This window comes from Enterobacter cloacae complex sp. P18RS (genome assembly GCF_014982105.1).
Classification (GTDB): Bacteria; Pseudomonadota; Gammaproteobacteria; order Enterobacterales; family Enterobacteriaceae; genus Enterobacter; species Enterobacter hormaechei_C.
Window position 1 is genome coordinate 509,305 of record NZ_JADCKV010000006.1, and the last position, 55,970, is coordinate 565,274.

A 55,970-nucleotide genomic window follows, 5' to 3' on the forward strand; every position below is an offset into this window, starting at 1 on the left:
AAAAGCAATCTGTCTCCCGCGCAGTACCTGAAAAAGCTGAAACAGCTTGAGCTGGAATTTACGGATTTGCTGGCGCTCTCTTCAAACGAACTGAAAGAAGAGATCTACTTTGCCTGGCGGTTGGGCGTTCACGTCCATTAAGCAGTGAAGAAAAGGCCGCAAGCGCGGCCTTTTTTGTGTCTGACATTCAGTATCTGGCAGGCAGTTTGTTAATTTTAATCAGCCGGCCTTCTTCCATTTCGATGAACCCACCCGTTTTCAGATCAGCCAGGATCCGCATTACGCCACTGCGGGAAAGATGGGTTTTATCCCTGATATACCTTTCCGCCGTCACGCCGCGTCGGTAGCTGTCATCTTCCTGCATCAGCAGCACGAGCTGCTGGCGAATCATCTCGTACGCGGTTGGCGCGCCTTTCGGCATGACGTTGTGATAGAGGCGGTTATAGACAAACATCAGATGATTAGAAAGCAGCCCCCACAGCGCCTTCTCTTTGATAATTTGAGCCACCCGATCGGTCGTGAGCACACCAATCAGGCAAGGCGTTACCGTTCGGAGGTAGTCATTAAAATAAATGTCCGTCAGGTTAGCGAGGCCAAACAGGGAGGGACTGCGCGCCGTTGAAAGCATCATGTCGTCGCTTCTTCTGTATATGGCGACCGTGCCATCAAGAATTAAATAACACATGCTCTGCCCGTCAACCTGGAGATCAAGTTGCTCGCCGGGATCGGTTTTATGCGTGGCGCAGTGCGGCTGTAAATCAGAAATCAGTTCCTGAGCATAGGGAGAGCCGCGATGCGATGGTTTGTCAGAAGACATAGCGTTAACCTGGAAAGAGACTGTACTCTCTATAGTGTCGCTCTTCTTTTTCACCTTCTCCAGAGATAAATACAGCCTCAGTACTTACGGGGTAAATGATGGATCTCAACTAATACGCCACGCTCCATGGTGATGTATTTCCCCGTCCGCAACTCCGCGAGGATCCGCATAATGCCGCTGCGTGAAAGATAGGTGCGGCTTTTGATATAGGCTGCGGCGGTAATGTTTTGTCTTATGGCTTCCGGCTCCTGCATTAACTCAACCAGTTGAAAGCGGATAATGTCATAAGCCGACATTTGCGATATCTGGGCGCAATGTTCGTAGACGCGCGATGCGGTGTAGATCAGCAGGTTTGAGAAGTGCTCCCATAAATTCTGTTGTGCGACAACATGATTGAAACACGCCAGCGAAACGCTGGCCACCTCTGAAGTTTCCAGCGCTCTGACGTACAGGTGTTCAGACGATAACTGGCTGCTCACGCCGAGTATAAATGGCGCGGATTCAGAATTTAAGACGATACCGTCCCCGCGACGGTGTAACGCCACGCTGCCATGCAACAGTAAAAAGCATTGACGGGTATCGCCGGAGCAATAATGGATAATTTCTCCTCTGGCAATAATGCCTCTCTCCGCATGCGGCAAAACATTATCGATTATTTTTTCAATGTGCTTAAAAGGCTTAGCGCCGAGCACTGTTGACTTATCAATTTCTGACACAGGCGCGAACCGGGTATTCATGTGAGACCTCACTGTCTGATGCGATCATTTTTTAATCAACATAAGGAATTATCTTAAAAACCAGCAGGTCAGGGAATATTTGCGGCAAGTCTAATTATAGACTCACCTGTTTTTAAGTGTTAATTAATTGAAAATGAAACCTTTTTTATTCAGGTCTAAAAGTAGACTGCGGCTATTATTCTTAAGGTATTTCCACGTGTATATGTTTTGTAATTGTTAAAAGAGGATCCACAGCTAGACCTCAAAATTGATTGTATGCGCAAAAAGAGTTGTATAAATTTTGACTCGTCGGAGGGGTTTTATTTCTTTAACTGAATATCGGTAATAACTAGAGTAATACGGGATATAAAATTATGAATAAAAAATTGATGATGGCAATGTTAGCGGCAGGTTCTGTACTCACCATGACCAATGCATTCGCAGCGGCCGGTACCGTTAATTTTAACGGAAATATTCTGGATTCTGCCTGCGACGTTGATGTGGCATCCCAGAATCAGGTGGTGGTATTAGGCGATTATTACAAAACGGAATTCCCGACAACCGGGGCGAGAACGGCTGCGACGCAATTTAATATTATTTTGAAAAACTGTCCGGTAACGGTCACCAATGCAAAAGTCCGTTTTGACGGTACGCCGGATCTAACCAACGCCAGCCTGCTGGCGATTGATACGTCCGTGGCGGGGGCGGCCACCGGGGTGGCGATTAACCTGATGACGGCAGATAAAGCCGATCTGCCGCTGCACGGCAGCAACAGCTATACCTATGCACTCAGCAGTACGGCTGATAATACGCTGAACTTCTACGCGCAGTATATCGCCACCGCGGCATCCGTGACCGCGGGCCCGGCTAACTCGGTCGCAAACTTCTCTGTGGTATACAACTAAGTCATTGCAGTAATCAGCAGGGGCCCGCCCGGCCCCTTGTTTTATGAGGTATTAAAATGCGTTTTATCACGACAATGGGCCTGGCTATGGCGCTGTTACCGCTGACGTTAACATCCGTCAGTGCAGGAGTAATTATTGGCGGCACCCGTATTATTTTCGATGGGGCTAAAAAAGAGGCGTCAATAGGTATTACTAATCCTGATAACGTTCCTTATTTAATCCAGTCGTGGATAGATGTTCAGGATGAACAATCGGGTAAAGCGCCTTTTATTATTACGCCACCACTGTATCGGCTGGACGGCGGGCAAAAAAACCTTGAGCGTATTGTCATGACCGGCTCGCTGCCACAGAGGCAGGAGAGTTTATTCTGGCTGAACATTAAAGCTATTCCGTCAGCCTCAAAGCAGATGAACTCGCTACAAATTGCCGTCAAAACGCGCATCAAATTAATTTATCGACCAGAGACTCTTCGTGCATCTACCCCCGAGGAGCAAGCCAATAAATTAACCTGGCATCGTGCGGGGAATTCCCTTCAGGTTAATAACCCTACGCCGTACGTTATCAATTTCAATGAAATTACGTTGGGTGATAAGAAACTTGACGATGTCACGTACGTGATGCCTTCAGGCTCAGCCCGTTTTCCGTTACCGAACGGAACCAGTGGCAATACGCTGACGTTTAAAGTCATTAACGATTATGGCAGCCCTGGCGAATTACACCGGGCCAGTTTGTGATCCTTACGCGTTTATCAGGTGTTCGTCATGACAACGGCATTGAATACAATGCAGCCTGCGCGCCTGGCAATATTTATTGCCCTCGCGCTTGCTGGTGTCTCTCCCACACTGTATGCCAGTGAGACGTTTAATACGGAACTGGTAGAGCTGGATAATCCCGGAATGGGAAAAGCGGATTTATCTGCCTTTGAATCCGGCTCGCAGGCGCCCGGGACTTACCACGTTGATATTATTCTTGACGATCGGCTGCTGGAAACGCGAGATATTCGTTTTATGGCAGTGAAGGATGCTAACGGCAGTGAAACGTTGCAGCCGTGCCTGAGTATCGGGCAGTTAAAAGCGTGGGGCGTGAAAACGGCCCTTTTCCCGCAGCTCGCCGCCGGGGAAGGTGAATGCGCCGATCTCAGGGCGATCCCACAGGCCAGCGCGGATTTCCAGTTTGGCGCCCAGCGTCTGGCGATTAGCATTCCACAGGCGGCTATAGACCTGCCAGCGAGAGGTTACGTTCCGCCGGATATGTGGGATGAAGGCATTACCGCGGCCATGCTCAACTACAGCCTGAGCGGGGCAAACAGCCGGGCAAGAAGCGGGGCAGGCACCCGCAGCGACAGCCAGTATGCAAACCTGCGGCCGGGGATCAACGTCGGTCCCTGGCGGTTACGCAACTACACCACCTGGTCCCGCGATGCGTCCGGCCAGGATAAGTGGGACAACGTTTATACCTGGATGCAGCGCGCGATTAATCCCCTGCAAGCCCAGCTTACGCTCGGAGACAGTTCCGCGCCTGCCGATGTCTTTGACAGCATGCCGTTTCGCGGCGTCCAGCTGGCGTCTGACGACGATATGCTGCCGGATTCCCTGAAAGGCTATGCGCCGGTGGTGCGCGGTATTGCGCGAACTAACGCGCAGGTCGTGGTGCGTCAGAATGGCTATCAAATCTACCAAAGCTATGTGGCGCCGGGCGCGTTTGAGATCGCGGATATGTATCCCACCGGCGGCGCGGGCGATCTTGATGTCACGATCGTCGAAGCTGATGGTAGGGAGCAACATTTCACCCTGCCGTATGCTTCGCTGCCGGTCCTGCAACGGGAGGGGCGCCTGAAATATGCCCTTACCGCCGGGCAGTATCGCTCGTATAACCGTAGCGTGGAGAAAACCCCCTTCGGGCAATTGACCGGAATTTACGGCCTCCCTCACGGTATTACGCTCTATGGCGGCGTCCAGGGGGCAGATAAGTACCAGTCGGCGGCTCTGGGGGTGGGCAAGAATATGGGCGATCTCGGGGCGATATCCGCAGACGTCACTCAGGGCTGGTCAACGCCGGAGCATGCCGCGAAAACAAACGGTCAGTCGTGGCGGGCCCGATACAGCAAGAATTTTATCAATACCGGGACCAACTTTTCGATTGCCGGGTATCGCTACTCGACCCGCGGCTATTACGGCATGCAGGACGTCCTCGATTCGTACGGCGACAGCAGCGCGCTTCAGGACAGGCGACGTAACCGTGCCGAGCTGACGATGAGCCAGACGCTGGGGGACAACCTGGGCGCGCTTACCCTCACTGCGGCGCGGGAAGATTACTGGAATGACGGTAAGTCGATGGCTTCGTGGAGCGTCGGCTATAGCAACTACTGGCACAACATCAGCTATGGCCTGACATGGACCTACAGCAAAAATGTCCGCTCAGCGTCAGAAACCCGCGACAGACAAAAAAACGCTAACCACGACCAGCTTCTGGCGTTCAACGTCAGCATTCCGCTGGATAAATTTTTGCCGCAGACATGGGCTAACTATGGCATGAACGCCAGCGGGAATAACGGGACGACGCATAACGTCGGCCTGAACGGGGTAGCGCTCGAGAACCGTGCCCTGAGCTGGAACGTACAGCAGGGATACGGCACAGAGGGCGTGGGCTATACCGGCAATGTTAACGCGGACTACAAAGCCGCCTATGGCGAAGTCACGGCAGGTTATGGTTATGACAAAAACAGTGAACGCCTGAATTACGGGCTGCAAGGCGGCATTCTCGCCCATGCTGATGGCATCACGCTTTCCCAGCCGCTGGGGGAGACCAGCGTCTTAATCAAAGCCCCTGGCGCCCACGACGTGGATATCCGCAATCAGCCCGGTGTACGGACAGATTTTCGCGGATATACGGTCGTGAGCAACCTTTCTGTCTACCGGAAAAACGATCTCACCCTCGACCCGGAAACGATGCCGGACGATGTCGAGCTGGAGATCAACACCCGCACGGTGACGCCGACGCGGGGAGCGGTGGTGAGAGCCGATTATCTGCCGAAGTCAGGTCGCCGGGTGCTGATGACCTTGACCGACAACGACCGCGCCGTTCCGTTTGGGGCGGTGGTCACCCTTGTGGGTGATGACAGCGGCAGTTTTATTGTCGGCGATCGCGGTCAGGTCTATTTAACCGGGATGCGCGAGCAGGGAACGTTAGTCGCTACATGGGGAAGTCAATCCAGTCAGCGATGCCGCGCTGATTTCACGCTGCCGAATCACTCAACGTACGGTGGGATCGCTGATATGCGCGCCACCTGCCGTCAGGAACGCTAACATGAAATGTCTTAACGCGATGCTGCTGCTCTGTTTGCTCGCGGCGGCAAATATGGCTCGTGCCGGTACCTGCACCACCATCACCCCGCAGCTTTCCACCCTGTCCGTGGGGACGATCAACGTGCAGCGCGATGCGCCTGTCGGCACGGTGGTATTTTCTGGCGCGGCGTCAGCCACAGGCTCCTATCTTACCGGGTGTACTAATCCGCTGATGCTGGGATTTAGCCTGCGCTACAACGGCGCCACGTTGAGCAGCTACGGCAACCATGTTTACAACACGAACGTCAGCGGGATAGGGATACGCTTTTCTTCCAACGGCTATTTTGAAAACCCGAGCAATACGTTCTCGTACAATGCGCAGACCTCCTATGTGGACTGGTACGGCGGGAGGATTGAGCTGGTGGTGACGGGGCCGGTCTCATCGGGGGCATTAACCCCCGGGACGATCGGTGTCGTGACGCTTCAGGGAAGCGATGGCCTCTACCGTGACGGTCTGACCACGCAGCTCACCTCCGGCACCATCAATGCGCTGGCGTGCACGGTGAATACGGCCCAGCTGACGTTTCCGATAGGGGATATTCCCGCCTCGGCGTTCGGCTCCACGGTGGGCACCACGCCCGCGGGAGCACAGAACACGCAAAACCTGGGCCTGACCTGCGCCGCCGGAACCAATATTACGGTCTCGCTCAGTGGAATACAGAACCCGGACAGCGCCAATACCAGCGTGATGGCCTTAACCGGGCAGGGAAATGCCGGCACTGCGAAAGGGGTGGGGGTGCAGCTTATCTATAACGGTGCACCGCTGGTGATGAACAGCCGACTATTCTTGCGGCAGTCTGCCGGGGGGCAAGAGACGTTGCCATTAACGGCCCGGTATTACCAGACGTTAACCCGCGTGGAGTCAGGTTCAGCGAATGCCTCCGCCACCCTTAATTTGACCTACCAGTAGCAGGTAAGAAGATGAAAATAAGATGCAGGACACTGCTTTTACTTGCCTTACTCAGCGGGAAGGTATGCTCCGCTGATAGCGTCAACATCGGTGTGACGGGAAATATCGTTGCGTCGCCGTGCATATTTAATGGCGGCAGTAACAGCCTTGATGTCAACCTGGGCAATATTCAGGCAACCAATATGGCGACGCCGGGCTCAACATCGGATCCGGTGCCTTTCAGTCTGCTGTTTACCCAGTGCCCAACGGGAACGCAGAGTGTGACCGTCGCTTTCACCGGCAGCCCCGATCCCGAGGCGGGTGCGGACTATTTTATGAACAGCGGTTCGGCCACGCATGTGGCGATAGCCATGCGCGATGCCCTAACCGGCGCGCTTAAAGGAACAGGCACCAGTATGACCCAGACCATTGCCGCGGACAGAACCGCGACATTGGCTATGCTGGCCACGGTAAAATCCATGACGGGCGGCGCCACGCCGGGAAGCATCAGCGCGGTTGTGGTAATGACGATGCAGTACAACTGAATGCCGGTGATAAGCCTTTTTTAAAGACGTTGGTGTGAACTATGTTAAATATTTTGATTCAGGAAACGGATCTGTTTTTTCAGGCTGGTCTACAGAGCTTTTTCGACGATTTTTTTAAGCATAACTTTCATCGCTCCATTACATTTCACCTGGCGCTGACCAATGAAAACGTCAGCCAGGCCGATATTATTGTTCTTTCATTATGTCAGGGGGAAACGCTGACCTGTTTTCCGGAGTTACTGGCCCGGCAAAAAGGCATTGTGATAGGTCTCGTTGACGATGAGCTGCGCTTTTCGGCGCTGCCTTCCTGCTTTCAGGACATCATTTTTCTCCCGCGCCGGGCGTCGCTTGATCGTATAAGCGGCGTTCTGTTTATTGCGTGGTTCGCAACGCAATTACCAGGTTACACGTTGAATAAAAAGACCTGTTTCGACTGCCAGCATAAAGGGTTATCCCGGCAACAGATTCGTATTATGGTCAATTTTTACCGGGGGCTGTCGGTGGTGCAGACCGCAAACGCGTTGCAGATGAGCGAAAAAACGGTCTTTACCCATAAATATATGATGATGCAGAAATTTAATCTGCGAAGCGATTACGAGCTGATCGTACTGTTGAGAAGGCTGATGGAGAAAAAGAGCCGTCCGAACCTGCTTCGCGATTACCTGGAAAATAATTATGCACAACAGATAACGTAAAACGGCAGCGGATAGCGGGCCGGGCAGCGATAGCCGCCACCCGGCAATGCATTTAAACGTTAACCGCAGCGATCAACCGCGTCTTCATGGTCTGGTACGCGGAAGCCGCAAAATCCTCCGCCCAGCGCTGGTCCTCGATCGCCTCCAGCTGCACGGCGCAATATTTCGTTTCCGGCGTTCTGGAGATCGGGTCGAGATTATCCTGCGTCAGCTCATTACAGGCGCCAATCCACCACTGGTAGGTCATATAGATTGCTCCCGCATTGATGCGCTCGCTGATGCTGGCGCGGGTGATCACTTTACCCCGGCGTGAACGCACCCAGACCAGCTGGCCTTCGGCAATCCCCCGTTCATCCGCATCGGCCGGGTTCATTTGCACCCGGCCCGGCTCGTCGGCCAGGCTTTGCAGCGCCGCGCAGTTCCCGGTCATTGAGCGACAGGAGTAGTGACCCACTTCGCGCACCGTGCACAGTACCAGCGGGTAATCCGCATCCGGTGTCTCCGCCGGGGCGCGCCAGGGGGCGGCAAATAGCTGTCCTTTGCCAGTAGGGGTGTCGAACTGATTATCCTTGTACAGGTAGGGGGTGCCGGGATGATCGAGGGATGGGCAAGGCCACTGCACATGGCCCATCTCGCCCATTTTTTCGTAGGTCACGCCGTAGAAGAGGGGGCACAGCTCGCGCATTTCGTCCCAGATCTGCTGGTTATCCTCGTAATGCATGGGATAGCCCATCTCCGTGGCCAGCAGGCTGATGATCTCCCAGTCGCGCTTCACGTTGCCGCTGGCCTCAATGGCTTTGCCGAAACGCTGGAAGCCGCGATCGGCACAGGTGAACACGCCGGCGTGTTCTCCCCATGAGGTGGCAGGGAGCAGCACGTCAGCCACCTCTGCCGTTTTGGTCATAAAGATGTCCTGAACCACCACAAAATCGAGCGCCTCAAAGCCGCGGCGGACCAGTCCCAGATCGGCTTCTGTCTGAAGCGGATCTTCCCCCATGATGTAATACGCTTTAATCTTTCCTTCCAGCGCGAGATGTGGCACTTCGGTGATACGCGTCCCGACGCGATCGTCCATCCGGTTGACATTGATTTTCCACGCATCGGCAAATTTCAGTCTGACCGCCGGGTCAGTGACGTCCTGGTAGCCGGGGAACATATTGGGCAGAACGCCCATATCGCAGGCACCCTGAACGTTATTTTGCCCGCGAACCGGACCCACGCCGACGGCAGGGCGGCCCAGGTTGCCGGTCAGCAGCGCCAGGCTGGAGAGACCTTTCACCACATCGACCGCCTGACCAAACTGCGTGACGCCCATCCCCCACATCACCGTTGCTGAAGGCGCCGCTGCGAACATGCGCATTGCCTGACGAACATCCCGCGCGCGGATCCCCGTCAGATGTTCAACCTGCTCGGGTGCGTAATCTTTTACCGTCAGCCGGTACGCCTCAAGCCCTTCGGTAAAGCGGGCAACGTAGTTTTTGTCGTACAGTTCCTCTTCCAGCAGGACATAGCCAAAGGCATTGACCAGCGCCATGTTACTGCCATTTTTTAGCTGAAGATGAAGATCGGCAATGCGTGCCGTTTCAATATGACGCGGATCGCAGACGATGATTTTAGCGCCATTTTCACGTGCTTTAAGCACGCGTCGGGCGACGATGGGGTGAGAGTCGGCGCAGTTATAGCCGAATACCAGCAGGCATTTTGAGTTTTCAATATCATTAATGGAATTGCTCATGGCGCCGTTGCCGAGGGTCTCCTGTAAACCGGCAACGGACGGACCGTGACAGACGCGGGCGCAGCAGTCGACGTTGTTAGTATTCAGCACCGCACGGGCAAATTTTTGCATCACATAGTTGGTCTCATTGCCCGTTCCCCGTGAGGAACCCGTGGTCATAATGGACCGAGGGCCATACTGTTCTTTGATGCTTTTAAGCCTGTGAGCGGTATAGCGAATGGCCTCTTCCCAGGTAACAGGGGTAAAGGCCTCGCCTTTGCTGTAGCGGATCATGGGCTGCGTCAGACGGGGGGTAAGCAGCCGTGTGTCGTTAAGAAAGTCCCAGCCGTAGAACCCTTTCAGGCAAAGCGTGCCCTGATTGGTTACGCCATCAGCGGCTTCGGCACGGATAATCCGGTTATTTTTAACGACGAGGTTTAGTTTGCAGCCTGCACCGCAGTAGGGGCAGACGCTGGCGATTTTTTTCATCAATAACAGACCTGTTAAGAAATGAAGCAATGTTTACTGGAAAGCCCAGTCCCTTAGCGGACTAAGCAGGATCCATGCCACATTCAGCGTTCTTGATTAACAGGGCGTTAAAGGAGAGAGGGTGTGTCATCGTCAGTCTGTTCGTCAGAATTGACGATGACACGCTATCCGTAGGGATGGGGGAGGCGTTAAAGATCGTCCATGGTGTAACCGACGACAATTTCCAGCGTCTTGCGGATCACATCCGCCTTAACGACATCGTCGGTGGATTCCAGCGCCTGGATTAGCCAGAGAATGATCGCTTTGTTGGTCAAATGACCTTCGGAAGCGAGAACACAACGAACCGCAGTCGAAAAAATGGCAGACTCTTCAGCAAAGCGATCGCCTGCGTGACGGAAATACTCCGACAACGCGCTATCTAAAAAGGCCGAGTGGTATTCGGGTTGAAGCTGAATATTTTGTCTCATTTGTTCTCACCGTAGCTGTAAAGTTGTAGTCAATGTATCTTTTTAGGATCGGACGGTTTTCCATTTCCAAATAACGGCACTACATTGTCTCGGTTATTTTTGAGAGATCCCTCTCTCTGTATTCGTCCTTGTGCGGTTCTGCGACCTTTAAAAGCGAGCGTACCAGAGCTGATTTCAGCTATCACTCGCGCTAATGTCTCCCGCCGCTGGGGATCCGTTTCATATGCTTGCATGTTACGCAGACGCTGAACCAATCCCTCGGTCGTCACGGGACCGCGCTCCTTCAAAAGTGAAAGAGCGGCTTCTCCAATAAGCTGGTCGATCAGTCTGTCCGCATCACTGCTGTTCATGACATTAACGTTCGAAGAGCAGGCCAAGAAGCATGTGATAATGATGTTCCTCTTCCGGGCCATTGGCCTTTTCAAGGCGACTCAACAGTTTTGTGCAGAGCGATTTGCGATTCAGATTTCGCCCGTCGCTAAGAATTTCAACAACAACCTGACCCAATGTTTCCTGTTGGGTTGGAAGCGCGGCTTTTTCGAAATACTGCGCAATCGCTGTTGCCGAGTCTGCGAGGTGTCCGTTCTGCTGCATGTTTCGCTCCTGTAAATTTTCGTAATCAGTAACGTTACATTTAAGGTATACATAATTTTCAAATCTGTACATTTAAAATGTACAATTTTTTAAAGATTTTATTATATATTTTATAAAATCATTATTTATCAAGTGCTTATTCTTATACGATTTACTGCGGGATTCACAAGATATATTGTACAATCCGAAGCGGCGTTGCAGAGTTGTACAAGCCCGTAAATGACGCAAAAAAGCCGTGTAAATCGTTGAGATGTAAATTATTTGTTGGGCAATTAATGTGCTATAACAGAGTTCTCCCCACGTGTTTTCGTGGTCACCCCCTCAATCTTCAGGATTAGCATGCTCACAACCATCATTTACCGCAGTCATATCTGCGAGGACGTTCCAGTTAAAGCGCTGGAAGACATGATCGCTGCTGCAAATTGTAGAAATCGCCAGTTCGATGTTACGGGGATTTTGCTGTTTAACGGCACACACTTTTTTCAGTTACTTGAAGGGCCCGCTGATAACGTTAAGGAGATCTATGAGCTCATCTGCCGTGACCCACGGCATCACAACGTGGTCGAATTATTAAGCGATCACGGGCCTTCAAGACGTTTTGGCAACGTGGGTATGGAGCTCTTTGACCTTCGTCAGTACGATACCGACGAAGTGCTGCAACAGGTTCTTGATAAAGGCACAACCCGCTATCAGCTGACCTATAACGATCGCGCCCTGCAATTTTTCCGCACCTTCGTTGAGTCTACTGAAAAAGCCAACTACTTTGAGCTGCCTCCGGCTGACGCCTGGGAATTTGTCACCGAAAACACGCCGTTATCCACCCAGCCGACGGTAGTGGCAAAGGGCGCGGACTGTAGTTTTGCGTTTCAACCTATTGTCGATCCGTTTATGCAGCAGGTGGTTTCCTGGGAAGCCCTGATCCGCACGCCGTCCGGAGAGTCGCCGGAAAGCTATTTTGCCAACCTGTCGCGTGAGGCACTGTACGAATCGGATCTGAAGAGTAAGCAGGTGGCTTTGTCGATGGCCAGCGCGCTGGGCCTACAGACTCAAACGTTGTCCATCAATCTGCTGCCGATGACGCTGGTCAATGTTCCTGGCGCCGTCGATTTTTTACTGACGGCAATTGAGGCGAACGGTTTTGTGCCGGAGCAAATTGTGGTCGAGTTCACCGAGAGCGAGGCGATCTCGCGCTTTGAAGAGTTCACCAGCGCGGTCAGACAGCTTAAAAGCGCCGGGATCAGCGTGGCCATCGATCACTTTGGCGCGGGATTCGCCGGTCTGCAACTGCTGGCCCAGTTCCAGCCGGACAGAATCAAGATCAGCCGTGATTTGATTGCCAACGTACACAAGAGCGGCCCGCGTCAGGCTATTATTCAGGCGATCATTAAATGCTGTGCGTCTCTGGAAATTCTGTTCTGTGCGGTAGGCGTAGAGCTGGCTGAAGAGTGGATGTGGCTGGAATCTGCCGGGGTTTCTCAGTTCCAGGGACACCTTTTCGCCAGCCCGCGTCTGGGGGGCGTTCCGGCGATTGCCTGGCCTGATAAAAAGTACGATTTATAAAAACCTGTACGTAACTGTTAAGAGTAACCTGTACGTACGGCGAAATTTATACAACAATACATTAACGAGTGAGTGGTTCATTGAGCCATTCACTTGTCTCAGAACGAGGAGTTAGTTATACAAATGATTTGTACAATCTGATAAGGTTGGTTTGGTTAGGTATGGAAGTAATGTGCGTGAGGGAGTTAATGGCCTATTACAGTATCGGCGAAGTGGCCGAACGATGCGGTATCAACCCCGTTACGCTGCGTGCCTGGCAGCGCCGTTATGGATTGTTGAAGCCGCAGCGAAGCGAAGGGGGTCATCGTCAGTTTGACGATGAAGATATCCTGCGTATCGAAGAGATCAAGCGCCTGATGAAAACGGGTGTTTCGGTCGGTAAAGTAAAAGCGCTTCTTGAAAATACAGAAGTGATGACTCAGGGTAACTGGGCATCGTTTCAGGAAGAGATGTTAACCGTTCTGCGCTATGCCAGCCCGGCAAAACTGCGTGCCAAAATCGGCGAATTCCGCCGTGACCATGCGATGGATGTTCTGATAGATAACATCATCACCCCTGTACGTCAGCGAATGAACCAGGACCAGAATACGGTGCGCCACATGGCGAGCCTGCTGGACGGTGTCCTGATTGAGTTTGCTGTTGCAAGCCTGGGTGAGTCGCGAAAAAAAGCAGGTAAGGATGCGCTGCTGATTGGGTGGGAGTGCGACGACCGTACGCATTTGTGGCTGGAAGCGGCCCGTCTTGCCTACAAAGGCTGGCATATCGACGTGCTGGCTGAGCCGATTGACTCTCCACGTCCTGAACTCTTCCCCGGGCAAAAAATCTTCGTCTGGACCGGTAAAGCGCCTACGCCTCGTCAACAGGAGCAGCTCGACCACTGGCGTGAACAGGGTTTCGCCGTTTCGTTCCATCACTGATGTTAAGGGGTCCGTCAGGGCCTTTTTGTCTTTTCGAGTCAGCTTTCTTATTGGAAGATAGCTATCTCAAAAATAGGTATTTCCAATACAATTTTTATCATTGCCCGTCATCTTACCGCCTTTCTTATGAAATGCATTATTTATCAATGCATTGAACAAATCTAACCATCCCATCCGCATCCCGTCACAGGGTCTATGCTTAATGAAAGTAGCCAAAAAGGGCGGTTTAGCCCAAAGCCCCTGCTCGTAGGGGGTTGAAGTGATAATCGTTATCACTAACATGGTGTTATGCCCTGGTGGCTTATCAGATGAGGTGGACCTATGGAACTGCATTCAGAAACCTTCAATCCGGCCGATTTTGCCTGGCGTGGCTTAACGCTGACGCCCGCGGCGGCGGCGCATATTCATGAGCTGGTGGCAAAAAATCCCGACATCCTCGGCGTACGCTTAGGCGTTAAGCAGACTGGCTGCGCGGGATTTGGCTACGTGCTGGATACCGTAACCGAACCTGAAAAGGACGATCTGGTCTTTGAAACCGACGGTGCAAAGTTATACGTCGCGCTACAGGCGATGCCGTTTATCGATGGAACCGAAGTCGACTACGTTCGGGAAGGTTTAAACCAGTTATTCAAATTTCATAACCCGAAAGCCCAGAACGAATGCGGCTGCGGCGAAAGCTTTGGGGTATAGGCGGTACTATGTCTCGTAATACTGAAGCAACGAGTGATGTAAACACCTGGAGCGGCGGACACCTCAACTATAAAGAGGGTTTCTTTACGCAGCTGCAAACCGATGAGCTGGCGAAAGGCATCAACGAAGAGGTCGTGCGCGCCATTTCGGCGAAACGTAACGAGCCGGAGTGGATGCTGGAGTTTCGCCTGAGCGCATTCCGCGCGTGGCTGGAGATGGAAGAACCCCACTGGCTGAAAGCGCATTACGATAAGCTGAACTATCAGGATTATAGCTACTACTCTGCGCCCTCCTGCGGCAGCTGTGATGACACCTGCGCCTCGCAACCCGGTGCCGTTCAGCAAACCGGCGCGGAGAACAGCTTCCTTAGTAAAGAGGTGGAAGAGGCGTTTAATCAGCTCGGCGTGCCCGTGCGCGAAGGCAAAGAGGTGGCGGTAGACGCCATTTTTGACTCCGTCTCGGTGGCAACCACCTACCGTGAAAAACTGGCGGAGCAGGGGATCATTTTCTGTTCCTTTGGTGAAGCCATTCACGATCACCCCGAGCTGGTGAAAAAGTATATTGGTACCGTGGTGCCGAGTAACGATAACTTCTTCGCGGCACTGAATGCGGCGGTGGCGTCAGACGGTACTTTTATCTACGTGCCGAAAGGCGTGCGCTGCCCGATGGAGCTCTCGACCTATTTCCGCATCAACGCGGAAAAAACCGGCCAGTTTGAACGCACCATCCTGGTGGCCGATGAAGGCAGCTACGTTAGCTACATTGAAGGGTGCTCCGCTCCTGTGCGTGACAGCTACCAGCTGCACGCGGCGGTGGTGGAGGTGATCATCCATAAAGATGCGGAAGTGAAGTACTCTACGGTACAGAACTGGTTCCCGGGCGACGGCAACACCGGTGGTATTCTGAACTTCGTCACCAAACGCGCGCTGTGCGAAGGCGAAAACAGCAAAATGTCCTGGACACAGTCAGAAACCGGCTCCGCCATTACCTGGAAATACCCGAGCTGTATTCTGCGCGGCGACAACTCCATCGGTGAGTTTTACTCCGTGGCGCTTACCAGCGGTCATCAGCAGGCCGATACCGGCACCAAGATGATCCACATCGGTAAAAACACCAAATCGACCATCATCTCCAAAGGGATCTCTGCCGGTCACAGCCAGAACAGCTATCGCGGGCTGGTGAAAATCATGCCGACGGCAACCAACGCGCGTAACTTCACCCAGTGTGACTCCATGCTGATTGGCGCGGACTGCGGGGCGCATACCTTCCCGTATGTCGAATGCCGCAATAACAGCGCCCAGCTTGAGCATGAGGCAACTACGTCACGTATTGGTGAAGATCAGCTTTTCTACTGCCTGCAACGCGGGATCAGTGAAGAAGATGCGATTTCAATGATCGTTAACGGCTTCTGTAAGGACGTGTTCTCTGAACTGCCGCTGGAATTTGCCGTTGAAGCCCAGAAACTCCTCGCCATTAGTCTTGAACACAGCGTCGGTTAAGGAAAGCACATGTTAAGCATTAAAGATTTACAGGTTAGCGTGGAAGAGAAAGAGATCCTGCGTGGCCTCAATTTTGACGTCAAACCGGGTGAAGTTCACGCCATCATGGGGCCAAACGGCTCCGGGAAAAGTACGCTTTCAGCGACGCTGGCAGGACGCGAAGATTATGAAGTTACCAGCGGCTCCGTTGAGTTTAACGGCAAAGATCTGCTGGAGATGTCGCCGGAAGAGCGTGCCGGCGAGGGCATCTTTATGGCCTTCCAGTATCCGGTGGAAATTCCGGGCGTCAGCAACCAGTTCTTCCTGCAAACCGCGCTGAACGCGGTGCGCAAGTATCGCGGCCTTGAGGCGCTGGATCGCTTTGACTTCCAGGATCTGATGGAAGAAAAGATTAAGCTGCTGAAAATGCCGGAAGATCTGTTGACCCGCTCGGTAAACGTGGGTTTCTCCGGCGGTGAGAAGAAACGTAACGATATTCTGCAAATGGCGGTTCTGGAACCGGCGCTGTGCATTCTCGATGAGACCGATTCAGGGCTGGATATCGATGCCCTGAAGATCGTTGCCGACGGGGTGAACTCCCTGCGTGACGGCAACCGCTCATTTATCATCGTGACTCACTATCAGCGAATTCTGGATTACATCAAACCGGACTATGTCCACGTGCTTTACCAGGGACGCATTGTGAAATCCGGTGACTTTACGCTGGTTAAACAACTGGAGGAGCAGGGTTATGGCTGGCTTACCGAACAGCAGTAATGCACTTCAGCAGTGGCACCGGCTGTTTGAAGCGCAGGGTGGAGCGCGCTCTGAACAGGCTCAGCACCATCTCCAGCAGATGCTGCGTCTCGGTTTACCGACGCGTAAACATGAGAACTGGAAATATACCCCGCTGGATGGCCTGCTGAACGGCGAGTTTGTCACCCGTCTGGCGCAGGTCAGCCCCGATCAGCGCGACAGGCTGGCGCTGAGCGTGGATGCCGTGCGTCTGGTGTTTGTCGACGGTCTGTTCCGTGCGGAGCTGAGCGACAGCGTGCAGGAGAGCGTGTTCGATATCGTCATTAACGATGAACGTCAGTCGCTGAACGCGCCCGTTCAGCCTGAAGTCTTCCTGCACCTGACAGAGAGCCTGTCGCAATCTGTCACCCATATTCGCGTTAAGCGTAACCAGCGCCCGGCGAAACCGCTGCTGCTGATGCATATCACCCAGGGCGTTGAGGGTGATGAGATTAACACCGCCCACTATCGCCACCATCTTGAGCTGGCAGAAGGGGCGGAGGCGACGGTGATCGAGCATTACGTCAGCCTTAACGACACCCGTCATTTTACCGGTTCGCGTCTGACGATGAACGTGGCGGCCAATGCCCAGTTGCACCACATCAAGCTGGCGTTTGAGAATCCGCTCAGTCACCACTTCGCTCACAACGATATTCTGCTGGGCCAGGATGCCGCGGCGTACAGCCACAGCTTCCTGCTTGGCGCCGCGGTGCTGCGCCACAATACCAGCACCCAGCTGAACGGTGAAAACACTACGCTGCGTATTAACAGCCTGGCGATGCTGGTGAAGTCAGAAGTGTGCGACACGCGCACCTGGCTTGAGCATAACAAAGGCTACTGCAACAGCCGTCAGCTGCACAAAACCATCGTCAGCGACAAAGGACGTGCGGTGTTTAACGGCCTGATAAACGTGGCGCAGCACGCCATCAAAACTGACGGGCAGATGACCAACAACAACCTCTTGCTGGGACGTCTGGCAGAGGTGGACACCAAACCACAGCTGGAAATCTATGCGGACGACGTGAAATGCAGCCACGGTGCGACGGTTGGGCGTATTGACGATGAGCAGATGTTCTACCTGCGCTCGCGCGGGATAGACCAGCAGGCTGCGCAAAAGATGATTATTTACGCCTTTGCGGCTGAGCTGACGGAAGCGCTGCCCGATGGCGGACTTAAACAGCAGGTGCTGGCCCGTATCGGTCAGCGTCTGCCTGGAGGCGAAGCATGACATTTCCCGTAGAGAAAGTCCGGGCAGATTTTCCGGTACTGACCCGTGAAGTGAACGGTCTGCCGCTGGCCTATCTCGACAGTGCGGCCAGCGCGCAAAAACCAAATCAGGTGGTGGATGCGGAAGCCGAGTTTTACCGCCACGGTTATGCGGCGGTACATCGCGGGATCCACACCCTGAGCGCCGAGGCGACCCAGCGCATGGAAAACGTGCGCACTCAGGTTGCGGCCTTCCTCAACGCGCGTTCGCCGGAAGAGCTGGTATTCGTGCGCGGCACCACCGAAGGGATCAACCTGGTGGCTAACAGCTGGGGCAATGCGCAGGTGCACGCGGGAGATAACATCATCATCACCCAGATGGAGCACCATGCCAACATCGTGCCCTGGCAGATGCTCTGTGAGCGTGTGGGGGCGCAACTGCGGGTGATCCCCCTAAATGAAGACGGCACGCTCCAGCTGGAAAAGCTGGACGCCCTGCTGGACGACAGAACGCGGCTGGTGGCGGTGACCCACGTTTCAAACGTGCTGGGGACGGAAAATCCGGTGTCGCTGATCGTCGACAAAGCTCATCAGGTTGGTGCGAAAGTGTTGATTGATGGCGCCCAGGCGGTGATGCACCATGCGGTTGACGTTCAGGCTCTGGACTGCGATTTCTACGTCTTCTCCGGGCACAAGCTGTATGGCCCGACGGGCATTGGCGTGTTGTATGTGAAAGAGGACATTCTCCAGGCCATGCCGCCGTGGGAAGGGGGCGGGTCAATGATCGCCACCGTCAGCCTGACGGACGGCACAACCTACGCCCGTGCGCCCTGGCGCTTCGAGGCGGGTACGCCCAACACGGGCGGGATCATCGGGCTGGGCGCGGCCATTAGCTACGTCTCTGAAACGGGGCTGGCGGCGATTCAGGAGTACGAACAGCAGCTGATGCATTATGCCTTGCAGGAGCTGGCCAGCGTCCCGGAACTGACCTTATATGGCCCTGCTGACCGTCTGGGTGTGATAGCCTTCAACCTCGGCAAGCATCACGCCTATGATGTAGGCAGTTTCCTTGATAATTACGGCGTCGCCGTACGTACCGGGCATCACTGCGCGATGCCGCTGATGGCGTATTATCAGGTACCGGCTATGTGCCGCGCATCGCTGGTGATGTACAACACAACGGAAGAGGTCGACAGACTGGTGGCGGGACTAAAACGTATTCACCAGCTGCTTGGCTAACGGAGAGGCGAGAGATGGCAGATTTGCCGGACAGAGATAAATTGCTGCGCAACTTTGGGCGTTGCGCGAACTGGGAAGAGAAATACCTTTATATTATCGAGCTGGGCCAGCGCCTGCCGCCGCTCAGCGAAGAGGCACATAACCCGGACAACATCATTCAGGGCTGCCAGAGCCAGGTCTGGATCCTGATGCAACAGACGGATGAAGGCGTAATTGAATTACAGGGTGACAGCGATGCCGCCATTGTGAAGGGGCTTATTGCCGTCGTATTTATTCTTTATCACCAGATGTCAGCGCAGGATATTGTCGCCTTTGACGTTCGCCCGTGGTTTGAAAAAATGGCCTTAACCCAGCACCTCACCCCGTCCCGATCCCAGGGGCTGGAAGCGATGATCCGCGCCATACGCGCCAAAGCCGCAATCCTTAGCTAAACTGACAGAACAGCATTCATTCTGTTTCGCGAGGTGGTTTCCACCTCGCTGGTTTTTCAGCTTTCTGACGTTTGGTCAGTGAATAAGGAATCTCAGCATGAAGCGCGCGTCTCTAATTACTCTATTACTCCTTGGTTCGCTCAGTGCTGTTAATTCAGCCTGGGCGGTTGATTATCCTTTACCGCCCGCAGGCAGCCGCCTGATTGGGCAAAACCAGACATACACCATTCAGGAAGGTGACAATAAACTTCAGTCTATCGCTCGTCGCTTTAATACCGCCGCACAGCTCATCCTTGAAACCAATAATACCATTGCTCCGGTGAACCCTGCGCCAGGAACGGTCATTACCATCCCTTCCCAGATGCTACTGCCGGACACCGAGCGTGAGGGCATTGTGGTGAATCTGGCGGAGCTGCGTCTTTACTTCTATCCGCCTGGCGAAAATATCGTGCAGGTCTATCCGCTGGGCATTGGTCAGCTTGGGCTGGAAACACCGGTCAGCACCACCCGTGTGAGTCAGAAAATCCCTAACCCTACCTGGACCCCCACTGCGGGCATCAGAGCGCGCTCACTGGCCCAGGGCATTAAACTGCCGCCTGTGGTACCCGCAGGGCCAAATAACCCGCTGGGGCGCTTTGCGCTTCGTCTGGGTATCGGGAATGGGGAATATCTTATTCACGGCACCAGCGCGCCGGACAGCGTAGGGTTGCGGGTCAGCTCGGGTTGTATGCGAATGAATGCGCCGGATATCAAAGCGCTGTTTGAGCAAGTGCGCGTCGGCACGCGGGTGCAGATCATCAATGAGCCGGTGAAGTTCTCCGTCGAGCCGGACGGCAAACGTTATATCGAAGTGCACAGGCCGCTGGCGCAGGCTGAGGGCGAAAACCCACAGACGGTGCCGTTCACGCACTCGGCGGCGTTTACCGCCTTTGCAGCGGAATCAGGTAGCGATAAAACGCTTATCGATAAAGCCCTGGCGCGCAGAGCGGGGATCCCGGTGGCCGTTTCAGCAGGCAGTGGTTCGTCAGCCAGCAATTCTGTCCTGTCGGTGCAGAACAGTCGTGTCTCAGCGGCGGTGGCGGAAGGCGAGGGAGAGAAGGCGCTTCAGTAGAGGTTTGACGAAGGCAAAAAAAATGGCGCACAATGTGCGCCATTTTATTAACAGGTACTATTACTTACGGTATTTAGTAGCCTGGTTGTCCAGACGCTGGTTAGCGCGAGCTGCGTCGTCTTTAGCAGCCTGAACGTCGGAACGCATTGCGTTCACGTCGTTGCTCAGCTGGTCAACTTTAGCGTTCAGAGTCTGAACGTCAGAAGACAGCTGATCGATTTTAGCGTTGCTGGAGCAACCTGCCAGCAGAGTAGAACCCAGGATTACCGCGCCCAGTACCAGTTTAGTACGATTCATTATTAATACCCTCTAGATTGAGTTAATCTCCATGTAGCGTTACAAGTATTACACAAAGTTTTTTGGGTTGAGAATATTTTTTTGATGGGATTACGCCTATTTTTGATCGTTCGCTCAAAGAAGCAACGAAATCGGCAATTTTGACGAAAAAGCTATGTTAAAAAAGGCATTTTTCATCGGATTCATCTTAGATAAATCGCGATTAAATAGAAAAACCCGATTTGCTTTTTGAATAGTTCTGGTTAAAGGCGGGAATAAAAAAAGCGCCCCGAAGGACGCTTTTTAACAAAACAATAATTTGTTCGTGAAATATTACAGCACGTGGACAGATGCAGTGTTGGTGGTGCCGCTTGGAACCAGCGCGCCAGAAACCATAACCACCACGTCGCCTTTCTGGGCCAAGCCACAATCAACCAGTTCCAGAGCCACTTCTTTACCCAGACGATAGAAATCATCGGTAGAGGCAATCTCTTTCACCAGGTGTGGGATCACGCCTTTGCTCAGCACCAGCTGACGCGCGGTAGTTTCGTTGGTGGTCAGCGCCAGAATGGTCGCATCCGGGAAATATTTACGCACGGCACGCGCAGATTTACCGCCCTGGGTCGCCACGACAATCAGTGGGGCTTCCAGTTTTTCGGCGGTTTCTACCGCACCACGGCACACGGCTTCGGTGATGCGCAGTTTACGGCTGTCGTTGTTGTAATCCAGACGGCTTTTCATCACGCGGTCGGTACGCTCACAGATGGTCGCCATGATGCTGACCGCTTCCAGAGGGTATTTCCCTTTTGCAGATTCGCCAGACAGCATAACGGCATCGGTACCGTCGAGGATGGCGTTCGCCACGTCGCCTGCTTCCGCGCGGGTAGGGCGTGGGTTTTTGATCATGGAGTCCAGCATCTGCGTTGCGGTGATAACCACTTTACGCGCGCGAACACATTTCTCGATCATCATCTTCTGCGCGAAGATCACTTCTTCAACCGGGATTTCAACGCCCAGGTCGCCACGCGCTACCATGATACCGTCAGACGCTTCGAGGATTTCGTCGAAGTTGTTCAGGCCTTCCTGGTTTTCGATCTTGGAGATGATCTGAATGTTCTCGCCGCCGTGCGCTTTCAGGTGCTCACGGATCTCAACCACGTCAGAACGTTTACGGATAAAGGAGGCAGCAACGAAGTCCACGCCTTGTTCGCAGCCGAAGATCAGGTCTTGTTTGTCTTTTTCAGCCAGCGCTGGCAGCGCAATGGACACACCCGGCAGGTTAACGCCTTTGTTTTCGCCCAGATCGCCGTTGTTCAGCACTTTACAGATAACCTTGTTACCTTCGATCGCCGTCACTTCCATGCCGATCAGGCCGTCATCTACCAGCACGGTGTTGCCAACAGACAGATCGCTGGTGAAGCCTTCGTAGGTCACGGCAACGATTTCGTTGTTACCCACAACGGATTTGTCGGTGGTGAAGGTGAAGGTCTGGCCCGCTTTCAGGGAAACGTCGTTACCGCCTTCCAGTTTGATGGTGCGGATTTCAGGACCTTTGGTGTCGAGCAGGATTGCCGCTTTTTTCCCGGTCTTGCTCATCACGTTGCGCAAGTTCTGGATACGCTGACCGTGTTCAGCATAGTCGCCGTGGGAGAAGTTCAGACGCATCACGTTCATGCCGGCATCCAGCATTTTGCTCAGCATCTCTTCGGATTCGGTTTTCGGGCCGATAGTACAAACAATTTTCGTCTTTTTCATGACAGTCTTAGTCTTTAAGTTGGGAAGGATATGGAAATCTCGCTCCGGGGGCGCACCGCCGCGGAGTCAAACCTGTGTTGCGAAAGAGTATATGACACGCACTAAGAATAGGTGACATCAAATGAGCGTGCAGAAGAAAGTGTGCCTGAGTGCCAGCCCAACGAAGGAGAGGAGAAGTTGTACGTTGTTTTTTGTATTCCAAGCGCTGAAACCATTCACCAGGGATTTGGCGCGCATTATACGCTGATTTACAGTAAAAAGGAAAATGGAAACAGCGTTTCAAAACAATCTGTGCAGATTCACATAAGTTTGTTATCAAGGCGTTAAGGTCTAATGTCATCTTATGACGGCAGGCGCAACGCCCGCCGTTTTTTGCTCACTTTTCCAGCGCCTGCTGAAGGTCGGCGATCAGATCCTTCGCATCCTCAATCCCCACCGACAGGCGGATAAGCTGCGGCACAATGCCGTTTGCAAGACGCTGCGCCAGAGGTATGGAGGCGTGGGTCATGCTGTAGGGCTGGCTCACCAGACTCTCCACACCGCCCAGACTTTCCGCCAGGGTAAAGAGCGTAAGATGACGGATCACCTCTGCCGCGCGTTGCACATCGCCTTTAATCACAACGGAGATCATGCCGCCCGGCAGCGCCATTTGTCTGCGTGCCAGCGCATACTGGGGATGTGACGCCAGCCCGGGATAGAACACGCGGTCTACCTGCGGATGCTGCTCCAGCCATTGCGCAATTGCCAGTGCGTTGGCGCTGTGCTTCTCAACGCGCAGAGAGAGGGTGCGAATCCCTCGCAGCGTCAGGAAACTGCTGAACGGATCCAGAACGCCGCCAACCGCGTTTTGCAGATAGCCCAGACGCTCCGCGAGATCCTTATTTGCCCCGACAACAGCCAGCCCGGCAACCACGTCTGAATGACCGTTGAGATATTTAGTGGCGGAGTGGACCACTATATCGAACCCCGCCTCCAGCGGCCGGTGAATGACCGGGGAGGCGAAGGTATTATCCGCCACGCTGATCGCATTATGGCGCCGGGCAATGTCCGCGATGGCCTCCAGGTCGGCCAGTTTCAGCAGCGGGTTCGTTGGCGTTTCCACCCAGATCATGCGGGTGTCCGGGCGAATGGCGGCCTCAAGCCCGGCTACATCGTCCGGCTTAACCCAGCTCACCTGTAACCCGGTGCTGCGCTTGCGCACGTTTTCGATCAGGCGATACGTACCGCCATACACGTCGTCAATGGCGACGATATGGCTGTCTTTATCCAGCAGTTCGAGCACGGTGGAAATGGCTGCCAGCCCTGACGCGAAAGCGTACCCGCGCGTGCCGCCTTCCAGTTCGGCGATGGCGGTCTCCAGCGCGTGGCGGGTTGGATTGCCGCTCCGGGAGTATTCGTAGCCGGTATGTTCACCCGGTGCCGGTTGCGCAAACGTCGACGTGGCGTAAATTGGCGGCATCACGGCGCCGTGCGGGTCGTGATACTCACCGCTGTGAACGCTGAGGGTGGCCAGGTTTTTCATCTTTTGCTCCTTTTATTTTGTCAGGCGGTTACGCCAGGCGGTGAGTACATCACTGCGTGTGATCAGACCCAGAAAGCGATCTTCGTCATAAATAATCGCCACCAGGCCACGGTCAAAGATGGCGTACAGGGCGCTCTCCGGGGCCTGCTTATCCAGATATTCGACCTGACGCGTCATGGCCGCCGTCACGGGGAGAGAGAAGCGATCGGCATCTCCCCCGATGTGTCGCAGCAGGTCCCACTCGTCGATGATGCCGACGACCTTGTCGTTATCGAGCACCGGCAGCTGGGAGATGTCGTACAGGCGCATGCGGGCCAGCACGGTGGAAAGCGTGTCGTCCGGGGCGGCAGTCACCGTCGCGCCTTCATCGTGGCGCAGGGCAATATAGTCCGAGAGATCGCCTGCCTGCGGACGCGAAATCAGCCCCTGCTGGCGCATCCAGTCGTCGTTGAACATCTTCGAGAGGTATTTATTGCCGCTGTCGCAGGCGAAGGTGACCACACGTTTTGGCGTAGTCTGCGCCTGGCAATATTTCAGCGCCGCCGCCAGCAGCGTGCCGGTGGAGGAGCCTGCCAGGATCCCTTCCGTTTTTAGCAGATCGCGGGCGGTGGTGAACGCCTCGCGATCGGTAATGCGCCAGGCGCGGTTAACCCCTTCGATGTGCGCCAGCGGAGGGATAAAGTCTTCGCCAATCCCCTCAACCAGCCACGATCCGGCATCCTGATGGCGTCCGTTTTCAACCTGGTCCGCCAGCACCGACCCGGCCGGATCGGCAAGCACAAATTCCGTCTGCGGCGAATGTTCTGCAAACCACGCCTGTAAGCCACCCAGCGTACCGCCGGACCCCACGCCGACGACGATGGCATCGATCTGGCCGTCAAGCTGTTCAAACAGTTCCGGTGCGGTAGTGGTGCGGTGCGCTAGCGGATTGGCCGCGTTATTGAACTGATCAATATAAAACGCGCCTGGCAGTTCGTTCGCCAGCCGCCGGGCATAATCCTGGTAGTAGGCCGGATGCCCTTTATTCACATCTGAACGGGTCAGCACGACCTGCGCCCCTAACGCGCGCAGGTGGAAAATCTTCTCGCGGCTCATTTTGTCCGGCACCACCAGGATCAGCGAGTAGCCCTTCTGAGCCGCAATCAACGCCAGCCCCAGGCCGGTGTTCCCCGCAGTGGCTTCAATAATGGTGCCGCCGGGCCGTAGCTGGCCCGTACGCTCGGCTTCATTAATCATCGACAACGCGACGCGGTCTTTAATCGAGCCGCCGGGATTCTGGTTTTCCAGCTTCAGAAACAGCGAGCAGGGGCCGGTGTCCAGCTTGTGCAGCTGGATGAGCGGCGTACGGCCAATCAGTTCGGTGACGGAGTGGTAAAGCGTCATGGTCATGTCCTGTGAAGAGGTGATGACCGGATGATAGAACCATGAAATTTTCTCAATAAAGAACCTTTCACTGAGTTTTAGAACGGAAAGGAATAATCCTTGTGTTTTCAGATGGAAAGACAGCAAGACGTAAAGTTGTCCGGATGTGAGGATGGCTATATCCGCATAAAGTGCTGCAAAATTAGCCGATTTCGTCGAGTGGGTAAGACCTGATATGCAAATGGCAGATAATTATTGCTGATATTCATCTAAATGCTTTTCACCCGCCAGTTCGCTGCTTATTCCTGAGCATTATAAGAAATTCTTTTTTGGTCATTTAAAAGCTGATAACGGCTGTTTACTATCTTTTGGACATCCATACTGCTAAACCGCTATATGCGAAACGGATAAAGAATAAGAATGATTGTACTCAGCAATATTTCGAAGGTTTTTGACAACGGGAAACAGGCGCTGACAGCCGTAGATAACGTCAACCTGACGATAGAGCAGGGACAGATTTACGGGATCATCGGTTACAGCGGGGCCGGGAAAAGTACGCTGATCCGTCTGCTGAACGGTCTGGAAAAGCCCAGCGCCGGCAGCGTCACCATTAACGGTCAGGATATCTCCGCCGCGAAGGGAGAAGCGCTGCGTCAGGCACGCCTGAAAATCAGCATGGTGTTCCAGCACTTTAACCTGCTTTGGTCGCGCACGGTGAAGGAAAATATCGCCTTTTCAATGCAAATTGCCGGTGTGCCAAAAGCGCAAATTCAGGCTCGCGTTGCCGAGCTGGTGGAGCTGGTCGGCCTGAAGGGGCGCGAGAATGCCTACCCATCCCAGCTGAGCGGCGGGCAAAAACAACGTGTGGGCATTGCCCGCGCGCTGGCCAATCATCCGGACGTACTGCTGTGTGACGAAGCCACCTCGGCGCTGGATCCGCAGACCACCGATCAGATCCTCGATCTGCTCCTGGACATTAACCGTCGCTTTAACCTGACCATCGTACTCATTACGCATGAGATGCACGTGGTGCGCAAAATCTGCGACCGCGTGGCGGTGATGGAAAACGGCAAGGTGGTGGAAGAGGGGGACGTGCTGAGCGTGTTTACGCGTCCGCAGCAGCCGATCACCCGGCAGTTTGTCCGCCAGGTGAGCCAGTACGCGGAGGAAGAGACCTTCAATACCGAACTGGCAAACGATCTGGAAGGCACGGTGATCAGGCTGACCTTCACCGGGCACAGCACGCACAGGCCGATCGTCGGTGAACTGACCCTGCGCTACGGCCTGCCGTTTAACATCCTGCACGGCAAAATGACGCAAACCGCCCACGGTGTTTTCGGGCAGCTCTGGGTGCACGTGGTGGCATCGGACGAACAACTGAACAATATCCTCGCCGACCTGAAGCAAAGCGATATTGAAGGCGAGGTAATCAAGCATGGCTGAAGAACTCTTTCCGCACCTGAAGTGGGATCAGCTTTGGGCTGCAACCCAGGAGACGCTTTACATGACCGCGCTTTCCGGCGTGGCGACGTTTGTCCTGGGGATCGCGCTCGGTCTGGCGCTGTTTTTAACCGCCCGCGGCGGGTTATTCCACAACCGCACGGTCTACAGCGTGATGTCGATTGTGGTGAACGTGTTCCGCTCGATTCCGTTCATCATTCTCATCGTTCTGCTGATCCCGTTCACCAAGACCGTTGTGGGGACCATTCTCGGCGCTAACGCTGCGCTGCCCGCCCTGATTGTGGGCGCGGCGCCGTTCTACGCCCGTCTGGTCGAGATTGCCTTGCGAGAAGTAGACAAAGGAGTCATTGAGGCCACGCGTTCGATGGGCGCGCGGCTGAGCACGTTAGTGTTTCGGGTTTTATTGCCGGAATCTTCACCCGCACTGGTTTCAGGTATGACGGTGACGCTGATTGCGCTGGTGAGCTACAGCGCAATGGCAGGGGTGATAGGTGCCGGCGGTTTGGGAAATCTGGCTTATCTGGAAGGATTCCAGCGCAACCATGGTGACGTCACGCTGGTGGCAACGGTGACCATTCTGATCATCGTGTTCATTATCCAGTTCTGCGGCGATGCCATTACTTCACTGTTAGATAAACGCTAATAAATACACACAGGAACCACATCATGAAAAAGACACTGACACTGATCGCCGCCGCAACCCTGAGTGCCCTGAGCTTTGCCTCCTGGGCGGACACGCTCACCGTGGGGGCGTCCAACACCCCGCACGCGGAAATTCTGGAGCAGGCTAAGCCGATTCTGGCGAAGCAGGGGATCGATCTGGAGATTAAACCGTTCCAGGACTACATTCTGCCAAACACGGCGCTGGCGGGGCATGACATTGACGCCAACTATTTCCAGCACATCCCTTACCTGAACAGCGTCCTGAAAGATCATGCGGGCGATAAGGATTATGATTTTGTCAGTGCGGGCGCAATCCACATTGAGCCGATCGGTATCTATTCGAAAAAATACAAATCGCTGAAGGATCTGCCGGAAGGCGGCAAAATCATCATGCGTGATGCGGTTTCCGAGGAAGGGCGTATTCTCTCCATCTTCGAAAAAGAGGGCGTGATCAAGCTGAAGCCAGGCATCGATAAAGTGACCGCGCGCATCAGCGATATCGTGGAGAACCCGAAAAAGCTGCAATTCACCCCTAACGTTGAGGCATCTCTGCTGCCGCAGATGTACAACAACGACGAAGGTGCTGCGGTGGTGATCAACGCCAACTACGCAATTGATGCCGGTCTGGATCCGGTGCACGATCCCATTGCGGTTGAAAGCGGTGAGAATAACCCGTACGCCAACATCATTACCGTTCATCGCGGTGACGAGAAGAAGAAGGATATCGTCGCGCTGGTGAACGTGCTGCACTCCAAAGAGATTCAGGACTGGATCCGCACCAAATACAAAGGCGCAGTCATCCCGGTAAACAACTAATCTCCTGATTTTCCAGACGAAGCCCGGCGAACTACACGCCGGGCTTCTTTTTTGTATCCAGCCGACGAATGATTTAAGCTGACGGTTTAGGGCAACGGAGTGATGGCAATGGGCAATGTGACCAAAGACGAAGCGCTGTACCAGGAGATGTGTCGGGTGGTAGGCAAGGTCGTTCTCGAAATGCGTGATTTAGGGCAGGAGCCGAAACATATTGTCATTGCGGGCGTTCTGCGTACCGCGCTGGCGAACCAGCGCGTTAAGCGCAGTGAGTTGACCACCAAAGCGATGGAAACGGTGGTTAAAGCGCTGGCCGGCTAACTCGCCAGCGCTTCGCGAGCAGCTCAAGCGAGCAGCAGAGCAGGTAATAGATCACACCCGTGAAGATAAAAATGGCCGCCGGGTAAATTTGCACCCGGTTGTTGATCTGTCCCGCCACCGTGGTCAGTTCAGGAACGTTCACGATAAACGCCAGCGACGTATCCTTCAGCAGGCTGATAAAAATCCCCACCAGCGACGGCAGAATATTTCTCAGCGCCTGCGGCAGCAGCACGCGCCACAGCGTTTGCTGCGTACTGAACCCTTGAGAAAGCGCGGCCTCATTCTGGCCCGACGGCAGGGCTCTCAGTCCGGCTAACACCGAATGCATCACCGCAGCCGCGGTAAACCAGGCCAGCGCCAGCGTGACGGTCGTCGCGCCCGGGAGATCCCTGCCGGTTATCAGTGGCAGCAGATACCACATCCAGAATATCACGAAGATCAGGGGGATCCCGCGAATCAACTCTGCCCACGCAAACAGCGCACTGCGCACCACGCCGGGATAGCGCCAGGCGACGCAAGCCAGCACAATCCCGCCGGGCAGGGCAAGCGCGGCGGCGCCTGCGGCCATCAGCAGTGAGAGCAGTACGCCGCCGGGTTCTCCCGCAGCCGCACGTCCCCAAAGCAGATAATCCAGGTTTTCGACAATAACGTTAAATCCGGGGATCATGATATTTCCTCCCTGAATGGGGGCCGAGGCGCACCAGCACGCTTCCCGTCACCATCCCGGTAAGCAAGTAGAGCACCGTACCGACGGTGAAGGCTTCCAGTGCATGGGCGTTGTAACTTTCTATCTGGCGGACCTGGTAGGTCAGTTCGGCGAAGCCAATCCCGCTCGCGAGCGAGGAGAGCTTCATCAGGTTAAGGTACTGGCCGACGACCGGCTGCCACGCGTTAGCGAGCCCCTGAGGCAGAAGAATGTAGCGAAACAGACGCCATGAGGAAAATCCCTGAGCGAGCGCCGCCTCCCGCTGTCCGGCAGGCACGGAACGCAGCCCCGATTCCACTTCTTCGATTAAAAACGCCGAGGTAAAGACGCCTAACCCCCAGGCGGAGCATAAAAACTCGGGCGTAAACCACCAGACGTCACCGGGCAAAATGGACCAGCTGTGGTCTGCGTTCACCGCGTCACGCAGCCCCTGCGGCAACCCGTTCCAGGCGGCGAAATACCAGAACAGCAGCTGTACCAGCAGCGGCGTATTGCGAAACAGCGATACCCAGCCGCTGACGATCAATGTCCCGAAACGTCCCCCGGAAAGCCGCAAAAGCATAAAGAACAAGGCGAGCAGGCTGGCCAGCATAATCCCCGCCAGCGTCACCCACAGAGTGGTGAGAAATCCGGAGAGGATCCAGTGCAGGGGCTGTCCGGCCAGCACCCCCTGCCAGTCCAGAGCGGGCATTACAGTTGCTCCTGATGCAGCGGATCCAGCACTTTTTGCAGGAAACGCCTCGCACGGGGATGCGACGGTTGATTGAAAAATTGCGCCGGGGGCGCGGTTTCCAGAATTTTTCCGCCGTCGATAAAGACGATTCGATCGGCAATTTCCCGGGCGAACTGCATCTCATGGGTAACGACAATCATAGTGATCCCGCTGTGGGCGAGGGTTTTCATCACAAACAGCACTTCGCCAATCATTTCCGGGTCGAGTGCCGACGTCGGCTCGTCAAAGAGAATGATTTGCGGCGACGAGGCCAGAGCACGGGCAATCGCCACGCGCTGCTGCTGTCCGCCGGAAAGTTCAGCGGGGAAGCGGTGCGCCTTCTCCAGCATGCCGACCTTCTCCAGCAGCGCCAGCGCGCGCTCCTGGGCGGGAAGGGGTTTCCAGCCGTGAACGTGCTCCAGTGCCAGGGTGATGTTCTGACTGGCGGTAAGGTGGGCATAGAGATTGAACTGCTGGAACACAAACCCGACGCGGCTGCGTAACTGACGTAGCCTGCTGCCGGAAAGCTGTCCAGTCGGCTTGTGGTCGATCAGAATCTCCCCGCCGCTCAGGCTCTCAAGCTGGTTGATAAGCCGAATCAGGGTCGATTTTCCGGAACCCGAAGGGCCGAGAATGGCAACCACTTCACCCGGCATGATGGTGAGGTTAATGTCGGTTAAAACCGGATGGTCGCCGTAGCGTTTGTCCACATGGCGAAACTCAACGCTGGCCTGTTCCAGACGTGAAAAATCCGCGGCATTGGCCGCGGAGCGTGAAAATAAACCTGAGAGCATATTACCGGGCTTCTATTTTAAAGTTACGAGGCTGTGGAGCTGGGGTGCCTGGACCGAACCAGACGTCATAGATTTTTGCCGCCTGGCCGTTTTTCTCCAGGGTTACCAGCTCATCGTTAACGGCTTTCAGCAGCGCCGTTTCACCCTTTTTCACCCCCACGCCAATCTCTTCTTTACTGAGCAGGTCGGGCAGGATTTTGAAGTCGGCTTTATCCGGCGCCTGCGCCAGCAGACCGGCCAGAATGGTGCTGTCCTGGGTAATGGCCTGCACGTTGCCATTGCGCAGTGCCGTCAGCGCCAGCGGAATATCATCATAAGAGAGGACGCGGGACTGCGGAAAACGCTGGTGCAGCGCCTGTTCACCCGTCGTACCTTTTACGGCGCCAATGCGTGCCCGGCTATAGTCATCAAGCTTGTCCGGTGATTTTGCCGGAACCAGGAACTGCTGGCCGGTGACAAAGTAAGGCGTTGAGAAATCAATGACCTGTGCGCGTTCCGGAGTGATCGTGATATCCGCCACGATGAGATCCGCTTTTCCGGACTGTAGCAGCGGTATACGGTTAGCCGGATTAGTGGCGACCAGTTCAAGCTTGACGCCGAGCGATTTCGCCAGCGCTTTGGCGAAGTCCACGTCGTAACCCACGATCTCATGCGTTTTGGCATCAATCGAGCCAAAGGGTGGATTGGCATCAAACGTGGCCACTTTCACCACGCCTGCTGCCTTGATATCCGCCAGCCGATCGGCCTGCGCCTGCGCTGAAACCAGGCCCCAGGCTGCCACTAATCCCAGAACCTGCGCCCGTTTTTTAAACCCTTTCATTTTTGCAGCCATAGTCATACGCCATCCCGTTGTTTTTGTTTTACCCCGTTACGCTCCCATAAGGGAAAGCTATCGCCAAATAAGAAATCGTTCTTTGCTATGAGAAAAAAAGCATGAGTGAACAAGGTGTTAAAGAAGAGAGCAGACGGCGGGGCGCTATTTGCAGATCCTGCACATCGACAGTGGATTTTGATATTTCCCCCGGGCGCAATTTGGGTGTTTAACTGAGGACAGGTTAAGCGAGAAGGGTAATGACGATGAAAAAATGGATAAGCACGTTACGGCGGTTTTTTGCGCCCCGACCAATGAATGCGGAGAACAGCGCGCAACGTGTTCTTGAGTCAATACTACCTGTCGCCAGCCTGTATGGCGTGGACGTAGCCAACATCGACCCGGAGTGGTTCCATGATAAAACGTCACGCTGAACTGCGCCGGACGCGCGAAATGTACTGGAATGAGCTGTGCGTGGTGTCTGTAAAGCGAGGATGAAGGGAAAAATACCCAGGCAAATCCTCGGTAAATGATGGCCGTTTTGTTACCACTATCTCCTTTCACAGATGGAGATAATAATGAAACGGACAGTATTAACCCCCGCGCTTTCTGCCTCAGCACTTCTGCTTACCATGCAGGCGGCACACGCTGGTCCACAGGCGCATGTTGTATGCAGTTATTCCCACACCCTCGGCGATGATGCCATTATGATGTTCGGCATGCCCAATGAGGCTATGCTGCACGATTTTTTTGGTAACGTGCACGCGGATGCTTACTCCAGCCGTGAATCTCTGCGTACCCAGGAAAAGACCACCTGCGATAACAAAGCAGACAGCTCGGCCTACTGGGCTCCGTCGCTAAAATTGCCGGACGGAACGGTAGTCAAACCCGCCTATCAAAAAACCTATTATCAGGCATCGAACGTTGACGCCTGGCCGCTTCATCCGTTTCCGCCGGGGCTGTCGCTGCTGGCGGGCGATCATCATGGCACCGCGCCAAATACGCATATCACCTTTTTATGCGCCAATGGCAAGGGCTACACCACCAGAACGGGTGAAGTCTGCGGCTTACGCAAGGCGAAGGATGCCGTGCAGTTTAATATCGGCATTCAGTTCCCGAACTGCTGGGACGGGGTCAACCTGAAGCCCGCCCACGGCCTGGCTAACGCCACCTACGATACGAAAGGACAGTGTCCGTCCGCCTTCCCGGTGAAGATCCCGACGGTGAACATGAATATTGCGTACGTGCTTCCGACAATTAGCTCTCTGGATACCAGCAAAGTCCAGCTTTCCCTCGACCCCATCATGCATGGCAGTGAGCGTGAAGAGCGGTGGGGGAGCCTGTATACGGCGCATGCTGACTTCATGAACGGCTGGACGGAAGATGCCGCGCGATTTATGACCGACCTGTGCATGAACCGTGGAATGGATTGCGGCACCACCGTGCCGTATGGTTATTCAAAAGCGAAGGCTAACGTCTGGCTCAGCAGCATGGAACCGGCACTTTCACAGCCCGATCCCCAGGTCTTACTGGTGCAGGATAACTGGAAGAACGGTGGACGCACGAAAAACAGCGAAACATTGTCGCTGGTGAAGTTCAACATCCCTCCGCTGCCTGCCGGACAGGATCCTGCCCAGTTTAAATACCGCGTGAGAATTTATGGCGGGAAAGTGGAAACTGACGGCGCGGATCAAATCTTCTTCTATCCGGCGAGTAACGACTGGGAACCGGCCACCGTGAGCTGGCAGTCACGACCGTCCTGCAACTATCGCTCGGATGCGGTGGTGTACCTGAACCACTCCCGCGAATACCGGATGGTGGACGTGGATAAAGCGGTGCGCAAGGCGCTGGCAGAAGGGAAAACCGACATTTCGTGGTATATCGGCGGCGATCGTCAGGGAAATCACTATCAGTTTGAGACGGGGTCATCTCCCCAAAGCCTGATCCTGATGCTGACCGGGTTTAGCAAAACGCCGGAGATCTGATAGCGGGTAGCAAAAGGCATTCATAAAAAAAAAAGCACCGGGGAGCCCGGTGCTTTTTCTTCAGATCTTGCAGGCATCGCCGCAGTCGTCATCGGCGACAATCGCCTGGGCTTTTTTATCCGCATCGTCGAGACGTTCCGCGTTGCGCTCTTCTGCTTCATCCAGCCCGTTAAAGACTAAGTTATCGAGATCAATTTCCATGTGCCACCTGCGTTATTCAGTTTTTGATACTGGCATAGTATAAGTCAAAAAAAGCGGGCCAGGCACCCCTCAGCACATATGGATAATCCCTGCCATACTCAGTGATTTATTGCTGAGGAAAGCCGATGATTACACTCTGTAAAACCTGCGGTACCGCTTACGATGAACAGCCCAAAAACTGCCCGATTTGCGACGATGAGCGTCAGTATGTCCCGGTGACGGGCCAGACATGGACGGACTTCGACAGCCTTACGACTACGCACACCAACAAATGGCAACAGCTGGAGCCGCAACTGTTCAGCATCAAAACCGTTCCCGCTTTTGCCATCAACCAGCGGGCGCTTCTGCTGCGTACGCCACAGGGCAATGTTCTGTGGGACTGTATCGCCAATCTTGACCCGGCGACCAGAGCGTTAGTTGACGCGCTCGGGGGGATCAGCGCGATCGCGATTTCGCACCCGCATTACTACACCACCATGCAGGAGTGGGCCGCGGCGTTTAACGCACCGATCTACCTGCACGCCAGCGATCGGCAGTGGGTGATGCTTGACAGCCCGGCGATACGCTTCTGGGAGGAGGACGCCCTGGAGATTATGCCTTTGGTGACTCTGCTGCGGCTGGGCGGGCATTTTGCCGGCGGCACGGTGCTGCACTGGCAGTCAGGCGACGGCGTGCTGCTGGCCGGTGATATTTTGCAGGTTACGCCCGGTAAGGACGCCGTGTCGTTTATGTGGAGTTATCCGAATATGCTGCCGCTGCCTGCCCGCACCGTTGAGTCGATGATCGGTCGACTGACAGGGAAAACGTACCAGCGCCTGTACGGGGCCTTTGAAGGGCAGAACATCCCGGCGAACGCGGATGAGATCGTGCAGCGGTCGGGCCAGAAATATATTGCTTGTCTCCGCTAAGGTGCGGTGGTTAAATTTTACGAGTGTGATCGCGATCATACCTAAACTAAAACAGATAAAAGAGAAATGGCTATGCAACATATCATTGAAGGTTTTCTCAGCTTTCAAAAAGAGATTTTCCCGCAACGTAAAGAGCTTTTTCGTAGTTTAGCGTCCAGTCAGAATCCCAAAGCGCTGTTCATCTCCTGCTCCGACAGCCGTCTGGTTCCGGAACTGGTTACGCAACAGGAGCCAGGACAGCTCTTTGTCATTCGAAACGCGGGCAACATTGTGCCACCGTTCGGGCCGGAGCCTGGCGGTGTCTCTGCGACCATCGAATATGCTGTTGTTGCCCTGGGCGTGACCGATATCGTTATTTGCGGCCACTCCAACTGCGGCGCAATGAAGGCGATTGCTGACAACGCCGATCTGGAGCCGATGCCGGCCGTTTCCCACTGGCTGCGCTATTCTGATGCGGCAAAAGCGGTGGTTGAGAAGAAAACCTGGGATAAGCCAATCGATAAAGTGAATGCGATGGTGCAGGAGAACGTCTTTGCGCAGCTGAGCAATATCAAGACCCATCCGTCGGTGGCGGTAGGCCTGCGCAACAACGCCATTCGCCTGCACGGCTGGGTATATGACATTGAAAGCGGCAAAATCCTTGCCCTGGACAAGAACACTAAATCGTTCGTGTCGCTGTCGGAAAACCCGGACGTCTTCTTCGAGTAACCCGACCCCGCAGGGCAGGGAAGCTCTGTTAAAATTCCATGAATGGTAACTTCCTTCGCACGCCTGTCGCAGGTTTTCCAGCCGCTTTCGCCATCGCTTTACCAATTTCAGCGCACTCAGACAAACCCTGAACAAAGGGATGATCGTGCATCAGCCAGGGGATCGCCCCAAAAGCGATGCGCCCCCGCAGTGATGCAGGCGCCAGCAACGTATAGTCTTCCCCCACGTCCGGGACGTCATCGCCGGTTTCCGCAAGCTGTTTACGCAGGGTGGGGAAGGGAATGTCCTTGTTTCTGAGTGGCTTTTGCCCGCGCGCATCAATAAACACGTCGAAGCGGTAACGCTTTTCTGCCGTGGTGATGACGGTCTGATCGCTGCCGATATCCAGGTCGTAATTATCACCGAGTGCGACCACGCTAATGATCCCTGCCTCGCGCAGCGCCAGTAAACGGCGGATAGACTGCGGTGGAATGGCGGCATAATTATCGATAAACACACGCTCCAGCCCGGATTTAAACCGCTCTCTGTCACGCTCACTGAGTGAAGGGACGATGGCCTGAACCACTTCATGCAGACGAAGCACGGTATAGCGCCAGGCAACGGTGCGTTTTTCGCGCTTGTTGCGCTCCACTTCTTTCAGATTCGCTTCGGCCCAGGTGAAAGGGCCATGCTTTTTACGATCCTCAAACCAGACATCACGAAGCGTGTCGGCATTCAGCGTAACGAGCGATATCGCCTGGCACCAGCGCGGATCGGCCAGCTCGAGCTCTTTCACCATCAGCGCAAAGATGCGGTCAAGCAGCCCGTCCGGGCCTTTGGCGATTTCACTTTCCGCCACAGACTCCGTTAACACGGACAGCGGTTCATAAGGGATAGGGCAGTAAAAGTCGGCCTCCGGCAGAACGCCCGTGCGGGACATCAGCGTGATTTTTAGCCCTTCGCTGCCTTTATTGACAACGAACTGCTCCCCGCTAAACCGGCCATGCTGCATCACAACCGCCATTGCAGCGTCCAGCCCGCTGAGGGAAGTACCCATGATCCCCACCTCACAGGCTCGGATCTCCGCGTCCATCAGCCCTGACCATGGGCTTGGGAAATATGCGCGGGTGGTTTCATCTTCATCAGGCCAGACGTGGCCGGTGGCAACAACCGCAAGATCAAACCGCCTTGAGAAAGGGGCATCGTTCACTGAAAGGGCCACGCCGTCTGCATCAGCCTTAATATCCGTGACTTCTGCGTTGGGGTGCACCTCGACATGAAAGCCAGACTTTTTCGCCTCAGCAACGACGGCAAGAAACCGATCGTGAAAATATTCACCCAACAGAATACGCGGCAGGAATTGCCGGTCGTGCAGTTTCTCACTATCGACGTTATAGCGGGCAAGATGGGCCGCACTCTGCTGTTTGAGCCAGTCGAGATAGGTAATAAAAATGGGCGGAATTTCGATACTGGCGATGTTCGCCAGCATCAGCCGGGAATTATCCTCGTCGCTGTAGGGCATCCCGACACCGGGTTGGTCTGCCTTTTCGAACACGGTGATCGAAAGCGGTGCTGCGTTGTTAAGAAGTGAGTAAAAGGTATAAATCCCTGTTGGACCTGAGCCGATAATGGCGATTTTTTTCATCGAAAGCGTTCCTGCATTTCTGAACCATAAAATAAGCGTAGCAGGAGAAAGGTTAAATCATTCAATGAAGGAAAAAATTAAGACGTTTTGAAGAGGAATTTTGCACCATTTCAGGACTGAAATGGTGCGTCCGAGTGGACTCGAACCACCGACCCCCACCATGTCAAGGTGGTGCTCTAACCAACTGAGCTACGGACGCAGAATGGTGCGTTCAATTGGACTCGAACCAACGACCCCCACCATGTCAAGGTGGTGCTCTAACCAACTGAGCTATGAACGCATTGTGTTGTCGGTGACAACGGGGACGAATATTAGCGGCACAGCCCCAAGGTGGCAAGAGGGAAAATGCATTTTTCTCTCTGATTTCACGCGATTGCTTCATTACCGCGCAAAGTGAAGAGAAAGTAGCCGCCAGCCGGCGGCTACTGTGTCATTAACGTGCAGCGCGCTGCAAAATTACCGCAGACGGCTGACGTTGCAGGAAGCGCATACGCAGCATCATCATAATGGCCGCAGACGTTAAGCCGATGATAAAGCCCATCCAGAATCCGGCTGGCCCCATGCGATCCACTACCAGATCCGTGAGCGCCAGAATGTACCCGCACGGCAGGCCCAGCACCCAGTAAGCGATAAAGGTGATGAAGAAGATGGAACGCGTATCTTTATACCCACGCAGCACGCCGCTGCCAATCACCTGGATGGAGTCAGAGATCTGATAAATGGCCGCCAGCAGCATCAGATGCGAGGCCAGGGTCACTACCTCCGGGTTGTCGTTATAGAGCAGGGCAATTTGCTCACGCAACAGCACGGTAAAGAGTGCGGTACAGACTGCCATGCAGACGCCGACGCCAAGCCCGGTGCGGGCTGCCGTTTGCGCATCCAGCGTCGAGCCTTGCCCCAGACGGAAGCCCACGCGAATCGTCACCGCAGCAGCCAGGGACATCGGCAGGACGAACATCAAAGAGCTGAAGTTCAGGGCGATCTGGTGTCCTGCCACATCAATAATCCCTAACGGCGAGACCAGCAGGGCGACGACGGCAAACAGCGTCACTTCGAAGAACAGCGCCAGCGCAATGGGTAACCCCAGCTGAATGAGACGGGTCATGAGCGTCCAGTCAGGTGCGCTGAACGAGGTGTCGTTACGAATGTCACGCATGGATCGCGCATGTTTAATGTAGGTGAGCATACAGCCGAACATCACCCAGTACACCGCAGCCGTTGCCACGCCGCAGCCCACGCCGCCGAGTTCCGGCATGCCAAAATGACCGTAAATGAAGATATAGTTCACGGGAATGTTCACCAGCAAGCCGATAAAGCCCATCACCATGCCCGGCTTGGTTTTTGCCAGCCCTTCACACTGGTTACGTGCCACCTGGAAGAACAGATAGCCGGGCGCGCCCCAGAGCAGGGCGCGCAGATAACCAACCGCCTTATCCGCCAGCGCCGGGTCGATATTATGCATGGCGCGAATAATATACCCGGCGTTCCACAGGACGATCATAATCAGGACGGAGACACCCCCGGCCAGCCAGAAGCCCTGGCGCACCTGATGGGCCACGCGGTCGCGTCGACCGGAGCCGTTAAGCTGCGCGATAACCGGCGTCAGCGCCAGCAGCAGGCCGTGACCAAAAAGAATGGCCGGAAGCCAGATTGAGGTTCCGATCGCCACGGCGGCCATATCGGTGGCGCTGTAACCACCGGCCATTACCGTATCCACAAATCCCATTGCGGTTTGGGCTACCTGCGCGACGATCACCGGTATGGCCAGTGCCAATAACTGACGCGCTTCGATCATATACTTCTGCACGTGAACACCTTTGTATTGTAGTTATTTGAGAGACTAAAAAGGCCGCCGTTACTGGCAGCAAGAAGAAAAAACAGAGGGATGCCAGCTATTGTAGCGGGGTTTAACTAATTATCTAGTGAAAAAATCGCCAGAAATTGCGCATCACTGGCAACCTGTTTTTTCAACTGTTATTGTGGTGGGATTATACGGTGTCATCGCCGTTCGGAATGAACAGGAGCTGTAAGCATGTTTACTGGTATTGTGCAGGGCACTGCCAAAGTGGTGTCCATTGATGAAAAACCGAATTTCCGCACTCACGTGGTTGAGCTGCCTGAATATATGCTCGACGGCATTGAAACCGGGGCGTCGATAGCGCATAACGGCTGCTGCCTGACGGTGACCGAAATTAACGGTAACCAGATTAGCTTTGATTTAATGAAAGAGACGCTGCGCATCACTAACCTGGGTGAGCTGGTGGTGGGAGATATCGTCAACGTTGAACGTGCGGCGAAATTCAGCGATGAGATTGGCGGGCATCTGATGTCGGGCCATATTATGACCACCGCAGAAGTGGCGAAAATCGTGACCTCGGAAAATAACCGTCAAATCTGGTTTAAGGTGCAGGATCCGTCATTAATGAAATACATCCTGTATAAAGGATTTATTGGCATCGATGGGATTAGTCTGACCGTCGGTGAAGTGACGCCAACGCGTTTTTGCGTGCATTTAATTCCTGAAACGCTGCAACGTACTACGCTTGGCGCAAAAAAACTGGGGCAGCGCGTAAATATCGAAATTGATCCCCAGACCCAGGCGGTCGTGGATACCGTTGAGCGCGTACTGGCGGCGAAAGAGGCGGCGATAATTAAAACCATGGAAGAAGAATAAAAAATAACCCCGGTTAACCGGGGTTATTTTTTCAGCGAGCCACACGCAAACCGTGCTCAATCCCACGACTAAACACCACCTGCCAAAGCTGTATATCCCGCGCACGGAACGCGCCCGCACAGGCATTCAGATAATAGCTAAACATCCGTTTGAATCGTTCCGAATAGTTGTCGGCGATTTCAGGCCATGCAGCCTGGAAACGTTCATGCCAGGCCATCAGGGTGGTGTCGTAATCTGCGCCGAAGTTATGCCAGTCTTCCACAATAAAATGCGGTTCGCTGGCGTTCGCAATCTGGCGAACAGAGGGTAAACAGCCATTCGGGAAGATATATTTGTTGATCCAGGGATCCACATTGTTATCGGTGCGTTTAGAGCCGATGGTGTGTAGCAGGAAAATTCCCTCAGGCTTCAGGTTACGATCGGCGACCTCGAAGTAAGTCTTGTAGTTCTTCGGCCCCACGTGCTCGAACATACCTACGGAAACAATGCGATCGAACTGCTCGTTCAGGTCGCGGTAGTCCTGAAGCCGAATATCAACATCCAGACCCAGACAGCGTTCCTGCGCCATCTTCTGCTGTTCAGCCGAAATCGTGACGCCGACTACGCTGACGCCGTAATTTTTAGCCATAAACCAGGCAAGACCACCCCAGCCACAGCCGATGTCCAGCACACGCATACCGGGCTGTAACTGCAATTTATCGCAGATCAGTTGCAGCTTGTCCTGCTGCGCCTCTTCCAGGGTCGTCGCTTTTTTCCAGTATCCGCAGGAGTACTGCATTAAAGGATCGAGCATACGGCTGAACAGATCGTTGCCCAGGTCGTAATGCTCTTTACCGACGATCCACGCCCGTTTTTTACTTTGCAGATTGAACAGGCGGGCGGAGGCAATACGTAAGGTATCTTTGAAATGACGAGGGAGCTGTTTTTCAAGACCGGCGCGTAATACGCTGGAGAAGAACATATCCAGCCGCTCACACTCCCACCAGCCGTCCATATAGCTTTCACCCAGCCCTAACGACCCCTCCTGTAACACGCGTTTGAAAAAATCGGGATGCTTTATCTGGGGATCGGAGGGGGATGAGCCATTAATCGTAATGCCCGCACGTCCCAACAGTTCACTGACGATCCGGGACCAGTTATCGTCCGGAACGCTGACTTCTTCTATACACGATGAACTCATAGCTTCTCCATCACCTTGCTGTGATCAGAACCTTAAAACAGCGTAGACGCTTTTTTGGTTTGTGAGAAATCTCACGGTAAATGCCCGCGAGGCTAATATCCGACGTAGAACAGAGGAAGGGAGATAACCCTTGCCGAAATGCCTTCCATGGTAAAACGGGAGCGCTCCGGCTCCCGTTAACACTTAATATTTATCGTATTTAATCGAACCAAATTTAGTATAGGCCGCAAAATTTGGTGATTCAACAGAAAATTGTTAGCAACCTAATCACTGGTATTTAACATAGTTTCCCGCGCAATCAGGCGTGCGACGTTTCTGTCTGCGCGTTTTCACTCTGCTCGCGATGGGCTGAGGACTGCATGCGATAGCCCAAACCCGACAGCGCAACGGTGACCAGCATCACGCTGGTAGTGGTGAGCAGCGGGGTTGCAATCAACGCAGAGACCACGAGACTTGCCAGGAAGCACAGGCCAAGTTGCAGGGTATTTTGCAGCGCGGCAGCGCGGCCTGTCGCCTGCGGAAATGGACGCAACGCCTGGGCTACAACAATAGGGTAGATGGCCCCGTTAGCGATCGCCATGACGCAGAACGGAATCAAAATTTCTGCAAGCCCGGCGCCGGGAATAAAGCCGAGAGCCCAGGTCGCAATCACGCTTAGCGCATACAAAACCAGCAGCCAGGGCAGCATCTGTTGGCCTTCCCATTTTTGCAGCGCGGCGCGACAGCCATAGCCACCCACCAGGAAGGCAATGGTCTGTGGTACATAGCTCAGGCCGATAGCCGCCGGGCTGTAGCCCATGTCATGCAGAATGAACGGCGAACCGGTTAGCCAGGCAAAGAAGCTGGCAGAGCAGGCAGCATAAATCAGCACGTTACCGCGATAGGCTTTCGACCGCAGTAAAGAGGTAAAGGTGATGGGCTTTGCGTCCGGATGCGTCTCTTTTTTATGCGCAGGTTTAAGCCCGAAAGCAGGCAGCATCAGGACCAGCGTAATAGCAAAGAGCGTGGCGAAAATGGCCTGCCAGTCGAAATGCGCCAGGATCCAGCTGCCCAGTAACGGGGCAAGCGCCGGCGACAGGCCGACCAGCGGCATAATAGTGGCGAATATGCGGTTAGTGCGCGAGGCGGGGTAGTAATCGGTCACCAGCGCCTGCCAGGTCACCGCTGCGGCGCAGACACCGACCGCCTGAATAAAGCGCAGCGCCAGCAGCCAGGCGGCATCGCGGACCCACAGCATGCCCAGACAGCCTACGGCAAAAATCGCCAGACCCAACAACAGGACGGGCTTACGGCCGAAACGATCCGAGAGCGGCCCCCACAGCAATTGCGCAAAAGCAAAGCCGGCGAGGAACAAACTTAAACTGGCGCTGATGGCGGCGGCAGGGGTTTGCAAATCTTCCTGCATCGCGGCGAACGCGGGCAGATACATATCGGTCGCCAAAAAGCCCAGCACGCTTAAGCCGCCGAGCCAGACTAAAAATCCTTTCCTGGGTTGCACTGTTTTTTCTCCTGAGGAGGCAGGTGTACGTTGGCGCAGAGTGTAGGGAGTGCAAAGCGGCTTGTGAAACGCTAATATTTGGCGGGTGCATTCAAAAATTTTGCAGGCTAAATATGTGGTCAGATTATTCCCTTGAAGTGGTTGATGCCGTGGCGCGTAACGGCAGCTTTACCGGTGCCGCCCAGGAGCTGCATCGCGTTCCCTCGGCTATCAGCTATACGGTGCGCCAGCTGGAAGCGTGGCTGGCGGTCCCGCTGTTCGAGCGGCGCCATCGCGACGTGGAGCTCACGCCTGCCGGAGCGTGGTTTTTGAAGGAAGGGCGGTCTGTTATCAAAAAAATGCAGATCACCCGTGAGCAGTGCCAGCAGATCGCCAACGGCTGGCGCGGGCATCTCGCTATCGCGGTGGATAACATCGTTAAGCCGGAGCGGACCCGGCAGATGATCGTCGATTTCTATCGTCATTTTTCCGACGTCGAACTGCGTGTTTCGCAGGAAGTGTTCAACGGCGTCTGGGATGCGCTGGCGGACGGCAGGGCGGAGATGGCGATTGGTGCAACCCAGGCGATCCCGGTTGGGGGGCGCTACGCGTTTCGCGACATGGGCATGCTGAGCTGGACCTGCGTGGTCGCACGCGATCACCCGCTGGCGGCGCTGGAAGGGCCGCTGAGCGATGACACCTTACGCAACTGGCCCTCGCTGGTGCTGGAAGATACCTCCCGCTCGCTGCCCAAGCGCATTACCTGGCTGCTGGATAATCAACGCCGCGTGGTCGCGCCGGACTGGGAGTCGTCGGCCACCTGTCTGAGCGCGGGGCTGTGCGTTGGCATGGTGCCGGTGCATTTTGCGCGCCCGCGCATCGACGCGGGAGAGTGGGTGGCTCTGACGCTGGAAAACCCCTTCCCGGATGCCGCGTGCTGTCTGACGTGGCAGCAAAACGACGTCTCGCCCGCCATGGCCTGGCTGCTGGATTATCTGGGCGACAGCGAAACGCTGAACCGGGAGTGGTTGCGGGAACCAGCATAGCTGGCCCCGTAATGAGATTAACGACGGTAGTCGCGGAACGGACCGTCCGCAACGGAACGGCGTTCAATCAGGCGCGGGTGAACTTCAATGGACTGGGACTGTTCACGCTTGTTGACGATCCTGTCCAGCAGCATATTGAAGGCCGTTTCACCCAGCGAATCTTTCGGCTGGTGAATGGTGGTCAGCGCCGGGGTAAAGAAGCGGGCGTTGCGCACGTTGTCATAGCCGATCACCGAGATATCCTGCGGGACGCGCAGGCCGAGTTCATCCGCCGCGCAGAGCGCGCCCATCGCCATGATGTCGCCGCCGCAGAACACCGCGGTAGGGCGATGCGGCTGGGAGACGATCTGCTGCATGGCGCGATAGCCCGACTCCGGCTCGAAGTCGCCCTGAACAATCCAGTTTTCCGGCACGGTGATCAGCGCCTCTTCCATCGCTTTCATGAAACCGGCCAGACGGCCAGCCCCGGTGTTACGCTCCAGCGGACCCGGGATCACGCCAATTTCACGATGACCGCGTTCTACCAGATAACGCCCCGCCATGTAGCCGCCTTCAAAGGCGTTATCAATAACGGAGTCGGTAAAGTCTGCGCGCGCTTCGCCCCAGTCCATGACCACCATCGGAATGTGGCGATACTCTTCCAGCATGGAAAGGACCGACTCGGGGTATTCAGAACACATTACCAGCAGGCCGTCGACGCGCTTTTGCGCCATCATTGACAGGTAAGCGCGCTGTTTTTCAATGTTGTTCCACGCGTTGCCCAGAATCAGGGTATAGCCTTTCTGGAAGCAGTTTTTTTCAACGGCTTCGATGATTTCAGCAAAGTAGGCCGCTTCACTGCTGGTGGCCAGCAGACCAATCGATTTGGTGTGATTAACCTTCAGGCTGCGGGCGACCGCACTTGGCGAGTAGTGCAGCTCTTTGATTGCCGCCCAGACGGCATTACGCGTCTCTTCAGCGACGAAACGCGTTTTGTTAATAACATGTGATACGGTTGTAGTGGAAACGTTTGCGCGTTTTGCTACGTCTTTAATTGTTGCCATTAAATGTCACTCCAGACCATATCCTAAGCTCCTGAAAAAATTGAAGGTAAACGTTTGCCTTCTCTCACCCTTATCACGCAAACATGAGTTGCGACACGCCGGGAAAACGACACAGGACGTCAGGAGGGGGTCAGTGGCCGGTACGCTAATAAATTTAGCGTGGAATTTTGTCCTATCTTGATGAAAAGGGGAAGAGGTAAAGTGGATATCCGTTTAAATCCTGGAAGATTTTTGACCTGAACTGTGTAAAAATGAGCAAGCTCACTTTTCGTAGGGTGAATAAAAGGAGAAAAATTGATGAGTACCGATCTGAAGTTTTCGCTGTTTACCACCATTGTTGTTCTTGCTCTGATTGTTGCCGGTGGTTTAACCGCTGCACTGCACTGATTCAGGCAGAGGGAGAACTTTCTCCCTCTCTTGCCGCTATTGTTACCTCTCCGGCAAAAATCTTTTGCCAAAATGTTAACTTCTCATTTTTTGTGATTGATGTCATGCTTTTGACTTCTTAGTTCTGTGCCGGGTTATGGCACGGTATCCGGAGTCTCTTCATGAAAATCAATTTTCCCCTGCTGGCCCTGGCGATTGGCGCCTTTGGGATTGGCACCACTGAATTCTCCCCTATGGGGTTATTGCCTGTTATCGCCCGGGGTGTGGACGTCTCTATCCCTGCGGCTGGTATGTTAATTAGCGCTTACGCGATTGGCGTGATGGTGGGCGCGCCGCTGATGACGCTGCTGCTTTCGCACCGCGCTCGCCGCAATGCGCTGATTTTCCTGATGGCGATTTTCACCCTCGGAAATGTGCTTTCCGCGATTTCGCCCGATTATACCACTCTGATGCTTTCGCGCATTCTGACCAGCCTCAATCATGGCGCCTTCTTCGGACTGGGCTCGGTTGTCGCCGCCAGTGTGGTGCCAAAACATAAGCAGGCCAGCGCGGTAGCCACTATGTTTATGGGCCTCACCATCGCTAATATCGGCGGCGTTCCCGCTGCCACCTGGCTGGGAGAAGCCATCGGCTGGCGTATGTCTTTCCTCGTAACCGCCGGACTGGGCGTGGTCGCGATGGTTGCGCTGTTCTTCTCACTGCCGAAAGGAAGTGCGGGAGAACGTCCGGAAGTACGTAAAGAGCTGGCGGTGCTGATGCGTCCTCAGGTGTTGTCCGCGCTGCTCACCACGGTACTGGGGGCGGGGGCGATGTTTACGCTCTACACCTATATCTCCCCGGTGCTGCACGACATTACCCACGCAACGCCACTCTTTGTTACCGCGATGCTGGTGCTGATTGGTGTCGGGTTCTCGATTGGCAACTATCTCGGCGGGAAATTTGCCGACCGCTCCGTCAGCGGGACGCTGAAAGGTTTTTTAACGCTGCTGATTGTCATCATGGTGGCGATCCCGTGGCTGGCGCGTAACGAAGTGGGTGCCGCGATTGCCATGGTGGTGTGGGGCGCCGCAACCTTTGCCGTGGTGCCACCGTTGCAGATGCGCGTAATGCGCGTTGCGCACGAAGCGCCGGGGCTCTCTTCGTCGGTGAATATCGGTGCGTTTAACCTGGGCAATGCGCTGGGGGCCGCAGCGGGCGGGGCGGTGATCTCCGGTGGTTTGGGTTACAGCTTTGTGCCGGTGATGGGGGCGATCATTGCCGCACTCGGCCTGCTGCTGGTGATGATGTCTGGTCGTAAACAGCCTGAAGCGGTGTGTACGGCGGAATAAACAAAAACGCAGAAGGGCTGCCCCTTCTGCGTGTCTCTTACGCGGCGAAGTTCTTCGCAACAAATTCCCAGTTAACCAGTGCCCAGAAGTGTTCCAGGTAGTTCGGGCGCGCATTACGGTAATCAATGTAATAGGCGTGTTCCCATACGTCCACGGTCATCAGCGGCGTGGCGCTGGTGGTCAGAGGGGTACCCGCATTAGAAGTGGAAACGATAGCCAGTTTGCCATCAGCCTCTTTTACCAGCCAGGTCCAGCCGGAGCCAAAGTTTTTAACGGCTGCGTCAGTAAACTTCGCTTTAAAATCCGCGAAACTGCCGAACGCGGCGTTAATCGCTGCCGCCAGCTCACCGGTAGGTTCTCCGCCTGCATTGGGGGCCAGGCAGTGCCAGTAGAAGGTGTGGTTCCACACCTGTGCGGCGTTGTTGAATACGCCGCCGTCTGAACTGCGCACGATCTCTTCCAGCGTTTTGCCTTCAAAATCGGTGCCCTTGATCAGATTGTTCAGGTTGGTGACATAGGTCTGGTGATGCTTGCCGTAATGGTACTCCAGGGTTTCCGCGGAAATGTGCGGGGCCAGGGCGTCTTTTGCATACGGTAGTGCAGGTAATTCGAACGACATTGCTTCTCTCCTTATAGTTTTATACGTTGCCAATAACCCTACAGACAACAAGGACAGAATAGCAAATTGAAAGGGTATGCAAAAGAGGAACTTACCCTGCCATGGAGGCGGCAGGGCAGGGTTTAGCGAATGGTTTTTGGCGTCATCACGCGGCGCGCACCCACATAGTGGCGCACCCAATAATCTTCGCTGAGAGAGGTGATCTGAATGTCCTGACCGCTGCGCGGTGACTGGATAAATTTACCGTTACCCACATACACCCCAACGTGATCGGCCGTACCGCGTCCCTGGGTGCGGAAGAACACCAGGTCGCCATTTTGCAGTTCGCCACGGTTTACAGGCGCGGCGTCGCGCAGATGGTACATCTCATTGGCGGTGCGTGGAATGCGAAACTTCACCAGATCTTTATAGGCATAATAAACCAGCCCACTACAGTCAAAACCGGTGCGCGGAGAGGTGCCACCCCAGCGATACGGTTTACCTATTTGCCCCATCAGTTTGTTCATCGCCGTTTTTTGCGCTTTCTGCATACGCGCTTTATGCACGTCAGCCAGCTTCGTCACTTTTGCGCATTTCGTTTTATGGCCTTTGCGCACGGTGCATTTTTCATTCACCAGGCTGGCGGTCGTGCGGGTGGTTTTGTGCGTGCCGGAACGGAGAGTTTTGGGTTTACTGGAGGCGGTCTTTTTGGTCTGAGCGGTGGTTTTCTTCTTTACTGTTTTACTGGTGGTTTTTTTCTTACGTTCTGTGGTTTTTGCCAGATGCGATTTTTGTACAGCAGAATGCCGCGCCTGTTCAGAGGCGTTCGCCGCTGGCGTAAATGAGAGTGTGGTAAACAGTAAAGCACAGAGCGTCATCGAGATTTTAGTTATCCGCGCCACTGGGCAGTCCCCTGATAAATGCAGGCCACAATGCATACCCGCGTGAGATTTACAAAACCTGTCGATTCTAATCCATAAATTCAGAAGAAGTTAATAGCATTTTTCATTCAAAAATTATGTTTCGTTAGCAAGTGCAAAAAAATTCACCATTCTGACGCACTCCTGTTCGCTCCTTAAGCAAAACCGCACCTCGTCTGGGGATAAACGACATTAGCAATGCAACTTTATGCGATAAGCGATAATATAATTAGACGTGACAAAAATGTTATTTTCCGATGTCGGTCTGACCCGCTACAATGTCAGACTGATGCCGTAACAGAAGTTAAAGGAAGCAAGACATGAGCACCACTATTGAAAAAATTCAGCGCCAGATCGCTGAAAACCCGATTCTCCTGTACATGAAAGGTTCTCCGAAGCTGCCAAGCTGCGGCTTCTCCGCGCAAGCGGTTCAGGCGCTGTCCGCCTGTGGTGAGCGTTTTGCTTACGTTGATATCCTGCAAAACCCGGACATTCGCGCTGAACTGCCAAAATACGCCAACTGGCCGACCTTCCCACAGCTGTGGGTTGATGGTGAACTGGTCGGCGGATGCGACATCCTGATTGAAATGTATCAGCGCGGCGAACTGCAACAGCTGATCAAAGAGACTGCGGCGAAGTATAAAACCGAAGAGCCGGACGCAGAGTAAGTTTTCTGCGGATATAAAAAAGCGACCACATTATGTTGGTCGCTTTTTTTTGTCCTGTGGGGCTATTGATTACCCAACCTACGATTGAAGATCGGCCTCGTCGCCCATCGGCAGCGGCCAGCCGCCGAGACGTTTCCAGCGGTTGACGATCTCACAGAACAGCTCCGCCGTACGCTCGGTGTCGTATAACGCGGAATGCGCCTGGGTGCCGTCAAACGCAATACCCGCCGTGATGCAGGCTTTAGAGAGCACGGTTTGCCCCAGCGCCAGGCCGCTCAGCGCGGCGGTGTCGAAGGTCACAAACGGATGGAATGGATTACGCTTGAGCGAGGCACGCTCGGCGGCAGCCATTGTGAAGCTGTGATCAAAGGTGGCATTGTGGGCCACCATGATGGCGCGGCTACAGTCATTCTCTTTCATGCCTTTGCGCACCATTTTGAAAATGGCGTGCAGCGCCTCGTATTCGCTTACCGCCCCGCGCAGCGGGTTTGTCGGATCGATACCGTTAAAGGCCAGCGCCTCTGGCTGTAAGTTTGCCCCTTCAAAGGGTTCAACGTGGAAATGCAGCGTGGTGTCCGGTATAAGCCAGCCCTGTTCATCCATCTTCAGCGTGATGGCGGCAATCTCAAGCAGCGCATCGGTTTTAGCGTTAAATCCGGCTGTTTCAACATCAATGACAACGGGATAAAAACCACGAAAACGGTCGCACAGACCGGTAAATTGAGCGTTATCGGACATCAGGGTCTCTTACAAGGGGGAAAAAGCAGTGCGCATTATGGCAAATTTTGAGAGGGGATGCAGCAAAACAACGGGCGCAAAGTGCGCCCTGCGGGATCAATTGCCCAGTCCGCGACCAGCGTCTTTGGCTTCGATCAGTTCGATTTTATAACCGTCCGGATCTTCCACAAACGCAATTACGGTGGTACCGCCTTTAACCGGACCGGCTTCACGGGTGACGTTACCGCCATTGCTGCGGATACGTTCGCAGGCTTCGGCGGCGTTACCCACTTCCAGCGCGATGTGGCCGTAAGCTGTACCCAGCTCGTAGCTGTCCACGCCCCAGTTGTAGGTCAGCTCGATGACCGCTTCATCAGATTCCGGGCCGTAACCGACAAACGCCAGGGAGTATTTATATTCCGGATTTTCGCTGGTGCGCAGCAGCTTCATGCCCAGAACGTTAGTGTAGAAATCGATGGAACGTTGCAGGTCGCCAACGCGCAGCATGGTGTGAAGTAGGCGCATAATTTCCTCATTAACCAGTGGAATGGATTATCTTTTTGAACAGGAACGATGTTTTAGTATAGCGGCGAAAGGTCGCCGCTATCAATGTACAAAGCGGGATTACAGTGAAGGGTAGTCGGTATAACCTTCCGCGCCGCCGCCATAGAAGCTTTCAGGGCGCTGCGGGTTCAGTTCGGCTTTTTTCTGCAAACGGGCAACCAGATCCGGGTTAGCAATGTAGTCACGGCCAAAGGCCACGGCGTCGATCAGGCCTTTACCGATCAAATCCTCGGCTTTCTCTGCCGTATACGCACCCGCCCCGATAATCACGCCGTGGAAGCGCTCGCGCACTTTCTGACGGAAGGCTTCACTGTAAGGCTTGCCGCCTGCCCAGTCCGGCTCGGACATGTGCAGATAGGCGATACCGCGTTTCGCCAGCTCTTCAATCAGATACAGCGCGTCTGCTTCTTCGTTCGGACCGTTGTCGACGTTCTGGAAAGTACCGATCGGGGAGACACGAATACCAATGCGGTCTGCGCTCCACTCATTACAGACAGCATCCACCACTTCAAGCACCAGACGCGCGCGGTTTTCAACGCTGCCGCCGTACTGGTCGGTACGCTGGTTGGAAGACGGGGACAGGAACTGATGCAGCAGGTAACCGTGCGCAGAGTGCAGCTCAACCAGGTCGAAGCCCGCTTCACGGGCGTTGGCGACGGCCTGACGGAAATCATTCACGATACCCGGGATCTCGTCCAGCTCCAGCGCGCGTGGCGTGGTGGTGTCGACGCGGATCGCATTACCGTTTTCATCGCGCAGGGAAGTGCGGGTATTGGCGTTCAGGGCAGAGGCAGAAACCGGCGCCTGACCGCCAGGCTGGATGCTGCTGTGTGAGATACGACCGGTGTGCCACAGCTGAACCGCAATACGGCCATCTTCAGCATGCACGCCTGCGGTGATTTTTTTCCACGCGGCGATCTGTTCCGGGCTGTGCAGACCCGGTGCACCGGCGTAGCCTTTTGCCTGAGCAGAAATCTGCGTGGCTTCGGAGATAATCAGGCCCGCGCTGGCGCGCTGGCGGTAATACTCACCCATCAATGGCGTTGGGATATCGCCCGGCTCGATGCTGCGCAGACGGGTAAGTGGGGCCATAAACACGCGGTTTGGGGCAGTAACGGCACCCACTTTCAGTGGGGTAAACAGCTTTTCAGCGGACATAACGGCTCCTGAGTAGACCAGTCGACTAGTAAAAGGGTAAATAAAAACGCCGGCTACACGCCAGGCGCGGTAATACAGTTTTTCACATGCGCCAGCGCGCTTTCGAGCGGCACGGCGCTGCGAGACATTTTTGCTTGCAGGTTGGCGCCTAACCAGAGGGAATAGAGCACCTGTGCCTGCGTGAGCGGATCGCCGGAGAAGGAGAGCGTTTTTTCATTGCGCCCGCTCTCCAGCGCCTGAGCCAACAGGGCAATAACGCCGCTGGCCCCTTTATCCATTGCGGTGCGCATATCTTCGGAGAGATCGCACACTTCGGCAGACAGTTTTACCGTCAGGCAGCCGCTGATGATGCCCTGCTGACAGAACTGCGTCAGCGTTTCCTGATAGTAGTTCAGAACACGATCCCGGTAGTCACCTTCACCGCTGGCGAAGTGGGTTGCCAGGCGCTGATGGTAGCTGGCGTAGTGCCGCTCCAGCATGGCAACGCCAAACGCCTCTTTGGATCGAAAATAGTGATAAAACGATCCCTTAGGTACTTCAGCGGTTTTTAACAACTCGCTCAGCCCCATACCGGTAAACCCGCGATGCATGCAAAGACGCTCGCCGGTAGCCAGCAAATGTTCTCGTGTATCGTGTTCAGTGTGTCTGCTCATGCCCTTACTCTAATAGACCGTTCGGTCTAATGCAAGCCCGCTTAGCGACGACATTGCGACAGAATATCCAGCTGCGGTTGATAAACCGCTGATTTCACGTCCATCATGCCCAGAACGGTGGCGAATAAATTGTCCTGTGAAACCGCCTCTTTTGCGGCATGGTCACGCAGGCAATCCGTGTTTACGCCGAAGTTTTTCGCATAATCCGGGGAGAGCCAGAACATAAACGGAATATGCGTTTGCTGCTCCGGGGCCAGCATATACGGCGTACCGTGCAGGTAAATTCCGCTTTCGCCCAGCGATTCACCGTGATCGGAGAGGTAAATGAGCGCCGTGTTCATGTTGGCCTGCCGGGCTTTTAGCGCGTCGATGGTTCGGCTGACCACGCTGTCGGTATACAAAATCGAGTTGTCATAGGTATTGATCAGCGACTGATGATCGCAATCCTGAATTTCATTGGTATCGCAGGTTGGGGTGAACTTGCGAAAGCTGTCCGGATAACGGTTGTAGTAGGCCGGACCGTGGCTGCCCATCAGATGAATAACCAGAACCGTATCCTGCTTTATTCCATCCAGTACGTTGTCCAGACGGTAGAGGTTGACGTCGTCGATACAGGATTTGTCCTTACAGAACTGATCCAGTTTCCACTGGGTCATATCCGTGTGCGGCACGCGGTCGCAGGCGCCTTTACACCCGCCGTCGTTGTCGCGCCACAGCAGGTTGAAACCGGCATGGTTAAGTACATCGAGCAGACCTTCCTGGTGATGGGCGAGGTCCGCGTCATATTTTTTCCGCGTCATGCCGGAGAACATGCAGGGGACGGAAACGGCGGTTTCCGTGCCACAGGAGGAGGCCTGGGGGAAGTTGATGACATCCTGCTTTTTCAGCTCGGGGTTGGTTTCACGCGGGTAACCATTTAACGAGTAGTTTGCGGCGCGGGAGGCTTCGCCCACCACCACAATCAGCACGGTTTTCTTGCGTTGGCTGGAAATCAGCGCGCCTTTATGAGCATCCTCGCCAATGCGGACCAGCGTCTGGTCGCCGGCAAACCAGCGCATTTTGCTGTATTTCACCACGGCGCTCACGTAATTCGCCGGGGTAACCATTTTGACGATGCTTTTGTTATTGCGGAACAGAGAAGCATAGTCTTTATAAAACACCGCCGCGACCAGGATGATTACCAGCAGCGCACCCAGCATAGCGGCGACACGCGTCAGGAGGGCATACCACCATTTTCCGGTGCGAATGCGCGTCAGGGCTAAAATAATCGATGGAACCAGACCTGCAACGACCAGCCACAGGATCATCTGCGGCGTCACCAGAGCAGTCGCTTCCTGGGAATTAGTTTCGAACACGTTCACAATCATGTTCTGATCGATAACCGTGCCATAGGTATACATAAACCAGGTTGCGGCGGCGCATCCCAGGGTCAGGACAATCATGAGCGGCTTGCGAATAAAGGGAATATTCAGCAGGCTGAAGACAATCACCCAGCCGCAGAACAGCACCAGCGGCACGCTGGCAGCAAACAGGAGATCGTGCAGATGCGCAGGCGCAATGATTGACCAGCTGCGCTGGATAAACAGTGCATTCAGTACGGTGAAGAAAAGTGCACAGCCCAGAGTAAATTTTATATCGTTACAGTGTAACTTTTTAGTGAACCACATGATGACCAGACCATTCGTTATATCAATGCGGCGAGTATAAGAAGGGAAGATTAGCGAAACCTTAATGCTCTGTATGTGGGGGTCATCCTTGCATGTAAGCCATTTAGGGTCTTCACTGTAGGGAATAATGACGTTCTGGAGGTAGGTGTGGCAGAGCAACTGGAGTTTTTCCCTGTCCAGAGCCCGTGCCGGGGTATTTGCCAGGTAGATGAACGAGGATACTGTCGTGGCTGCATGCGCACGCGCGATGAACGTTTTAACTGGCAAAATTTCAGCGACGCGCAAAAGCAGGAGGTCTTACGGCTCTGTCGACAGCGTCTGCTGCGTAAAATTCGTGCAAACAAAGCGGTTGAAAGCGAAGAACCTCAGCAACCTTCACTGTTTTAGCAGGGTAATTGCGTATACTGGTGACATGACTTCCTTGAGGAAAATGTTATGGTTCAGCGTATTACCCTTGCCCCGCAGGGCCCGGAATTCTCCCGATTTGTTATGGGCTACTGGCGCCTTATGGACTGGAATATGTCTCCGGTCCAGCTGGCGGACTTTATAGAAGAGCATCTCGATCTCGGGATCACCACCGTCGATCACGCTGATATTTATGGCGGCTATCAGTGCGAGGCTGCCTTTGGCGAAGCGCTGAAGCGTGCGCCGGCGCTGCGTGAACGTATGGAGATTGTGACCAAATGCGGTATTGCCACCACAGCAAAACCGGAGCATGCGCTTGGGCATTACATCACTGACAGCGCGCATATCGTTAAAAGCGCCGAGCAGTCACTGATTAACCTGGCCACCGATCGTATCGACCTGCTGCTGATCCACCGACCCGATCCGTTGATGGATGCGGATGAGGTCGCGGAAGCCTTCCTGACGCTTCACCAGAGCGGCAAAGTGCGCCATTTTGGCGTGTCTAACTTCACCCCGGCACAGTTTGCGCTATTGCAGTCTCGCCTGCCGTTTACGCTGGCGACGAATCAGGTGGAGATCTCGCCTGTTCATCAGCCGCTGCTGCTGGATGGCACGCTCGACCAAATGCAACAGCTGCGCATCCGTCCAATGGCATGGTCCTGTCTGGGAGGCGGCCGCCTGTTTAACGATGAGGCATTCCAGCCGCTGCGTAACGAGCTTGAAACGGTGGCGCGCGAACTGAATGCGGAGAGTATCGAGCAGGTGGTTTACGCCTGGATCCTGCGCCTGCCGTCTAAACCGCTGCCAATTATTGGCTCCGGCAAAATTGAGCGCGTCCGCGCTGCGCTTGTGGCTGAGGAGCTGGATATGACGCGTCAGCAGTGGTTCCGCATCCGCAAGGCGGCGCTGGGCTACGACGTACCCTGAGCACGCCTGAACCTGACTTTCCGGTGAAATCTGCGCCGCTGGTATAGACTTAAGGTGCAAAAAATAACCCGTGGAGGTCTTATGAAGCGTTTTGCTCTGGCAATGGTTACGCTGGTTGTTTGTGCAGGTGCGCAGGCAGCCAGCGAGGACGTTGAAATGAATCTCGTCACTTCTCAGGGGGTAGGCCAGTCCATCGGGACGGTGAAAATCACCGAAACCGATAAAGGGCTGGAATTTGCTCCCGATCTCAAGGCTCTTCCACCCGGCGAACATGGTTTTCACGTTCATGCCAAAGGCAGCTGTCAACCCGCGATGAAAGAGGGGAAACCAACAGCTGCGGAAGCCGCAGGGGGGCATCTCGACCCGCACAACTCCGGTAAGCATGAAGGCCCGGAAGGGATGGGGCACCTCGGCGATTTGCCGGTGCTGGTGGTAAATAACGATGGTAAAGCCACCGATCCGGTTGTGGCGCCACGACTCAAAAAGCTTGACGAGGTCAAAGGCAAGGCGCTGATGGTCCACGTGGGCGGCGATAACATGTCCGATCAGCCTAAACCGCTTGGCGGCGGCGGGGCGCGCTATGCCTGCGGGGTGATCTGATCGCCAATCGTTCCGGGTGGCGGCGCCTGTTCAAGCTGTGACAGGGAGCAGTGCAGCCGCCAGATAATGGACGCCAGATCGCGGGCCGCAGGCTGATGATGGTGCGCCAGCGCGTCGCAAATACGCTGAAGCTCGGCGAGCGTGACGCTCAGGGGGCGCTGCTGCACCCCGCGCTCGCTCATCACATCTCGGAGCATGGAAATACAGTTATCACGGACCTGCGACAGCGGATCGGAACGCGTCTCCCAGGCGCGCAGTTGCCACACCACGTGCGAACAGTTTAACAGCACCACGCCCCAGCGCAGCAGCCAGCGACGGGAGAGTGAATCCTGGCTGTTGTTCAGCTGGCTGACATGATGGTAAACCAGCGATTCATACTCGCTTTCGCGCAGATGCGGCCTGCGGCTCAGCTGATCGACAAAACCCCTGCGCAACACCCGAATATGCCTGCGGCTTTTACGCGCGTCCGAGCCCGGGCGTAGCACAGCGAAAGCCAGCCACGCCAGCCCTACGCCGAGGATCTTCGCCAGGTTGTCGTTGAGAAAATCAGCGTAATCGTAAACCGGTGGATTCGTTACAGAGATAAATGAGCCCATAAAAACAATCAACTGACCCCACAGACCGGCCAGTTTAGGCATTTGCAGTTTGAGCAACTGCATGCTGGTTAATAGCGGGAAGAGAAACAGCAGAAATTGCCAGAGGTCGGTTATCTGCACCATCAAACCAAATTTCAC

General features: G+C 54.6%; 60 protein-coding genes and 2 tRNA genes (2 of these 62 only partly in view). 32 read left to right on the plus strand and 30 right to left on the minus strand.

Features of this window, described 5'->3' with window-relative positions:
• Positions 1–141: the 3' portion of a YdiH family protein gene (locus tag INF61_RS04810; protein ID WP_003857766.1), read on the plus strand. Its footprint begins 54 nt before the window's first position; 141 of the gene's 195 nt are visible here — the last part of the coding sequence; its start codon lies beyond the left edge, outside the window; the stop codon is at positions 139–141.
• A gap of 46 nt (positions 142–187) precedes the next feature.
• Here the strand turns inward: INF61_RS04810 and INF61_RS04815 are convergent, their stop codons facing one another.
• The gene (locus INF61_RS04815) at positions 188–817 is read right to left on the minus strand and encodes a helix-turn-helix domain-containing protein (RefSeq protein WP_193547559.1); all 630 of its coding nucleotides are present in this window, start codon (positions 815–817) and stop codon (positions 188–190) included.
• 77 nt (positions 818–894) lie between these two features.
• Positions 895–1,554, minus strand: coding sequence for a winged helix-turn-helix transcriptional regulator (locus INF61_RS04820; protein ID WP_032670986.1), 660 nt, complete (start codon positions 1,552–1,554; stop codon positions 895–897).
• A 353-nt stretch (positions 1,555–1,907) separates the two neighbouring features.
• On the opposite strand from INF61_RS04820, the gene INF61_RS04825 reads away from it, so the two are divergent.
• The 6 genes from INF61_RS04825 to INF61_RS04850 are packed head-to-tail and all read left to right on the plus strand — an operon-like array spanning position 1,908 to position 7,911.
• Positions 1,908–2,438 carry a fimbrial protein gene (locus tag INF61_RS04825; protein WP_032670987.1) on the plus strand — a complete coding sequence of 177 codons (531 nt, stop codon included), beginning with the start codon at positions 1,908–1,910 and terminating at the stop codon, positions 2,436–2,438.
• A gap of 56 nt (positions 2,439–2,494) precedes the next feature.
• A complete protein-coding gene (locus INF61_RS04830; protein ID WP_063135072.1) occupies positions 2,495–3,172 on the plus strand; it encodes a molecular chaperone in 678 nt (225 codons plus the stop codon).
• Positions 3,173–3,199: 27 nt separating this feature from the next.
• The gene (locus tag INF61_RS04835) at positions 3,200–5,743 is read left to right on the plus strand and encodes a fimbria/pilus outer membrane usher protein (RefSeq protein WP_193547560.1); all 2,544 of its coding nucleotides are present in this window, start codon (positions 3,200–3,202) and stop codon (positions 5,741–5,743) included.
• Position 5,744: 1 nt separating this feature from the next.
• Positions 5,745–6,692 (plus strand): fimbrial protein, encoded by a 948-nt coding sequence (locus tag INF61_RS04840; protein ID WP_023296361.1) that lies wholly within the window; start codon positions 5,745–5,747, stop codon positions 6,690–6,692.
• 11 nt (positions 6,693–6,703) lie between these two features.
• On the plus strand, positions 6,704–7,216 hold the full coding sequence (locus INF61_RS04845; RefSeq protein ID WP_193360789.1) for a fimbrial protein: 513 nt from the start codon (positions 6,704–6,706) through the stop codon (positions 7,214–7,216).
• 41 nt (positions 7,217–7,257) lie between these two features.
• Positions 7,258–7,911, plus strand: a complete 654-nt coding sequence (locus INF61_RS04850; RefSeq protein ID WP_193547561.1) for a LuxR C-terminal-related transcriptional regulator — start codon at positions 7,258–7,260, stop codon at positions 7,909–7,911.
• Between the two features lie 52 nt (positions 7,912–7,963).
• Here the strand turns inward: INF61_RS04850 and fdhF are convergent, their stop codons facing one another.
• The 4 genes from fdhF to ycgZ all read right to left on the minus strand — a co-directional run bounded on the left by fdhF (position 7,964) and on the right by ycgZ (position 11,175).
• Positions 7,964–10,114: a formate dehydrogenase subunit alpha gene (fdhF, locus tag INF61_RS04855; protein WP_023303541.1), complete on the minus strand. Its 2,151-nt coding sequence runs from the start codon at positions 10,112–10,114 to the stop codon at positions 7,964–7,966.
• A 188-nt stretch (positions 10,115–10,302) separates the two neighbouring features.
• On the minus strand, positions 10,303–10,581 hold the full coding sequence (locus INF61_RS04860; protein ID WP_032653318.1) for a biofilm/acid-resistance regulator YmgB/AriR: 279 nt from the start codon (positions 10,579–10,581) through the stop codon (positions 10,303–10,305).
• Between the two features lie 29 nt (positions 10,582–10,610).
• Entirely contained in the window at positions 10,611–10,931 is a 321-nt protein-coding gene (locus INF61_RS04865) for a hypothetical protein (protein ID WP_045892962.1), read from the minus strand.
• A gap of 4 nt (positions 10,932–10,935) precedes the next feature.
• On the minus strand, positions 10,936–11,175 hold the full coding sequence (gene ycgZ, locus INF61_RS04870) for a regulatory protein YcgZ (protein WP_017384632.1): 240 nt from the start codon (positions 11,173–11,175) through the stop codon (positions 10,936–10,938).
• 339 nt (positions 11,176–11,514) lie between these two features.
• On the opposite strand from ycgZ, the gene INF61_RS04875 reads away from it, so the two are divergent.
• From INF61_RS04875 to INF61_RS04915, 9 genes are all read left to right on the plus strand, one after another.
• Entirely contained in the window at positions 11,515–12,735 is a 1,221-nt protein-coding gene (locus tag INF61_RS04875; protein ID WP_193547562.1) for a diguanylate phosphodiesterase, read from the plus strand.
• Between the two features lie 188 nt (positions 12,736–12,923).
• On the plus strand, positions 12,924–13,652 hold the full coding sequence (locus tag INF61_RS04880; RefSeq protein ID WP_015570709.1) for a MerR family transcriptional regulator: 729 nt from the start codon (positions 12,924–12,926) through the stop codon (positions 13,650–13,652).
• Positions 13,653–13,973: 321 nt separating this feature from the next.
• A complete protein-coding gene (gene sufA, locus INF61_RS04885; RefSeq protein ID WP_003857741.1) occupies positions 13,974–14,342 on the plus strand; it encodes a Fe-S cluster assembly scaffold SufA in 369 nt (122 codons plus the stop codon).
• An 8-nt stretch (positions 14,343–14,350) separates the two neighbouring features.
• Positions 14,351–15,841 carry a Fe-S cluster assembly protein SufB gene (gene sufB, locus INF61_RS04890; protein WP_003857739.1) on the plus strand — a complete coding sequence of 497 codons (1,491 nt, stop codon included), beginning with the start codon at positions 14,351–14,353 and terminating at the stop codon, positions 15,839–15,841.
• 9 nt (positions 15,842–15,850) lie between these two features.
• Positions 15,851–16,597 carry a Fe-S cluster assembly ATPase SufC gene (gene sufC / locus INF61_RS04895; RefSeq protein WP_003857736.1) on the plus strand — a complete coding sequence of 249 codons (747 nt, stop codon included), beginning with the start codon at positions 15,851–15,853 and terminating at the stop codon, positions 16,595–16,597.
• A complete protein-coding gene (gene sufD, locus INF61_RS04900; RefSeq protein ID WP_193547563.1) occupies positions 16,572–17,843 on the plus strand; it encodes a Fe-S cluster assembly protein SufD in 1,272 nt (423 codons plus the stop codon). Before sufC ends, sufD begins: the two co-directional genes overlap by 26 nt.
• Positions 17,840–19,060 (plus strand): cysteine desulfurase SufS, encoded by a 1,221-nt coding sequence (gene sufS / locus INF61_RS04905; protein ID WP_047735035.1) that lies wholly within the window; start codon positions 17,840–17,842, stop codon positions 19,058–19,060. The genes sufD and sufS overlap by 4 nt, the downstream gene beginning before the upstream one ends.
• Positions 19,061–19,074: 14 nt before the next feature.
• A complete protein-coding gene (gene sufE, locus INF61_RS04910; RefSeq protein ID WP_017693566.1) occupies positions 19,075–19,491 on the plus strand; it encodes a cysteine desulfuration protein SufE in 417 nt (138 codons plus the stop codon).
• 97 nt (positions 19,492–19,588) lie between these two features.
• A complete protein-coding gene (locus INF61_RS04915; RefSeq protein WP_017384625.1) occupies positions 19,589–20,602 on the plus strand; it encodes a L,D-transpeptidase family protein in 1,014 nt (337 codons plus the stop codon).
• 60 nt (positions 20,603–20,662) lie between these two features.
• On the opposite strand, the gene lpp is transcribed toward INF61_RS04915, so the two are convergent.
• The 4 genes from lpp to INF61_RS04935 all read right to left on the minus strand — a co-directional run bounded on the left by lpp (position 20,663) and on the right by INF61_RS04935 (position 25,538).
• The gene (gene lpp, locus INF61_RS04920) at positions 20,663–20,899 is read right to left on the minus strand and encodes a murein lipoprotein Lpp (protein WP_001082307.1); all 237 of its coding nucleotides are present in this window, start codon (positions 20,897–20,899) and stop codon (positions 20,663–20,665) included.
• Between the two features lie 312 nt (positions 20,900–21,211).
• Positions 21,212–22,633, minus strand: coding sequence for a pyruvate kinase PykF (gene pykF, locus INF61_RS04925; RefSeq protein ID WP_003857687.1), 1,422 nt, complete (start codon positions 22,631–22,633; stop codon positions 21,212–21,214).
• Positions 22,634–23,009: 376 nt separating this feature from the next.
• On the minus strand, positions 23,010–24,155 hold the full coding sequence (locus INF61_RS04930) for a PLP-dependent aspartate aminotransferase family protein (protein WP_017693564.1): 1,146 nt from the start codon (positions 24,153–24,155) through the stop codon (positions 23,010–23,012).
• 12 nt (positions 24,156–24,167) lie between these two features.
• Entirely contained in the window at positions 24,168–25,538 is a 1,371-nt protein-coding gene (locus INF61_RS04935) for a cystathionine beta-synthase (RefSeq protein WP_047062639.1), read from the minus strand.
• 399 nt (positions 25,539–25,937) lie between these two features.
• On the opposite strand from INF61_RS04935, the gene INF61_RS04940 reads away from it, so the two are divergent.
• The 4 genes from INF61_RS04940 to fumD all read left to right on the plus strand — a co-directional run bounded on the left by INF61_RS04940 (position 25,938) and on the right by fumD (position 28,775).
• Complete coding sequence (locus tag INF61_RS04940; RefSeq protein ID WP_045334085.1) at positions 25,938–26,960, plus strand: methionine ABC transporter ATP-binding protein; 1,023 nt, start codon at positions 25,938–25,940, stop codon at positions 26,958–26,960.
• Positions 26,953–27,621: a methionine ABC transporter permease gene (locus INF61_RS04945; RefSeq protein WP_017384621.1), complete on the plus strand. Its 669-nt coding sequence runs from the start codon at positions 26,953–26,955 to the stop codon at positions 27,619–27,621. The genes INF61_RS04940 and INF61_RS04945 overlap by 8 nt, the downstream gene beginning before the upstream one ends.
• A gap of 23 nt (positions 27,622–27,644) precedes the next feature.
• Positions 27,645–28,457: a MetQ/NlpA family ABC transporter substrate-binding protein gene (locus tag INF61_RS04950; RefSeq protein ID WP_003857677.1), complete on the plus strand. Its 813-nt coding sequence runs from the start codon at positions 27,645–27,647 to the stop codon at positions 28,455–28,457.
• A gap of 108 nt (positions 28,458–28,565) precedes the next feature.
• Complete coding sequence (gene fumD / locus INF61_RS04955) at positions 28,566–28,775, plus strand: fumarate hydratase FumD (protein ID WP_003857676.1); 210 nt, start codon at positions 28,566–28,568, stop codon at positions 28,773–28,775.
• Here the strand turns inward: fumD and INF61_RS04960 are convergent.
• Genes INF61_RS04960 through INF61_RS04975 form a run of 4 tightly spaced genes read right to left on the minus strand, consistent with a single transcriptional unit; the run spans position 28,756 to position 31,819 of the window.
• Positions 28,756–29,442, minus strand: a complete 687-nt coding sequence (locus tag INF61_RS04960; RefSeq protein ID WP_015570700.1) for an amino acid ABC transporter permease — start codon at positions 29,440–29,442, stop codon at positions 28,756–28,758. The two genes, fumD and INF61_RS04960, sit on opposite strands and share 20 nt — an antisense overlap.
• Positions 29,426–30,172, minus strand: a complete 747-nt coding sequence (locus tag INF61_RS04965; protein WP_015570699.1) for an amino acid ABC transporter permease — start codon at positions 30,170–30,172, stop codon at positions 29,426–29,428. Before INF61_RS04965 ends, INF61_RS04960 begins: the two co-directional genes overlap by 17 nt.
• Complete coding sequence (locus tag INF61_RS04970; RefSeq protein WP_015570698.1) at positions 30,172–30,987, minus strand: amino acid ABC transporter ATP-binding protein; 816 nt, start codon at positions 30,985–30,987, stop codon at positions 30,172–30,174. The genes INF61_RS04965 and INF61_RS04970 overlap by 1 nt, the downstream gene beginning before the upstream one ends.
• Before the next feature lies 1 nt (position 30,988).
• Positions 30,989–31,819 carry an ABC transporter substrate-binding protein gene (locus INF61_RS04975; protein WP_044488997.1) on the minus strand — a complete coding sequence of 277 codons (831 nt, stop codon included), beginning with the start codon at positions 31,817–31,819 and terminating at the stop codon, positions 30,989–30,991.
• A 245-nt stretch (positions 31,820–32,064) separates the two neighbouring features.
• Here INF61_RS04975 and INF61_RS04980 point away from each other — a divergent pair, with 245 nt between their 5' ends.
• Positions 32,065–32,232, plus strand: coding sequence for a hypothetical protein (locus tag INF61_RS04980; RefSeq protein WP_032648103.1), 168 nt, complete (start codon positions 32,065–32,067; stop codon positions 32,230–32,232).
• 144 nt (positions 32,233–32,376) lie between these two features.
• Positions 32,377–33,783 carry a DUF1996 domain-containing protein gene (locus tag INF61_RS04985; protein ID WP_193547564.1) on the plus strand — a complete coding sequence of 469 codons (1,407 nt, stop codon included), beginning with the start codon at positions 32,377–32,379 and terminating at the stop codon, positions 33,781–33,783.
• Positions 33,784–33,843: 60 nt separating this feature from the next.
• Here the strand turns inward: INF61_RS04985 and INF61_RS04990 are convergent, their stop codons facing one another.
• Positions 33,844–33,984, minus strand: coding sequence for a hypothetical protein (locus INF61_RS04990; RefSeq protein ID WP_003857665.1), 141 nt, complete (start codon positions 33,982–33,984; stop codon positions 33,844–33,846).
• Between the two features lie 125 nt (positions 33,985–34,109).
• On the opposite strand from INF61_RS04990, the gene INF61_RS04995 reads away from it, so the two are divergent.
• Both INF61_RS04995 and INF61_RS05000 read left to right on the plus strand, forming a co-directional pair.
• On the plus strand, positions 34,110–34,892 hold the full coding sequence (locus INF61_RS04995; protein ID WP_193547565.1) for an MBL fold metallo-hydrolase: 783 nt from the start codon (positions 34,110–34,112) through the stop codon (positions 34,890–34,892).
• Between the two features lie 72 nt (positions 34,893–34,964).
• A complete protein-coding gene (locus tag INF61_RS05000; RefSeq protein ID WP_015570694.1) occupies positions 34,965–35,600 on the plus strand; it encodes a carbonic anhydrase in 636 nt (211 codons plus the stop codon).
• A gap of 28 nt (positions 35,601–35,628) precedes the next feature.
• On the opposite strand, the gene INF61_RS05005 is transcribed toward INF61_RS05000, so the two are convergent.
• The 4 genes from INF61_RS05005 to mdtK all read right to left on the minus strand — a co-directional run bounded on the left by INF61_RS05005 (position 35,629) and on the right by mdtK (position 39,031).
• Complete coding sequence (locus tag INF61_RS05005) at positions 35,629–37,224, minus strand: FAD-NAD(P)-binding protein (RefSeq protein ID WP_032648112.1); 1,596 nt, start codon at positions 37,222–37,224, stop codon at positions 35,629–35,631.
• Positions 37,225–37,346: 122 nt separating this feature from the next.
• Positions 37,347–37,423 (minus strand) — tRNA-Val (locus INF61_RS05010).
• A 4-nt stretch (positions 37,424–37,427) separates the two neighbouring features.
• Positions 37,428–37,504: transfer RNA gene (locus tag INF61_RS05015), tRNA-Val, on the minus strand.
• Positions 37,505–37,657: 153 nt separating this feature from the next.
• Positions 37,658–39,031, minus strand: a complete 1,374-nt coding sequence (mdtK, locus tag INF61_RS05020; protein WP_017384611.1) for an MdtK family multidrug efflux MATE transporter — start codon at positions 39,029–39,031, stop codon at positions 37,658–37,660.
• 225 nt (positions 39,032–39,256) lie between these two features.
• Here mdtK and INF61_RS05025 point away from each other — a divergent pair, with 225 nt between their 5' ends.
• Entirely contained in the window at positions 39,257–39,898 is a 642-nt protein-coding gene (locus INF61_RS05025) for a riboflavin synthase (protein ID WP_015570688.1), read from the plus strand.
• Between the two features lie 31 nt (positions 39,899–39,929).
• Here INF61_RS05025 and cfa read toward each other — a convergent pair whose 3' ends face one another.
• Both cfa and punC read right to left on the minus strand, forming a co-directional pair.
• The gene (gene cfa / locus INF61_RS05030) at positions 39,930–41,078 is read right to left on the minus strand and encodes a cyclopropane fatty acyl phospholipid synthase (RefSeq protein ID WP_017384609.1); all 1,149 of its coding nucleotides are present in this window, start codon (positions 41,076–41,078) and stop codon (positions 39,930–39,932) included.
• 298 nt (positions 41,079–41,376) lie between these two features.
• Entirely contained in the window at positions 41,377–42,576 is a 1,200-nt protein-coding gene (gene punC, locus INF61_RS05035) for a purine nucleoside transporter PunC (RefSeq protein ID WP_193547566.1), read from the minus strand.
• Between the two features lie 113 nt (positions 42,577–42,689).
• On the opposite strand from punC, the gene punR reads away from it, so the two are divergent.
• Positions 42,690–43,601: a DNA-binding transcriptional activator PunR gene (gene punR / locus INF61_RS05040; RefSeq protein ID WP_003857638.1), complete on the plus strand. Its 912-nt coding sequence runs from the start codon at positions 42,690–42,692 to the stop codon at positions 43,599–43,601.
• A gap of 17 nt (positions 43,602–43,618) precedes the next feature.
• Here punR and purR read toward each other — a convergent pair whose 3' ends face one another.
• Entirely contained in the window at positions 43,619–44,644 is a 1,026-nt protein-coding gene (purR, locus tag INF61_RS05045; protein WP_003857634.1) for an HTH-type transcriptional repressor PurR, read from the minus strand.
• A gap of 297 nt (positions 44,645–44,941) precedes the next feature.
• Between purR and INF61_RS05050 the strand changes: the two genes are divergently transcribed.
• Both INF61_RS05050 and INF61_RS05055 read left to right on the plus strand, forming a co-directional pair.
• The gene (locus tag INF61_RS05050) at positions 44,942–45,031 is read left to right on the plus strand and encodes a YnhF family membrane protein (RefSeq protein ID WP_003857632.1); all 90 of its coding nucleotides are present in this window, start codon (positions 44,942–44,944) and stop codon (positions 45,029–45,031) included.
• 161 nt (positions 45,032–45,192) lie between these two features.
• Positions 45,193–46,359: an MFS transporter gene (locus INF61_RS05055; protein ID WP_023303560.1), complete on the plus strand. Its 1,167-nt coding sequence runs from the start codon at positions 45,193–45,195 to the stop codon at positions 46,357–46,359.
• Between the two features lie 37 nt (positions 46,360–46,396).
• On the opposite strand, the gene sodB is transcribed toward INF61_RS05055, so the two are convergent.
• Both sodB and INF61_RS05065 read right to left on the minus strand, forming a co-directional pair.
• On the minus strand, positions 46,397–46,978 hold the full coding sequence (gene sodB, locus INF61_RS05060; RefSeq protein ID WP_017693553.1) for a superoxide dismutase [Fe]: 582 nt from the start codon (positions 46,976–46,978) through the stop codon (positions 46,397–46,399).
• Positions 46,979–47,100: 122 nt separating this feature from the next.
• Positions 47,101–47,859, minus strand: coding sequence for a C40 family peptidase (locus INF61_RS05065; protein WP_017384605.1), 759 nt, complete (start codon positions 47,857–47,859; stop codon positions 47,101–47,103).
• A 338-nt stretch (positions 47,860–48,197) separates the two neighbouring features.
• On the opposite strand from INF61_RS05065, the gene grxD reads away from it, so the two are divergent.
• A complete protein-coding gene (gene grxD, locus INF61_RS05070; protein WP_003832760.1) occupies positions 48,198–48,545 on the plus strand; it encodes a monothiol glutaredoxin 4 in 348 nt (115 codons plus the stop codon).
• A gap of 78 nt (positions 48,546–48,623) precedes the next feature.
• Here the strand turns inward: grxD and rnt are convergent, their stop codons facing one another.
• The 5 genes from rnt to eptA all read right to left on the minus strand — a co-directional run bounded on the left by rnt (position 48,624) and on the right by eptA (position 53,304).
• On the minus strand, positions 48,624–49,283 hold the full coding sequence (rnt, locus tag INF61_RS05075; RefSeq protein WP_193547567.1) for a ribonuclease T: 660 nt from the start codon (positions 49,281–49,283) through the stop codon (positions 48,624–48,626).
• A gap of 96 nt (positions 49,284–49,379) precedes the next feature.
• The gene (gene gloA, locus INF61_RS05080) at positions 49,380–49,787 is read right to left on the minus strand and encodes a lactoylglutathione lyase (protein WP_047717824.1); all 408 of its coding nucleotides are present in this window, start codon (positions 49,785–49,787) and stop codon (positions 49,380–49,382) included.
• Positions 49,788–49,886: 99 nt separating this feature from the next.
• A complete protein-coding gene (locus INF61_RS05085) occupies positions 49,887–50,984 on the minus strand; it encodes an alkene reductase (protein WP_015570682.1) in 1,098 nt (365 codons plus the stop codon).
• Positions 50,985–51,037: 53 nt separating this feature from the next.
• On the minus strand, positions 51,038–51,637 hold the full coding sequence (locus tag INF61_RS05090) for a TetR/AcrR family transcriptional regulator (RefSeq protein ID WP_017384602.1): 600 nt from the start codon (positions 51,635–51,637) through the stop codon (positions 51,038–51,040).
• Between the two features lie 41 nt (positions 51,638–51,678).
• Complete coding sequence (eptA, locus tag INF61_RS05095; protein WP_032619787.1) at positions 51,679–53,304, minus strand: phosphoethanolamine transferase EptA; 1,626 nt, start codon at positions 53,302–53,304, stop codon at positions 51,679–51,681.
• Between the two features lie 147 nt (positions 53,305–53,451).
• Here eptA and INF61_RS05100 point away from each other — a divergent pair, with 147 nt between their 5' ends.
• The 3 genes from INF61_RS05100 (at position 53,452) to sodC (ending at position 55,236) form a co-directional block, all read left to right on the plus strand.
• Complete coding sequence (locus INF61_RS05100; RefSeq protein WP_017384600.1) at positions 53,452–53,691, plus strand: DUF1289 domain-containing protein; 240 nt, start codon at positions 53,452–53,454, stop codon at positions 53,689–53,691.
• 48 nt (positions 53,692–53,739) lie between these two features.
• The gene (locus tag INF61_RS05105; protein ID WP_045142537.1) at positions 53,740–54,636 is read left to right on the plus strand and encodes an aldo/keto reductase family oxidoreductase; all 897 of its coding nucleotides are present in this window, start codon (positions 53,740–53,742) and stop codon (positions 54,634–54,636) included.
• Positions 54,637–54,717: 81 nt separating this feature from the next.
• Positions 54,718–55,236 carry a superoxide dismutase [Cu-Zn] SodC gene (sodC, locus tag INF61_RS05110; protein ID WP_023303563.1) on the plus strand — a complete coding sequence of 173 codons (519 nt, stop codon included), beginning with the start codon at positions 54,718–54,720 and terminating at the stop codon, positions 55,234–55,236.
• Here the strand turns inward: sodC and INF61_RS05115 are convergent.
• Positions 55,215–55,970 carry the final stretch of an FUSC family protein gene (locus INF61_RS05115; RefSeq protein WP_193547601.1) on the minus strand. 1,278 nt of this gene lie beyond the right edge of the window, so only the last 756 of its 2,034 coding nucleotides appear in the window; its start codon lies beyond the right edge, outside the window; its stop codon occupies positions 55,215–55,217. The two genes, sodC and INF61_RS05115, sit on opposite strands and share 22 nt — an antisense overlap.

Coding starts and splice junctions, on each gene's coding strand:
- INF61_RS04850 (WP_193547561.1), top strand. CDS start 7,258: ATGTTAAATATTTTGATTCAGGAAACGGATCTGTTTTTTCAGGCTGGT.
- fumD (WP_003857676.1), top strand. CDS start 28,566: ATGGGCAATGTGACCAAAGACGAAGCGCTGTACCAGGAGATGTGTCGG.
- purR (WP_003857634.1), bottom strand. CDS start 44,644: ATGGCAACAATTAAAGACGTAGCAAAACGCGCAAACGTTTCCACTACA.
- sufD (WP_193547563.1), top strand. CDS start 16,572: ATGGCTGGCTTACCGAACAGCAGTAATGCACTTCAGCAGTGGCACCGG.
- sufB (WP_003857739.1), top strand. CDS start 14,351: ATGTCTCGTAATACTGAAGCAACGAGTGATGTAAACACCTGGAGCGGC.
- INF61_RS04995 (WP_193547565.1), top strand. CDS start 34,110: ATGATTACACTCTGTAAAACCTGCGGTACCGCTTACGATGAACAGCCC.
- INF61_RS05085 (WP_015570682.1), bottom strand. CDS start 50,984: ATGTCCGCTGAAAAGCTGTTTACCCCACTGAAAGTGGGTGCCGTTACT.
- INF61_RS04990 (WP_003857665.1), bottom strand. CDS start 33,984: ATGGAAATTGATCTCGATAACTTAGTCTTTAACGGGCTGGATGAAGCA.
- INF61_RS05055 (WP_023303560.1), top strand. CDS start 45,193: ATGAAAATCAATTTTCCCCTGCTGGCCCTGGCGATTGGCGCCTTTGGG.
- INF61_RS04845 (WP_193360789.1), top strand. CDS start 6,704: ATGAAAATAAGATGCAGGACACTGCTTTTACTTGCCTTACTCAGCGGG.
- INF61_RS04880 (WP_015570709.1), top strand. CDS start 12,924: ATGGCCTATTACAGTATCGGCGAAGTGGCCGAACGATGCGGTATCAAC.
- grxD (WP_003832760.1), top strand. CDS start 48,198: ATGAGCACCACTATTGAAAAAATTCAGCGCCAGATCGCTGAAAACCCG.
- INF61_RS04960 (WP_015570700.1), bottom strand. CDS start 29,442: ATGATCCCCGGATTTAACGTTATTGTCGAAAACCTGGATTATCTGCTT.
- INF61_RS04950 (WP_003857677.1), top strand. CDS start 27,645: ATGAAAAAGACACTGACACTGATCGCCGCCGCAACCCTGAGTGCCCTG.
- INF61_RS05050 (WP_003857632.1), top strand. CDS start 44,942: ATGAGTACCGATCTGAAGTTTTCGCTGTTTACCACCATTGTTGTTCTT.
- INF61_RS04875 (WP_193547562.1), top strand. CDS start 11,515: ATGCTCACAACCATCATTTACCGCAGTCATATCTGCGAGGACGTTCCA.
- rnt (WP_193547567.1), bottom strand. CDS start 49,283: ATGTCCGATAACGCTCAATTTACCGGTCTGTGCGACCGTTTTCGTGGT.
- INF61_RS04820 (WP_032670986.1), bottom strand. CDS start 1,554: ATGAATACCCGGTTCGCGCCTGTGTCAGAAATTGATAAGTCAACAGTG.
- INF61_RS04980 (WP_032648103.1), top strand. CDS start 32,065: ATGAAAAAATGGATAAGCACGTTACGGCGGTTTTTTGCGCCCCGACCA.
- cfa (WP_017384609.1), bottom strand. CDS start 41,078: ATGAGTTCATCGTGTATAGAAGAAGTCAGCGTTCCGGACGATAACTGG.
- INF61_RS05000 (WP_015570694.1), top strand. CDS start 34,965: ATGCAACATATCATTGAAGGTTTTCTCAGCTTTCAAAAAGAGATTTTC.
- INF61_RS04975 (WP_044488997.1), bottom strand. CDS start 31,819: ATGGCTGCAAAAATGAAAGGGTTTAAAAAACGGGCGCAGGTTCTGGGA.
- ycgZ (WP_017384632.1), bottom strand. CDS start 11,175: ATGCAGCAGAACGGACACCTCGCAGACTCGGCAACAGCGATTGCGCAG.
- INF61_RS04935 (WP_047062639.1), bottom strand. CDS start 25,538: ATGACGCTTTACCACTCCGTCACCGAACTGATTGGCCGTACGCCGCTC.
- sodC (WP_023303563.1), top strand. CDS start 54,718: ATGAAGCGTTTTGCTCTGGCAATGGTTACGCTGGTTGTTTGTGCAGGT.
- punR (WP_003857638.1), top strand. CDS start 42,690: ATGTGGTCAGATTATTCCCTTGAAGTGGTTGATGCCGTGGCGCGTAAC.
- sufC (WP_003857736.1), top strand. CDS start 15,851: ATGTTAAGCATTAAAGATTTACAGGTTAGCGTGGAAGAGAAAGAGATC.
- INF61_RS04945 (WP_017384621.1), top strand. CDS start 26,953: ATGGCTGAAGAACTCTTTCCGCACCTGAAGTGGGATCAGCTTTGGGCT.
- INF61_RS04970 (WP_015570698.1), bottom strand. CDS start 30,987: ATGCTCTCAGGTTTATTTTCACGCTCCGCGGCCAATGCCGCGGATTTT.
- INF61_RS04825 (WP_032670987.1), top strand. CDS start 1,908: ATGAATAAAAAATTGATGATGGCAATGTTAGCGGCAGGTTCTGTACTC.
- INF61_RS04815 (WP_193547559.1), bottom strand. CDS start 817: ATGTCTTCTGACAAACCATCGCATCGCGGCTCTCCCTATGCTCAGGAA.
- INF61_RS05105 (WP_045142537.1), top strand. CDS start 53,740: ATGGTTCAGCGTATTACCCTTGCCCCGCAGGGCCCGGAATTCTCCCGA.
- INF61_RS04915 (WP_017384625.1), top strand. CDS start 19,589: ATGAAGCGCGCGTCTCTAATTACTCTATTACTCCTTGGTTCGCTCAGT.
- eptA (WP_032619787.1), bottom strand. CDS start 53,304: ATGTGGTTCACTAAAAAGTTACACTGTAACGATATAAAATTTACTCTG.
- INF61_RS05005 (WP_032648112.1), bottom strand. CDS start 37,224: ATGAAAAAAATCGCCATTATCGGCTCAGGTCCAACAGGGATTTATACC.
- sufS (WP_047735035.1), top strand. CDS start 17,840: ATGACATTTCCCGTAGAGAAAGTCCGGGCAGATTTTCCGGTACTGACC.
- INF61_RS04965 (WP_015570699.1), bottom strand. CDS start 30,172: ATGCCCGCTCTGGACTGGCAGGGGGTGCTGGCCGGACAGCCCCTGCAC.
- INF61_RS04985 (WP_193547564.1), top strand. CDS start 32,377: ATGAAACGGACAGTATTAACCCCCGCGCTTTCTGCCTCAGCACTTCTG.
- INF61_RS05025 (WP_015570688.1), top strand. CDS start 39,257: ATGTTTACTGGTATTGTGCAGGGCACTGCCAAAGTGGTGTCCATTGAT.
- gloA (WP_047717824.1), bottom strand. CDS start 49,787: ATGCGCCTACTTCACACCATGCTGCGCGTTGGCGACCTGCAACGTTCC.
- INF61_RS04865 (WP_045892962.1), bottom strand. CDS start 10,931: ATGAACAGCAGTGATGCGGACAGACTGATCGACCAGCTTATTGGAGAA.
- INF61_RS05090 (WP_017384602.1), bottom strand. CDS start 51,637: ATGAGCAGACACACTGAACACGATACACGAGAACATTTGCTGGCTACC.
- INF61_RS04860 (WP_032653318.1), bottom strand. CDS start 10,581: ATGAGACAAAATATTCAGCTTCAACCCGAATACCACTCGGCCTTTTTA.
- INF61_RS04930 (WP_017693564.1), bottom strand. CDS start 24,155: ATGAAAAACCTGGCCACCCTCAGCGTTCACAGCGGTGAGTATCACGAC.
- INF61_RS04940 (WP_045334085.1), top strand. CDS start 25,938: ATGATTGTACTCAGCAATATTTCGAAGGTTTTTGACAACGGGAAACAG.
- pykF (WP_003857687.1), bottom strand. CDS start 22,633: ATGAAAAAGACGAAAATTGTTTGTACTATCGGCCCGAAAACCGAATCC.
- sufA (WP_003857741.1), top strand. CDS start 13,974: ATGGAACTGCATTCAGAAACCTTCAATCCGGCCGATTTTGCCTGGCGT.
- sufE (WP_017693566.1), top strand. CDS start 19,075: ATGGCAGATTTGCCGGACAGAGATAAATTGCTGCGCAACTTTGGGCGT.
- fdhF (WP_023303541.1), bottom strand. CDS start 10,114: ATGAAAAAAATCGCCAGCGTCTGCCCCTACTGCGGTGCAGGCTGCAAA.
- INF61_RS04840 (WP_023296361.1), top strand. CDS start 5,745: ATGAAATGTCTTAACGCGATGCTGCTGCTCTGTTTGCTCGCGGCGGCA.
- INF61_RS04830 (WP_063135072.1), top strand. CDS start 2,495: ATGCGTTTTATCACGACAATGGGCCTGGCTATGGCGCTGTTACCGCTG.
- sodB (WP_017693553.1), bottom strand. CDS start 46,978: ATGTCGTTCGAATTACCTGCACTACCGTATGCAAAAGACGCCCTGGCC.
- INF61_RS04835 (WP_193547560.1), top strand. CDS start 3,200: ATGACAACGGCATTGAATACAATGCAGCCTGCGCGCCTGGCAATATTT.
- lpp (WP_001082307.1), bottom strand. CDS start 20,899: ATGAATCGTACTAAACTGGTACTGGGCGCGGTAATCCTGGGTTCTACT.